Source organism: Prevotella sp. kh1p2 (assembly GCF_900111525.1).
Classification (GTDB): Bacteria; Bacteroidota; Bacteroidia; order Bacteroidales; family Bacteroidaceae; genus Prevotella.
This window is the reverse complement of sequence record NZ_FOHY01000021.1, coordinates 1-56,369: the sequence shown is the minus strand read 5'-3', so window position 1 is coordinate 56,369 and position 56,369 is coordinate 1. Positions and strand designations below refer to the sequence as shown.

Genomic DNA, 56,369 nt, shown 5'->3' with positions numbered 1-56,369 from the left:
GAGAAGCATGGAAAATTACAAGCCTATAACCAAGAACAACAGAAGTGTGTATCGAACTTTACGCAACTGGCTCAACAGGGACAACAAGAAGAAGGGGGGTGCCAAATGAACGGATTACCATTATCTGATGAATTATGCGAGAAAGTCGTAATAGGCACATTGCTCAACTACCCAGCAGAATGGGCAGAGAATACCGACCTGCTTTGCCCAGAACTATTCACTGACTATAAATGCAAAACTATCTACACCGTATCTAAGGGGGTGGTAGATAGAGGCGAGAAAGCGGACATCATCAGCGTAACCGCAGAACTCGCCAAGACCAAGGCACAGGGTGTCTCCACAGTGGACATCCTCGACATCAGCAACCATGTAGCTCTATCATCGATGAGGCAGCAGGTATCAAGACTTGCAGAACTCCAAAGGCGCAGGGAGATATGGCGTATTGGCCAGCAGATGATACAGGCAGGGACGGACGAGGGAGAACCGATAGAAACTATCCAATCCCAAGCATTGGACCAGTTGTCCAACCTCTTCGCCTCAGCCTCCACAGAGATACAGAGCATTGCGCAGGTAGCCACCAACTACACACAGAACATCATCAACGCCAATAGGGAGGGTAGACGCTTACAGGGTGCGCCTACAGGTTTTGGTATGATAGACCAGCGGGGCGGATTGCAGCCGTCCGATTTGTTTGTGATTGCTGCTGACAGTTCGCAGGGCAAATCATCCCTCGCACTGAATATGGTTGTTAGTGCTGCTAAGACAGGCTATCCGTGTGCTTACTACTCCATGGAGATGACAGCCGACCAGCTGTTTGCCCGCATACTGGCCACAGAGACGGGATTACCGTCAAATGTGCTGAATACTCGCCCCCTCACAGATGAACAACTGTCACGGTACCAGTTGGCAAGTGCAAGCGTATCACAGTTGCCCCTTTACTTCGACGAACGCTCTACAAGTTCGCTTGACGGCATTCTCTCCAGTATTCGCACAATGGTTTTTCGCAACCATATCAAGGTCGCTGTAGTTGACTACTTACAAATCCTCAATGTGAATATGAAGAACGTCAACAAGGAGCAGGCTATGGCAGACGCAGCACGCCGGTGCAAAAATCTTGCCAAGGAGTTAAATATCTGTATTGTCTTACTCTCACAGCTCAACAGAGACAGGGACAACCTACAGCCGAGTATGGCACGATTGAGAGATAGCGGGCAAATTGCTGAGGCCGCAGATGTGGTTTTGCTTATCTATCGCCCAGAGGTTTATGGAAGCCGATACAAGTATCCAGATGAACTCTCTAAGGTCTGCACGCAGGGCACTGCAATGCTCCACGTATGCAAGGGACGCAATATCGGTACATTCCGCTTCGTCGTTGGCTTCAATGCCTCTCTAACCAAGTTCTTTGAACTTGATACTATACCAGAGGCAGAACCAAACACGGATATAGACGATAATAGACCATTTTAGTATAATTTTTTTAATTTAAATCATTATGTCAAAATTTAAGAAAATCAAAGTAACTAAGGTAATTACAGTTGAAACCTCAATGGATGAGCATCTTACCATCCAAGCTACGAGGTGCCGTTTGACCGATTACACCGGCACGCATGAGATTGCCTCTGAAATCATGCTTGGTATCACAGATGTAGATGAGGAGCAGGATATGTATGTCTCCCTCACCACCAGCCAGGCACGCAAGTTTATTGAGCAGTTACAGGGCTTAATCGCAGAAACAGAAGTTTATAACCTCAAATTCAGGCACAAATGAACACAGACAAAAGAATCTACAAAGCAGAAGACGCTCTAATAGAGAGCCTCGCTGCCCTGGCCCACGCCGTAGCGGAGATGCTCCAGCAAATGGAGAACATCGCCAAAGCGTCAACAGACAAGTACACCCGTTTGCAGTTACGTACTATGCGGGCCGCCAAAAGAAAAATAGATGAATTAATTTGGGACTTAGAAAATTAAGGAGAACAACCAAATGATAGACATAGGTAAGATGTGGTTTGAGATGGGCGTCAGGGACAGAGTTTCCGAGCAAATCAAGCAAGCCCAAAAAGAAGCTGAAGAACTCGGCAAGAAACTCGACGAGATAACCGGCAAGAAATATCACATACGGGTAGATGTTGACGGAGACGCCATCGATAAACTGCATGCGCAGCTTAGCAGTTTGGACGGCTTAATAGGGCTCAATAAGGCCCAACAGCAGATCAATGAAGCTGCGCAGAATATACTAAAGACAGCACAGGCCCTCGTAGAAGCCCAGAAACAGGTCTCTAACGCGTTCTCGCATAAAAAATAGTAAAATAATATCAAGAAGAAAAAGAGAGCGTCAGAACGCAAATTTCGGGCTATTCGGAGTTAGTGTCATCCATAGATGCTGTCATGGGTACCCGTGAGCAGAATATCCGACAGATGATACAGGAGCAGAATGCAATCCGCCTCATCAATGAGGAGTTGAAGCTCATCAACCGCTCTCGCGCCCATCATGGCACTCTAACGGAGGGGGAACGGAAACGGAAACGGCTTAATCAGCTCACTGCCTCACTTATGACACACAAGGCCGCTTTGGCCGAAATACGGCGGCAAGTCAACAATAATACGAAGCTGGGTATTGCGGCAGAAACGAGCATGAACGCCCTGGCGCAGTCGCTGGCAAGAATGCGGATGGCATACCGTTCTTTGTCGGAAGAGGAGCGTAACAGCAAGTTTGGCCAAAATTTATTGGCGGAAATAAAAAAAGCAGATGCCGAAATAAAAACCCTTGAGGCCTCTATATGCAACCATCAGCGCAACGTAGGCAACTATGCGTCCGGCTTTAATGGCCTATCTATGAGCATACAGCAGGTAATACGTGAGTTGCCATCCGCAGCAGTAGGCCTCAACACATTCTTCTTGGCCATATCGAATAACATTCTAATCCTCATTGATGAGATTAAGCGAATGAGGGCTGTTAATGAGGGATTAATCAAATCCGGCCAGATGGCCGTTCCGGTATGGAAGCAGGTTATACACTCTATATTCAGCTGGCAGTCTGCTATGGTCGTTGCTATTACTGTTTTTTCTATGTACGGCAAGGACATTGCCAACTATGTTAAGGGATTATTCACTGTTCAGGATGCCCAGGAAGAAGCAAGAAAAGAGGCCGAGGCATTCGCCAATGCTATAAAGAAATCGCATGAGGAATGGCGTAACAGCGTGGCACAGACGGCAGCACAGCAGATTGCATCATATCGTAAGATGCAGCGAGAGTGGAACGCCTTAGGCACCAATCTAAGCGAAAAAAAGAAATACATTGAAACCAACAAAACAGCCTTCAATAACCTGGGATTTGCTGTAAATGGTGTATCTGACGCAGAGCGTATTATGACCGGTAACACGAATGCCGTTGTACAGTCTATCATGGCCAGAGCCAAGGCAGCCGCCTATTATGCCCAGATACAGGAGGCAACGGAAAGATATATCAAACAGACAGAATATAACAGAGGTACGGTTAAGGGTGGCGGATATTTTCAGAAATTCCACCCAAAGAATAACCAGACAACGGAGGTGTCAGAGCTCAAAGGACTGAAAGAGGGCAAGGATTTTACCCGTCAAATGGCAGGAATGGGAGCCAACGTACAGCTTATCTACACTCTCACAGACAGCGGTATAGCCAAGGTGAATGCACGCCGGGAACGGGAGGCGGCAAGGACACTCGCTGAAAACCAGAAACAAGCTAAAGACCAATTGGATAAGCAACTTGCTTCATTGCAAGGCGGGCTGGATGCCGCAGAAAAGGAAAACAAAGCTCTTCTGGACACCATAGGTGTTAAAGGCTATGTCAACGACAAGGAGAGCAAAGCAGGTAAGACCACAGGAAAATCCAAGGCTGAACTACAGGCCGAATACAAAGAACTACTCGACAAGCAGGCGCAGGAGCGGAAGAAAAAGCAACAGGAGGCTGAATTTGAAGTACGCCAGAATGAAATAGACATGTTGCAGGAGAGCTCAGAAAAGACCCTTAAACAGCTGGAACTGAATAAGGATAAAGAACTGGCCGCAGTAACTCAATATGAGGATGATCTTAAACGGGCTAAGATACAGGCAGCCAAGGAGAGGTTCAAGAAAGACACCAACAGAAATAAAGGCTCTGTATTTGATATGGCAAGTGTTGACGTGTCTATGACATCACAGGAGCAGCGGGTAGCTTCTTCGAGAATAAATAAAGCTCTCTCGGACTATGCCAAAGGGTTGGCACAACTGGCTGAAAAAGAGAAATCCTCAATGAATGAGTATCTCAAGCAGTACGGCACCATGCAGCAGCAACGCGCGGCTATCGCAGCCGAATATGACCAGAGAATAGCAAGGGAGAACAATAAATGGGTAAAGAGCACCTTGGAAGAGCAGAAGAAGCAGGCATTATCCGCGTTTGACTTCCGGCAATTTCAAGATAGTATTAATTGGAATGCCGTATTCGGAGACCTCGATAAATACACCAAGAAAGCGTTGAGGCTCACATTACAGCGCATAAAGCAATGGCGCAAATCGAAGCAGTTCCAAGACTTTTCCGTAACGGACAAAAAGGCCTATGTAGAGGCTCAGGGCAGGCTCGAAAAAGCCACGGGCGGAAATGTATTCAGTGACTTTTCCAAGGCTATGGAGGCACTCCAAAAAGCCCAGAAAGAGTTTCAGAATGCAAAGCTCATCCAAAGCATTGTCAGCAAGCCTAACAGCATCTTACAGACACTGCAAGGAAGCAGGCGGATGAACGTGTTATATTAGCCCAGAACGAACTGAACGACGCACAGGATAATGCGTGGCAAAGCGCCAAGAGACTGGAGAGCGCATTGTTATCGGCAAGTTCCGCAATGGCACAACTTGGCAAATCTTCCCATCAGTCACTCGCAGAAGTTGGAGGCACCGTTGTAGGGCTTTTAACTGACCTTGGAGTGATAGGTAAGAAAGCAGGAGGTATTGTCAGTGCCATAATAGAGCTACTCGATGTTATACAGAAGCAAGGCTTTGCAAAGTTCGTCGGCAATGTACTCGGCAATGTTGCCGGTGCAGTCGGCAGTGTCTTCCACGATATAGGCTCTGTCTTTGGCCTCGACTTATTCGGTATGGGCAGCGAAAGAAGACGCCAGCAGAATTACCAGAATACCGTAAACAAATATGAGGAACTGAAAGATATATGGCAGGAACTTATAGACAAGAAAAAAGAATATCTCAACATGTCATGGGGTAAGGAAGCAGCCGGCACGCAGGTGGAGATAGACAGGCTATATCAGTCTCTCATCAAGGGAACGAGAGCCGAAGCCGATGCCCTCCTGAACACCAAAGTAAAGCATCATGCCGCCTCTCATGGTTTGGGTACATGGGAGAACACATTCTGGAGTAATGGCGGCAACTACAAGAAGCACGCCCCAAGCAATCCGGCCTTCTGGCAGAGCCTAACCAATGAGTTAAGAGGCCAGGGATATATGACGGACTATAACGGCAACCAGCTCAACATAATAGCCGTTGAGGACTTCTTCAACCTTACCAAAGAAGAACTTGAGTATATCAAGATTCACTATGCGGAGCTGTGGGCAACGCAAAACAGCAACGTGAAAAAGTATCTCGAGGCCTACATAGATAATCTCTCGGCAGCAGAAAACGCTACACAAGACAGGATAGATGCCATTGTGGGATCTATATCTGACCTCACCGACACCCTCGGCAACCTTGCTAAGAAATCTCAATCATCACTTCTTGATGTGAAAAACTCTTTTGCAGACACGTTCAACGCCCAGATATGGAAATCCCTAACGGAAAAAGGTTCTGACTTCTACGAGCAGATGGAACGATACCAGAAAGGGTGGCAGCAGGCTATATCGGACGATACGGTAACGGATGACGAAAAGAAATCTTTATATAATGCCTATCTTTCTGCTTACCAAGGTGTAAAAGGCAAGTATGATGCGTTGGCAATGCCAGTAAATGACGCCAGCTCGCTAACCAATATGACTACCGGAATAACGGAAGATACGGCCAACTTGATAGCCAGCTATGTAAACGCCATACGTGCCGACGAAAGCGTAAGCCTGAAATATCTCCGCCAGTATGTGGAGGAGCTCTATCCTATGGGCAACAACCTACTGGCGCAGCAAGTGGCCTTACAGAAGAGCATTGAGGCTAACACGCGAAGAAATGCAGACGCAGCCCAGAATATAGAGAATATCTTGGATGCAGCAACTAAGGGAACTAAGAAAATAAGTATCAAATGATACGAGTTTAATAACAAAAAAATAAGTAATTATGAAACAAGAAATCGAAGACCGTAAACGCGCGCAATTAGAGCGCATGAAAAGTTCGGAGTATCAACAGAAATTGCGGGACCAGGCAAATGCTTACTGGAAAAGAAAGGCACGCCGTGAGGGATGGGAATGTAGTATTAACACCACTAAAACAGGAGAAGATGAAACAGACTAGCAAAAATGCTCTTGGCGAGAACTATCTCGACCGGAAGAAGAAAGAACAGTTCCTTGATGAGGCTCTCAATGATGAGACCACCATCAACCAGAATGTAGAGTTATTGGCAAAGGATGAAATCATCATCCAGGATGCGGAAACGCTCAAAAAGGTTTCCCCAGCATGGCTACGCAAGTTCGTGGATGACAGCAAGGTCACATTCTACGGCAGCACAAAAGGCTATACCCCTATCAGCATCAGGCAGAAGTTTGAGGCTGACTTTGAGGCCGTGTACAGCAGGAATCCCCATACGTAACGCTATGAGAAACCGCAACGTGAAGATAAAAAAGGACTCCGAAGGGTATTTCCGCTTCGATAAGGACGGACTGGAAAAGGAGGCTATCAAGTTCGCTACGCGCACTTTGATGCCGACACGCAGGAGTATTACTCCCTTCTGTCCGAACTCGTCGAACATATCAATGAGGTTGCCGCATGGGAGAAAAGCCACTATCTTCATAGTTTTACCACAAAGGGATATTTCGTACAGGGTTTCAATGGCGCCATGTCTTTCACGCAGTCTATGCAGGAGATATTATCTGTAAAGGACAAGGATAATAAGCCTACGGGGCTTCTTAGGATTGACAGGGAGGCATTTGTTAATCTTATTACAAGAGGAGTAATCGGGCCCAATCCGCAGATATAAACCTAAAATGTGTTGTCGGCATTGTTACTGACTTACAGGAAATAATGCCGGCAGCACTTTATATTATTCAAAGACAAAGTTATGAGCAGATTTTTTGAAGGCGTTTTAGAGCAGATGGAGAAAAACAAGCCATTATACAAAATATGCACGGATGAAGAATTTACATACCGTGAGGTTATTATTAACGATGAGGCTTTAATGTACCGGCAAAAGACATTGAGGCCTGACGGCCGGCGCATGTACCTGATGAACGATGTAACCGCAAGGACATTGGGATATGGGAATATATCAGACTTCATAAGCATGTTTCCCGACATGCAATACTGGCGCAGGTTCCTTACACCGCAAACAATTCGGAAGGGTATGTTGTCCGAGCGTTAAAAGGCTGATAGAACCACGCTATTCGACAGGCAGAAATAACAACTCTTTTATAAGAATAGAGGGCTGTTTTTAAATTTGTTTGAATTTTGTGTGGGGAAAACATGTCGTTTTAACAAATAAACAGGTGAGATGCGGCGACAGCAGGAAAAGACAAAAAATATTTTTGGCAGGGAGAGAATTTTTAACATTTCATTTTTGCATATCCCTGAAATAATTACTACCTTTGCCATCGCTTAACATTCTTATTTCAGTAGGTGGACGATACCACCCTTCAAAGGTGGTTTTATTGTTTCCACAGATTGGAACTGCAGCCAGATATTGGCGGTGTGTACCCCCGTGTAACGTCTGTAATGGACTTACAGCCTACTGAATGGGTGTTAAGCAGCGGGACAGGCGCACCGTTTTTTTTGTGCCTATAAAAAATTATAGAATATGGAAACAGAAAGTATTAAAACTCTAAAGAACCAGCTAAAGCGTATGATACAGAAGTTCGAAGTTGAAAAGTATTGCAAAAACGAGGCTTACTATTTCATCCTGTCACATGGGCTATTAGACCAATTTTCAGAATTTTCCATTAATTACAATGTCGATGATCCACATAGGGACTGTGTTGAATATCTGTTAAGTAAAGTATTGGAACAAGAAGTATGCAAAGAATTTGAACGCGAAGTTAATTGAAAACAGTATTTTAGGTAATAGGCGTTTTAAGAAAGTATTTACCAGATGTTAGGTGCTTCCTTTTTACCCTGCTTGATATCGGCTATAAACTTAAAACCGTATCGATTTCGTTCCAAATCCGTTCCAAAAAGTAACATATAAGAAATAGAAAGTCCTTATAAGTCTCTGACCTATAAGGACTTGTCTTTTTGGGTGGAGGGTGGGACTCGAACCCACGACATTCAGAACCACAATCTGACGCTCTAACCAACTGAACTACATCCACCGTGTTGGTTCGCTTAAGCTGTTTAAGCGGGTGCAAAGTTACGGGATTTATTTGTATTGCGCAAATAAATCCCGAGTTTTTTTATCATTTAGTTTATTTTGCCGGGCTGGTAGGAGCCTTCGGTGCCGTAGGAGTTGCATTCTGCGAGCCAGCAGCAGGTGTTTGGCCTGCGCCCTGCTGTGTTGCAGGAGCCTGGCTTGCGCCGAAACCTTGCGTATTTACAGGGTTAGTGGTCTGGTTCTGGGTTGCACTCTGCTCGAGAACGCTCTGATCCGTAACGGCCGTAGGGGCTACGTAAGCGCAGATAACGCTGATTACAACCATGGCGCCGGCCAATGCCCAGGTTGCTTTCTCAACGAAGTTGGTGGTCTTGCGGACGCCCATGATGGCGTTGGAAGAAGAGAAGTTGGAAGCGAGGCCGCCGCCTTTAGACTCCTGGATGAGCACGATGAAAATCATCAGGATTGACACCAGGACAATCAATACAACGAATAATGTGTAAATCATTTTGTCTTTTTATTTGTTTTATTATTTAATATCAATTTCTCCAAGAAACGAATTTGGTCTGCAAAGTAAGCATTTTTTTTTGGATAATTCAAATTTAAACGCCTAATTATTTCCAGAGCTTTCTCGTATCTGCCCTGCTTGATGTAGATTTTAGCCAGCGTTTCGGTAAAGTAACCCTCATTGTCCTCATGCTGTTCGGCATCCTGTTCTTCCTCGATTTGCGGCAAGAATTCGGGTTCCTCCTTAAGTTGAATCTTGCCGTTCCCGTTGTTGATGAAGTCGTCTATCAAGTTCTGGCCCTTCATCTGCGGCGTTGCCAGCTCCTCGCTTTCATGCTCTCCGATGCTTTCTGTTTCGAGGAGATACGACACATAGTCAACAGCAGCGTCGGCGGGGGTGGGCTTGCGCTTCTTTTTTCCGTCCGTATCGTCCTCGTCGGGGATGGATTCCAAGAAGCTGTCTATGAGTGCCACCGTGCGGCTTGGCGACGGTTTGGCTTCCGGCTGCTTGGCTTTGGCCTTGGTGCGCAGTTGATAATGGGCGGCTTCTACGAGGTTGAAGAGCACGCGGCGGTCGGTGATGTAGATGGCGGCCCTGCGGAGTTCCTCGTCGAAAGTGGCGTCGTGGAGCAGATAGAGGTTACGGAGCATCAGCAGGCGAGCCGTCTGGTAGTACGGATGGAGCGCCAAGAGGCTGCGGAGGTCGTAAAGAGTCTCCTTGTCCATCTGCTCGGGATGCTTGATGAGATACGTTAGATCCATTTTCTGCTCTTGCTGTTACAGGTTACCAATTGGCCACGGTGGCGTTGAAAATCTGGTCTACCAGGTCGTCAACCATCTGCGATACGAGCTCTTCCTGAACCGAGGTAAGGCTCCGGGTGGTCTCGTACGACTGCGTGGCAGTGAACTGCCGCTCAAAGTCCTCGTTGTGGTTGGCGTTGTTGGTAAAGCGCACGTTGACCGTCATTGAGAGCTCCGTCTGGGCCGAATGGCCCTCGCTCGTCACCGACTTGTTGCGTTGAGAGTACTGGGTTATCTCGCCTTCAATCTTCATGTCGCCGTTGCGGCGCACCTGAATGAGGCGGGTATGGTTGGCAAACTCATCCTTCAGGGCGTTGTTGAACATGGGAGCCATGGGCCCCCACACGTAACTGCTGCGGATGGGGAAGTCTGTTATCTGTATGGTCTTGGTCTTGCTGTAGTCTATACTGGCGCCATTGAACTTATAGCTGACCTGGCACGACACCACGAGGAGCGTGAGCAGGCACGTGAGTATGAACCCTGCACGGCGGAAACCGCTGCAGGCAGCCCTGCCTGATATGTGGTTTATGATGTTCTGTTTCATTCTTCAGTCAACTGTCAGTCAATTTTTTTGCCTTCACCTTAATATATATGGCGGCTTTGGAACCTCCTTGATGCGGCTATGCCTTGTCCAGTCCGTATTGTTTGATGCGGCGGTACAGGGTGCGGTCCGATATGCCCAGTTCCTGTGCGGCCTTCTTTCTGTTGCCGCCGTTGCGCTCCAGCGCCTTCTCCACCATCTGCCTGCCCAGGTCGTTCAGGTTCAGGGTTTCGGGCTCTCTTATTTCTTCCGCTTCGGCTTCCTCGGCCTGCAGCGGCGCCTGCTGTGCGTACACCGGCGTTGCGGCGCTGCGGTTGCTGCGCTCCGGCAGGGTTGATGCAGCCGGTGCGTCGATGAGACTGCGGAACCCGCCGGCCCCGTTCAGCTGCCTTGCCTCGTCCAGTTGCTTGCGCAGCGAGTTCATGTCGCGGCGCAGGTCGCTCACGTTGCCGCGCAGTTCGTACAGTATCTTGTACAGTATCTCGCGCTCGCTCTCGTACGAATGGGAGCCCGACGGGCTGATGGGTGCCAGCTGCGTGCTCTCCGGATCCTGCGGGATGAAGCGGCGCAGCGTGTCGGCATCAATCTCGCGGCCCTCGTTCAGCACCGACATCTGCTCCGTTATGTTCTTGAGCTGGCGCACGTTGCCGGGCCACTTGTACTTCAGCATGATGGCCTTGGCATCCTCCGTGAGCGTAATCTTGGGCAACCGGTACTTCTCGGCTATCTGCATGGCGAACAGGCGGAACAGCAGAACGATGTCGTTACCGCGGTCGCGCAGGGCCGGCATCTGTATGGGAATGGTGTTGAGGCGGTAGTACAGGTCCTCGCGGAAGCGCCCCTCGCTGATTGCCTTGCGCATGTTAACGTTCGTGGCGGCCACAATCCTGACGTCGGTCTTCATGATTTTCTGTCCGCCTACGCGTATGTATTCGCCCGTTTCGAGCACTCGCAGCAGCCTGGCCTGCGTGGCAAGGGGCAGTTCGCCCACCTCGTCCAGGAAGATAGTTCCCTTGTTGGCCACGCCGAAGTAGCCTTCGCTCTCGCCGATGGCGCCCGTGAAGGAGCCTTTCTCGTGCCCGAAGAGCTCGCTGTCTATCGTTCCTTCGGGTATGGAGCCACAGTTGATGGCGAAATATTTCTCCCGTCGGCGGGGCGAATTGTCGTGGATAACGCGCGGAATGATTTCTTTTCCCACGCCGCTCTCGCCCACAATGAGCACGGATAAGTCGGTGGGCGCAACCTGCAGGGCCACGTCCAGCGCACGGTTCAGCCCATCGCAGTTGCCTACGATATTGTACCGTTGCTTAATCTTTTGCAGTTCAGAGGTGTTCATTGGGTGACAAAATTACTCATTTTATTCCAAATGGCTGCAATTTTGGCAGAGTTTTTACAGTTGCAAGGTACGAAGAAGAGGTTTTTTAAGAACTCTTTGCAGAATGAATATCGGCTGCGGGTGCCTTGTCCGGAGCCTGGCGTTGTTTCTGCTCCGTACCTCCTTACATGCAAAGATGAATGGTCGCGGCACTTGCCGATGATAAAGAACGGCACTCCCGCCGTCGGTTTCTTTCTCCCTCATAACGATTTTCCGCCGTCCGCCGTATCGTCTTGGAAGTGCCATTGGCGTTGGCGCCGCAAGCCCTTTTCTGGAGTGCGAAAACAGAAGCTATCGTTCAAAGCCCTTGAAGGATAGCTCCAAGGCCCTTGAAAGATACGTTCAGGCCTCTTGACCGATAGCTCCGGCAGAATGCCCTGTACATGGGCGTTCCGCGATAGCTTGCAAACGGGCGTGCGGAAGCGGCAAAGCGAGGCGGTTTCAGTCACTCCGTGGCATCGGTTTTTCTTCCTCTTTCTGTCGCTTGTCGAGCTTGATGAGCAGCAGGCCGATGCCCGTCCACACCAGCTCTCGTATCCTGACGATAAGTGCAACGAAGATACCGGCGCTGGCGGTGATGCCCAGTCCGGTGGTTGACATGAGGAAGCCGCCCTCCCGTCCGCCCAGCTGCAGCGGCATGAAGAACAGCAGGTTGGCAAACAGAGTGGTGAAGGCGATGATGAGCACGCACTGAACGTAGTTTACGCTCGGCATGAGTACCAGCAGGATAAACAGCACTTCGAGCGCCGAAGCAAACCTGCAGCCTATCTCCAGCAGCACGGCGGCACAGAAGGTCTTGGGGTTCTGCCTGTGCAGGGCTGCTATCTGAGCGTCGATGGTGTCCAGTTGAGTCTTGTGTTTTTCTACGAACGGCTGCGCCCAACGCTTCACAACGGGCAGGTGGCGCAGCAGGTTGAGGATGCGGTTGGCCAGCCCCTTGCGGTAGCCGGCTATGAAGAACCACAGCCCCAGCGTGCAGAAGGCGCCCGCGGCCAGCAGGAGCATGGCCATGAAGAAGTTCACCGGCTGCGTGAAAATGTACAGGAAAATGCAGATGAACCAGAACGAGAAGTGGCTGAAAATGTGCGTCATGACGTACAGAATGACCGATGACGAGGCCCGCTCGGTGCCTATCTTGGGTGCCAGTTCCATGATGCGGTAAGGCTCGCCGCCCATGAGGCCGCCCGGGGTGGCATAGTTCAGGGCGAAGCCTGATATGGTTACCTTGTACAGCCACCAGAACCCAACGTGGCGACGGGGGTCCTGGCGGTCGGCCGGAGTATCGGCCGAGTGGATGATGAGGTACCAGGCGGCCGTGTTGAATAGGTACAGGAAGACCCACAGTGCGACTACTGCAAAGAACCAATAGCCGGCATGTTTCAGCCCCTGCCATACCTCACGAAAGTCCAGTTGGGTCATCATGACGGCCAATACGGCCAGACCGAAGACGAAAAAGCCGTTCTGATACTTCTTGTTCACGCGCTTTTACTGTTGCTTTTCCTTGTTGGTGTTCTCGTGTTTCTTGGGGATGGCGAACCTCACCTTGTCGCTCTCGTCGCGCTTCTCGTGGTAGAGCTTCTTCAAGGGGTTGCCCAGCGGCTCGTCGTAAGAGGCGCGGTTGCGGCAGATGTCGATAGCATCGTAGATGGCGGTGCGGAACGAACTCTCGTCTGCTACGCCCTTTCCGGCTATGCCGAAGCCCGTTCCGAGCGCCGGGGCGGTGCGTACAAGGGGCAGGCCGGTGGTGAGTTCCACGCCATCGGTAACCGACAGCGTCATAAAAGGCGTGATGCCCTGGTCGTGGTACATGGCCAGCACGCCGTCGAACGACCTGTAGAGGCCCTTGCCGAAGAAGCTGTCGGCCGGATAGGGGCCAAAGGCGTTGATGCCCTCTTCGGTCAGCTGGCCGATGGCGGGGGCTATGATGTCCTTCTCCTCCTGCCCCGGCTCGTTGCCGGGATTGAGCGACAGCACGGCTATACGCGGGTTGGAGATGCGGAAGTCGCGCTTCAGGCTGCCCGCGAAGAGCCTTACCTTGGTTTGTATCTTTTCCGTTGTGATGGCCTGGATAACGTCCTTAAAGGGGCGGTTGTCAGTGAGAAGCCCTATGCGCAGCCTCTCGTTGAGCAGGATGGTGAGGGCTTCGGCACCGTCGCCGATGCACTTCTGGATGTACTCCGTTTGTCCCTTGAAGTCGAACCCGTCGGCTTCAACGTTGGCCTTGTCAACGGGCGCCGTTACCAACACGTCGTAGAGGCCCGACCGGAAGTCGGTCATGGCCCGGTCGAGTGCCATCAGCGCGGCCTCTCCCGACTCCCTCGAGGGCTGTCCGAGCTCAATCTTCACCTCCTCGTCGAAGGTGGTGAGCAGGTTCAGGCGGTCGTCCTTGGCCTCCTCGGCACTGCTGATGATGCTGAAGTTGGTCTCCAGGTTCAGCGCTTTACGATGGTAGGCAGCCGCCTTGGGCGACCCGTAAACGATGGGGGTGCACAGCTCCAGCATCTCCGGAGCTTCAAAGGTTTTAAGTATCAGTTCATATCCGATACCGTTGGTATCGCCGTGGGTGATGGCCACACGAATTCTTTTATTTTCCATAATGGTTGGGTTTAAATGTATATAGCGAGGCTTCCAACTGCCTCATGATGTTTCTTTTCTTGCTTGCGGGTGCGTAGACAAAGACTTCTACGATAAGAAAACCGCCCTTGGTGCGCACGGCACGGCTTGCGAAGGGGCCTCCCATGGCGTCGCCCTGCATCTCCCAGAGGCCGCGGGTCAGTAGTCCGCTGTCGTTCTCCATGACGTAGAAGGTGGGCGAGTAGGGCACCGTGCGCATGTACATGTCGTCGGTTTCGCCCTTGATGTTGGCCTTCATCACGCTGTCGCGGTACTCCATGCCCGCACTGAGACTGCTTCGGCTAACCTTGTACACGCAGAGATTGCGCATGGCAGCAGTGCCGTTGTCCGACAGCCAGATAAAGTCTTTGCCGCGTTTGCTAGCTTTCAGCTCGGCCGGAACCTGCAACCGGGCGCCGAACATGCGGCTGATGGTTTGCTCGGCCTGCAGGTTCCGCCGCCTTTGCAGGTAGGAGAGGGCCCGCTGCCGCTCCGCTTTATCGAAGACGGAAAAGATGTTTTGCCCCACTTTCTCGCTCTTCAGCGCCCTTGCCGAGGGCATGCCGGCGTGCAGGATGTACTGCGGCACGGCGTACCGGTCGCGCTCCAGGCGCAGGCTGGGTCGCGGATGGCGGGCGGAGTCTATGTCAACAACAACGATGTTGCGGGCGTATCGGTACAGCCCCTTGTAGTCCTTGCGGGCCAGCTGCTTTACGTCGAACTCCGGTTCCGCCTGCGGCAGCCCCTCCGCATCGGTGCTCAGCAATCGCCATACGGTGCTGTCAGCATCGCCCACAACCACTACTTCGTAGGGACGGCCGCCACTCTTGGGCCTCGTGGCACTGCCTGTGCAGCCTGCCAGCAGCACGGCAGCGAGGGCGATGGTGAGCCTACAGGCCTTCATCGGCTGTCTTCTTGGCCGTGCTCAGCAGTCCGCAGGCGGCGTAAATGTCCTCTCCGCGGCTGGCACGTATGGTGGTAAAGATGCCGTGAGCGGTCAGGTAGTCTCTCAGAGCCTCCATCTTGCGGTCGTCGGCACCGTGAAGCGGCACGCCGGGTATCTGGTGGAAGCGGATAAGGTTGATGCGGCAATCGAGTCCGTGCAGCAGTTTTACAATCTCGCGGGCATGCTCCGGCGAGTCGTTCACGCCTCCGAAGACGATGTACTCGAACGAGAGGCGCCGCTGGTGCGAGAAGTCGTACTGCTTGAGCAGCTCCACCACGTCGACAATGGCCATGCCCCGTTCGGCCGGCATGAGCTGTGCGCGCTGCTCGTGGATGGGCGAGTGGAGGCTGATGGCCACGTGGCAGTCGCTCTCTTCGATAAACCGCTTGAGCTTGTCCTTCAGCCCCACCGAGCTCACCGTGATGCGTTTGGGGCTCCAGGCCCATCCGTAGGGGGCGGTGAGCAGGGCGGTGGCGCGCAGCACATTATCCAGATTGTCCATCGGCTCGCCCTGTCCCATGAAGACGATGTTGGTCAGTTTGTCGTGCTCGGGCAGCGAGTAGACCTGATTCAGGATGTCGGCAGCCGTGAGGTTGCCGTCGAATCCCTGCTTTCCTGTCTGGCAGAAGAGGCAGTTCATCTTGCATCCCACCTGCGACGAGACGCAGAGCGTGGCCCTGTCATGTTCCTCGGGAATGTACACGGTCTCAACAAAGCGGCCGCTCCGGGTGGGGAACAGATACTTGACTGTGCCGTCCTTGGAGTGCTGGGCGTCGATGGGAGCAGCGCAGCCCACGGTGTACGCCGCGCTCAGCCGGGCGCGGTTGTCTCTCGATACGTCGGTCATCTCGTCAATGCTCCGCACGTGCCGGCCGTAAATCCACTTGGCTATCTGCCCTCCGGTGAATGCAGGCATGCCCACACTCTTGGCCAGCGCCTTGAGTTCTTCTAAGGTCATGCCCAGCAGCGGCATCTTGTCAGCATCCATAATCTTTAGCTTCATCTTTAATTATGCAAAGTTAATGAATTTTTGAAGAAAAGGACTCTTTTTCACGCAATTTGTGTTATATTTGCAGCTAAATAGCCTGATTGCGGTCTGCTGGCAGGCAGCAGCACCTCTGCCGGGCTGTTGCGCCACGCCGGGCAGGCCGGAGCAGGCAGCTGTCGGGAAACTGGCAGGAGGCTTTCTGCAGACCACCGTGCAAGTGACTGTAAATGAGCAGCTTAGCCGGAGGTGCCGTTCAAGGCGCTTGAAGGATGTGTTCAAGACGCTTGAAGGTATCGTTCAGGCCCCTTGAAGCATAGCTCCGGGAAAACGCGCCGGCACGAGGGCGGTTGCCGGAGGGCGGAAACAGGCTCCAGGAAGGCCTAAATCGGCCGGCTTGCAGAGCCGCCCGCAAATACCAACATGAACGTATCAAAAACCAAATACGATGAATACTGACACGAAGAAAAACTCAATCCTTACGGCCGGAGACCTCCCGGCCGCCGCATCCTTACCAGCTACGGCCCTGTACGAGCATGAACCCACGGTAACGGTGGGCATCGTGAGCGGGGAGCAAATCAGCTTCGTGCTGAACCAGCCTTACCGGGTGGGGGAGCAAGAGGCTGCGGGGCAGCACACCGTGCAACTCTCTGCAGGCAGCATACTGTGGCAGGGCAGGCGCTACGATGAGCTCGTCTTCCGGCCGAAAGCGGCCGGAGCATCGTTCTCGCTCCAGGATGTCACGATAGGCGTAAACTTCCACTGGGAGCGCCGCGAGACGCAGACGTTTCTCGGAACGCTGCATCTCATCGTGCTGCAGGGCCGCATCTGCGCCGTAAACGAGCTGCCCGTGGAGAGTTACCTGGCAAGTGTAATCTCCAGCGAGATGAGTGCAACCTCGTCGGTGGAGCTGCTCAAGGCGCATGCCGTTATCTCGCGCAGCTGGCTGCTGGCGCAGATGAAGAGGCGGCACGACCCCGCAGGGGCGCCGGCAGTGGCCTCCGCCATGACCGAAAACGAGGAGCAGCGCATCCGCTGGTACGACCGCGAGGACCATACGGCCTTCGACGTGTGTGCTGACGACCACTGCCAGCGCTATCAGGGCATTACGAAAGAAACCAGCCGGCACGTTTCCGAGGCCGTGGAAGCTACGCGCGGACAAATCCTGATGGCCTGCGGCGACATCTGCGATGCCCGCTTCAGCAAGTGCTGTGGCGGCGTTTCGGAAGAGTTCCAGTACTGTTGGGAGGACGAACCCAAGAGCTATCTGCAGGCCGTGCGCGATGATGCAACGCCCGGAATGCCCGACCTCACCGTCGAAGAAAACGCCGACCGGTGGATCAGGAGCAATGCTCCCGCCTTCTGCAACACCACCGACAGGCACGTGCTGGAGCAGGTGCTGAACGACTACGACCAAGAAACGGCCGACTTCTACCGCTGGCGCGTAAGCTACACCCAGCAGCAGCTGGCCGGCCTCATCAGGCGTAAACTGGGGCTGGACTTCGGCAGCATCGTCGACCTTGTGCCCCTGGAGCGCGGCAGGAGCGGCCGCCTCTCGAAGCTCAAGATTGTGGGCACGGAGCGCTCTCTGGTCATCGGAAAGGAGCTGGAGATACGTCGGGCCCTGAGCGAGAGCCACCTTTACAGCAGTGCTTTCGTGGTTGATACGGCCGACTTCATACGTGGCATTCCGCAGAAGTTCGACATCATCGGTGCCGGATGGGGTCACGGAGTGGGTCTCTGCCAGATAGGAGCGGCCGTGATGGGCGCGAAAGGCTACCGCTACGACGAGATACTGCTGCATTACTACAAAGGTGCCGGAATCCGGAAGATATACGGATAGGCTGTAACCGTTATTCTCTGAAAGGTGAATAAGATGAACAACAGAATGCCGAAAACTCCCTGGGCGTGGGTGCCCTCTCTCTATTTTGCCGAAGGCTTGCCGTATGTGGCGGTGATGACGATAACCATCATCCTGTACAAACAGCTGGGCCTGAGCAACGGAGAGATAACTTTTTATACCTCGTGGCTGTACTTGCCGTGGGTTATCAAGCCGCTGTGGAGCCCTTTCATCGGGCTTTTCAGGACCCGGCGGTGGTGGATAGCGGCCATGGAGCTGCTCATCGGGGCCGCTTTCGGCGGCGTGGCGTTCACCATTCCCACTGCTTTCTGGCTGCAGGGTTCGCTGTTCTTCTTCTGGGTTATGGCCTTCTCGTGCGCTACACACGATGTTGCGGCCGACCAGTTCTACCTCCTCGAGTCGAACCAACACCACACCCGGCTCTTCGGCATACGCACGGCATTCTACCGGCTGGCCACCATCTTCGGGCAGGGATTGCTGGTGATGATAGCCGGAAACCTGCAGGTTATCTACCGTAACAGCATCAGTTTCTCGTGGAGTCTGCTCTTTTACGGCGTTACGGGGCTGTTTATTGTCCTGTGGCTGTGGCACAGCTACGTGCTTCCCCGGCCCGAGCAAGACGTGCCGCGCACCGGAGTGGGCGTGCGGACGCTGTGGGGTGAACTCACGGAAAACATCACCTCCTTCTTCCGCCAGCCGCAGGCAGCATCGGGACTCATGTTCATGCTGCTCTTCTGTGTGCCCTTGGCGCTGCTCTCAAAGGTAGCTCCGCTCTTCCTGATAGATGCCGCCCATGCCGGTGGTCTCGGCCTTTCGCCGCAGGAATTCGGCCTGGTGCAGGGCACGGTGGGCGTAGTCGGACTGTCAGTAGGCAGCATTGTAGGCAGCGTGAGCGTTGGGCGCGACGGGCTGAAACGGTGGCTCTGGCCTATGGTTGGCGCCGTCTGCCTGTCTGCTTTGGTGTACGTGGCGCTTAGCTATGCACTGCCGGGCAGCTTTCTGCTTATCAACCTGTGCGTTTTCTGCGAGCAGTTCGGCTGCGGGTTCGGGCTTACGGCCTATATGCTCTACCTTATTTATTACAGCAGGGGCAACTTCCGGCAGGGCCATTACGGGCTCTGCACGGCCTTCATGTCGCTCTCCATGATGCTTCCCGGCCTGATGGCAGGCTGGCTGCAGGAAGCTGTGGGCTACCGGATGTTCTTCATCATCGCGGCTGTTTGCTGCATCTTCACTTTCGGCGTGGCTGCTCTGGTGCGCGTGGATGCCGACTTCGGCGTGAAAACTGATGACGAGGAAACGGAGGAGGAAGGCCTATGAAGATGTATGCTATCTGCGATTGCGACAACTGCTATTGCAGTTGCGAGCGCGTGTTCCGCCCCGACTTGGCCGGTAAACCTGTCGTTGTGCTGAGCAATAACGATGGTTGCGTGATTGCGAGGTCGCGTGAGGCCAAGGCTGCCGGCATCCCCATGGGGCTTCCCTACTATCAGTTGGCAGAGCGGTTCCCAAGCCTCGACGTGGCTGTATTTTCCAGTAATTACGAGCTCTACGGTGATATAACGCGGCGGGTGATGAGCATCATCCGCAGCGAGTGTACCGAATTTTACCGTTACTCCATTGATGAGGCTTTCTGCGTGTTGGAGGATATGGACGGCGAAGCCCTGAAGGCATGGGGCGAAAGACTGTCGAGAAAGATACTGAAGTGGGTGGGCATGCCCGTCAGTATCGGCATCGCAAGTACCAAGACGCTTGCTAAATGCGCCGATTACTTTGCCAAATACTATCCCGGATACAATCACTGCTGCGTCATTGACACCGAAGCAAAGCGCGAAAAGGCCCTGAAGATGTTCCCTGTCAAGGAGGTGTGGGGCATTGGCCGCAGGATGCGGAGGCAGCTGGAGGATATGAATATCAGCACGGCATGGGACCTCCTGCAGAAGCCGCAGTTTGTAGTAAGAAGGCAATTCCACCTTCCCGGCGAGCGTACTTGGCTGGAGTTGAAAGGCGTTGACTGCGTTCCGCTGGACGAGATGCACGGAAAGAAGAGCATCTGTACCAGCAGGAGCTTTCCCGGAACGGTCAAGGACTTCGATACACTCAAAACTCACGTGGCCAACGATGCCGCCAAATGCTCCGAGAAGCTGCGGAAGCAAGGCAGCGTGTGCAACAATGTAATGGTGTTCATTGATACCAACCGCTTCAGAGACGACCTGCCCCAATATGCCAACAGCACCGACCTGACGCTGCTGACACCCGTCAACAGCACGCAGGAAGTGGTGGGGGCAGCGGTGCAATGTCTGCGCAGCATCTACCGCGAAGGCTACCAGTACAAGCGTGCCGGCGTGATAGTAACGGGCATACAGGATGCCTCCGCCATCCAGACCGACTTCATGGACTTCGACGCCCTGCGGCATGAGAAGATGCAGCAGATAACCACCGCGACCGACGGCATCAACCTTTCCAACGGCAGCGAGACCGTTTTCCTGGGCTGCCAGCAATACAGGCAGCGCGATGAGCGCGGCAAGAGCATCGGCTTCCGCGATGCCATCAAGCACCAGTTCCGCAGCAAGAGCTACTCGTTACGCCGCAAGGAGTTCCTTGAGGTGCGTTGAGCGGGGCGCCGAGGGCAGGCCGTCAGTCGTTGAAACGGTTCAGGATATCGCCGTACTTGTCTATCCTCCGGTCTCTGAGGAACGGCCACCAGCGGCGCACCTGCTCGCTGTGGTCGAGGTCGATGTTCACAATGGTGCTTTCTTCTTCATTGTCCGAAGCCCGGTAAAAGAGTTCTCCCTGCGGCCCGGCCACGAAACTGGAGCCCCAGAAATTGATGCCTTGGGTCTGTCCGGAGGGGTCGGTCTCAAGGCCAACCCTGTTTACTGTCACCACCGGCAGTCCGTTGGCAACGGCATGCCCACGCTGTACGGTGGTCCAGGCCTCACGTTGCCGCTGCTGTTCCTCGGGCGTATCAGAGCTCTCGTAGCCAATGGCAGTGGGGTAGATGAGCAGCTCGGCGCCCTGCAGGGCCATGAGTCGGGCGGCTTCGGGATACCACTGGTCCCAGCAAACGAGCACCCCCAGCCGGCCCACCGAGGTGTCGATGGGATGGAAACCCAGGTCGCCGGGCGTGAAGTAGAACTTCTCGTAGTAGGCCGGGTCATCGGGAATGTGCATCTTGCGGTACTTTCCGGCAATGCTGCCGTCGCGCTCCAGCACCACTGCCGTGTTGTGGTAAAGGCCCGGAGCGCGCTTCTCGAAGAGCGAGGTCACGATGACTACGCCCAGACTCTTGGCCAGCTGGCCGAAGAAACCTGTCGAGGGGCCGGGTATGGGCTCTGCAAGGTCGAAGTTGCCGACATCCTCCACCTGGCAGAAATACAGCGAGTTGTGCAGCTCCTGCAGCACGATGAGCTCGGCGCCGCGGCGCGCCAGGTCGGTGATACCTTCGGCCAGACGGCGCAAATTGTCTTCTGTTGATGCAACATTGTGCTGTTGCAGCATTCCTATCTTCAGTTCTTTCATCTTCTTGTCGTTGTCTTTATCTGATTACACCCTGCGGGTATTGCATCGTGATGCAGTGGATGGAGCCGTGCTGACGGATGATGGTGCGGGCATCTACGCCGTAGATTTCGTATCCGTCGAAGGCCTGCGCCACGCGCGAGAGCGCCAGCTCGTCGGTCTGCGGCTGGCCGTAGGTGGGCACGATGACGGCCCCGTTGATGACCAAAAAGTTGGCATAAGTGGCCGGCAGACGGTCTTCGCCGTTGTAGATAGGTGCCGGCATGGGCAGTTCCAGCAGCCTGTAGGGGCGCCCCTCCATTGTTCGCAGCCGCTGCACCTGCTCTTTCAGCAGCCCGAAGTCCTCATACTGCTCGTCGGCCGGGTCGTTGCAGGCCATATATAATAAGGTGTCGGCCGGCGCGGGGCGCACGATGGTGTCTATGTGGCCGTCGGTATCGTCGCCTGCAAGGTTGCCGTGGTCGAGCCACACCACGCGTTCGGCGCCCAGTTCGCTCTTGAGCCGCCGTTCAATCTCGTCCTTGCAGAGCGGCTGGTTGCGGTGGGGAGCCAGCAAGCACTGCGAGGTCGTGAAGATTGTTCCCTTGCCGTCGCTCTCGATGGAGCCGCCTTCGAGCACAAAGTCGCCCGCATCCTTCAGCCTTGCATCAAACACTCCCTGCCCGTAGAGGCAGGCAGTGATGGCGTTGTCGAGCCTGGAAGGGAACTTCTCTCCCCATCCGTTGAAGCGGAAGTCGAGCAGAACAGGCCCGTCGCCGCCCACGAGCGTGATGGCTGCATGGTCGCGCGCCCACGTGTCGTTGCTCCTGCATTGGCAAATGACGATGCGCTCCATTTGTGCCGCGTCGAGCCTTTCGCGCAGCAGGTTGTCCACAGCCTGCGGTTCGGGTGTGGCGATGAGCACCTTCTCATGGCGCGAGATGATGCCGGCCAGTTCAACATACGTGCGGGTGATGGCGTCCAGGCAGGGCGCCCAGTCGGTCTGTCGGTGGGGCCAGGTTAGCTGAACGCCGCTCTGCGGATACCACTCCGCCGGCATCATGGGCCTGTTGTTAGCTGAATGAGGGGTCATAGAAACGTTGTCAGACTGCAAAGATAGCGAATGTTTTTCATGCCGGCAAATGTTGGAAACACAAAAAACGACTGGTCCCGTGCAGCCCTGCGAGGCTGTGCCGCCCAAGGTGCCGGCCGGCGAAATGCACCACCCGCTGACTTTGGCGGAGGCAGGCGCGTAACTTGCTGTGTATCAGTGCGCTTGCTGAAGCTATCCTTCAAGCGCCTTGAAGGATAGCTTCAACGGCCTTGGATGTGTGCTTCAAGGGGCTTGAAGGATAGCTTCGGCAACGTGCTTTTGTAAAAGTGGCAAGTGCAGAGGTGGTTTGCGGCCGGAACCGGGCAGGCTGTTAGCCGCCGTACAGCTTACCCGCCACGGCGCCGGACGGGCGTTTAGCGCCGCGGGAAGGCAGCTCCGGGCGGGCAGGAGTTTAGTTGCCGGTCTTGGAGTAGTTCCAGCGCAGCTTCCCGTTCTTTACGTTCAGTATAAGTTTGGAGTCCGAACAGCCTACATAGGCGAATGACAATACATCGTCGCCCGCCACGAGGTGCAGGTTGTGATTGGTCGTTGAGAGCACGTCGCCGGCCGGGTAAGTGGCCGAAGGCAGCAGGTTGTACTTGCCCGTAGCTTCGTTGTAGGAACCCATGCGGTAGCCCTTGAAGGTGTTGTCGGTGCCGAATTGCAGTGCGAAAACGGCCTTGGCGTCAAGCTCCCTGGCATCCCTGATGTCCACTTTCTGCCCGTTCGGGTCGGTTCCCGTTATGCTGTCCAGCTGCCAGGTGCCTGCCAGGCCTTCGATGTCTTTCACTTCTTTGCACCTTACGAGCTGCCATGTAAGGGTTGTTCCGTTGTCTGTATGCGTACAGAGCATTGTTTCACGGCTTATGCTCTTGATGTGCAAGGGCAGCGTAAGCCCGTTGCCGATGACTTGCAGGCTGCTGTCGGCCAGGACGAAGTTCCCTTTTTTCAGCTTGTCTGCTCTCTGCAGCTGCGTTGCTTCCATCCGATAGCCTTTGAAAGTCATGTCGCCTTTGAACGTAAAGATGTGGGCATCCATGTCTTCAAAGTCTGTTATCGTAAACTGACTGTGGTTTTGGTCGTAGCCGATTTTGTTGGTCAGAAGCCATGTTCCTGCGAGGTTCTGCACGTTAACGGCCTGTCTGTCGCCGTCATTGTCCTCGTTTTCGCTGCTGCATGAGCCGAAGACGCAGGCCGAAAGCAATGCAGCGAGTAGGCATAAATACTTTTTCATTCCTTTTGTATGATTAGCGTTCAATTCTTGCTTTTAGGTTCCGGCCCCCCACTAAGAGGTGAGAGACCGCTTGCTTTGATGTGGGAAACTGCGGTACCGGCAGCATCTGTCGGCAAAGATATGGCTTATTCAGACATAAAGATAAGCCTTCTTCTTTTTTTATTGTTTGTTAACAAGCCCTGTGTAGCCGACCTTTTGGATGAGCGGAGGTATGGCCGGCAATTCCCGGACAGCAACGTTTATGTCACGTTTTCTTCCTTTTCTATGTAGTGGTCAGTAAGAAATGTCGCGTAAGCAGCTGCTTATTTTCCTGCTGTTTATCATCCCCTCCTCCGCCTCCCCTTTCCAAGGGGAGGATACCAGTTACCCTTTCCACTATTATTATTTATACAGTGAGCTGGCAACAAAGTGTAGGCGCCAGCGTATCCTCCCCTTAGAAAGGGGAGGTTAGGAGGGGATGATGAGTCCTGCTTCTTTGCTCATAGCTGCCAACAGGTCATCTTCTCCTCCGCCTCCCCTTAAAAAGAAGATGGTACCGGATGGTCTTGTAATTTGCTGCTTGCTGCGAACCGCCGCCATGAGCCATTGAAGGCAGGCGACAGCTTGTGCCTTATCACGGTCAATAAACCTTATATTTGAGCAGAAACTCCATTATTCTTTCTTTTTATTTTGTATTCCGCACAAGTTCCATTATCTTTGCTGAAAAGAATGACTTATGCTTGAATTGAAGGATGTTTGCCTCAATCTCGGAGGGCGGAAGCTCGCAGACAAACTCTCGACAGGTGTGAACGCCGGCGAAACTCTTGGCATTATAGGCCCTGCGGGCAGCGGCAAGACGGCCCTGCTGCGTGCCATCATGGGGCTGCAACCCGTGGAGAGCGGCTATATATCGGTTGATGGAGAGCTCGTTACGGCAGGCTCTGCGGGCTACTTCAGGCAGATGATGGCCTACGTTCCGCAAAATCTGGTGCTGCCATACGACAAGGTGGCAGAGATGGTGAACGACCTGATAGGCCTGAAAACCAACCGTACATCGGGCTACACGCAGGCCCTGCTGCTCCGTGAGTGGGAGCACCTGGGCATAGACAAGGCCGTGCTGGAGGACTCCTTTACCGAGGTGGGCGAGGCGCAGCTGCGACTCATCCTGCTCACCGTGCTGCAGCTGCTGGGCAAGCAGATATTCCTCGTAGACACGCCCGCGGCCGGCTACGACCTGGAAATAACCCTCGACTACCTGCGCGGGATAGCCCGCAGGGGCTGCGCCGTGGTCATCATGGCCCGCTACGACCGCTACGCAGAGTTCTTTGACAATCGTATAAACTTATCAACTGAAGAATAATGGAAATCTCGATAGTAGGTATCGTGCTGGGATTGCTGCTGCTGGTGGTGCCCGTTTACCTGGTTTACAAGTTCCGCCTCGGCCTTTTGGACCAGACGCTGGTAGCCGTTGTCAAGCAGATAGCGTTTCTCAGCGTGCTTGGTGTGTGCCTTTATTATGTTTACAAGTTTGACAGCGTGCTGCTCAACATCGCCTTCGTAATCCTGATGGCAGTGGGCAGCGGCGTGCTCACGGCCCGCAGAGGGCGCATCAGGCAGGCCCGCTTCGTGGTTCCCGTAGTGGTGGGAGTGCTGCTCTCGGCACTGGTGGTGGGGCTGTACTTCCTGTTCTTCGTCATGGGAGCAAAGAATCCGTTCAGCGCGAGGTTTCTTATCCCGGTGCTGGGACTGCTCATGGGCTGCATGATAGAGGTGAACGCAAAGGCGCTGAGCACGTACTACATGGGCCTGGCCTACCACCACCAGCTCTACGATTACCTCACCGGCAACGGTGCGAGCCATGAAGAAGCGGTGCGGTACTTTGTCCGCAAGGCGCTCGGCAGGTCGTTTACGCCGTCGCTCTCACGTATGGCATACGTCCTGGTAGGCACCACCCCCGTTATGCTTTGGGCCCTGCTGCTGGCCGGAGTGGGCGTGGTGACGGCCGTGGAGCTGCAGATAATGGTCACGATAGCCTGCTTCAGTGCCAGCGTGTTGTCGCTGGCGGTGACGCTGCTCGTAGCCCGTCGCTATTCGTTCGATGAGTACAGCCGGCTGACAAGCCCCAAGCCGATAGGTTGATATAAGTCAACCCCGTTGACGTAGGTCAAAAAATGCGCCGTTTTGAGCATTTTTTAGCCTCTCGATGCCCGCCTTTTGACCGGCGGGCATTAATTTTGCAGTGTCTTCAATAAAATCGCTTCAAATCGAAACACAGGTAAAAAGATTGCAAGGAAGGGTGTGAAGAGGCACCCCGCTAAGTGTAAACACCAAACAAAAAGGAAAGGAAAAAAGATGTTACGGACTATGGTAAGAAAGATTGTGGATAACAAGAAGATACGACACTATCTGATTGACGCTATGCAAATGTACAACTTCGGGCGGGTTTCACTGCCCATGTAAAGTAGGTAAATATAAGGAAGCCGGACTAAATTCATCATGAATTTGGCCCGGCTTTTTCGTGTTCACGCTTTTTTGTGTATCTTTGCGGGCGTATAGCCGAACTCAAGCGGCACGGCCAGACAACAAAGCGTAAAACTTAAACAGCAGTATATGAAGAAATTATTTTTAGGCGTCTGCGCAGCCGTATGGATGCTCACGGCCTGCAGCGGCAGCACGCTGAAGGGCAACAATGCCGACAGCACGATTGTGGCATCGGGCCTGATGGCCACCGAACCGGCCCTGCCCGCCGGCCATACCAGCAGCCAGAGCGTTGCGGAGTATGAGATTCCGGCCCGGCTCAAGGACCGCCCCGAGCAGATACTCAGGCGCAGGGGCTACACCGTATCGTACAACAAAGATACCCGGACACCCAACTGGGTGGCCTGGCACCTTACCAAAAGCCACACCTACGGCAACCATCAGCGCAACCGCGACATGTTTAACGAAGACGAGACCGTAGCCCGGCCGCGCGCAACTGACGACGATTACTACAACTCACGCTACGACCGGGGCCACATGTGCCCAGCAGGAGACAACAAATGGGACGCCCAGGCCATGCGCGAAACGTTTCTGCTGACCAACATCTGCCCGCAAAACCACAACCTGAACAAGTACGAGTGGAACGACATTGAGATACTCTGCCGGTCGTGGGCACGGCAGTACGGAGCGGTCGACGTGGTTTGCGGCCCCGTGTACTACCGCGGCGAGGCCCCGCGTACCATAGGCCGTAACAAGGTGCGCGTGCCCGATGCCTTCTTCAAGGTGGTGCTCTGCCGCAACAGCGGCGCCAAGGCCATGGGCTTCGTGTACAAGAACACGGGCAAGAAACAGAACGTGTACGACTGTGTGCGCAGCGTAGACGAGATAGAAAAGCTAACGGGCATAGACTTCTTCCCGGTGCTGCAGGACGACGTGGAGGCAGAGGTGGAGGGCCAGTCGGAGCTCAAGGAGTGGAACCCCTCATATCCCACGCGGTACAAATAACGGCCCTCGGGCTGGCGGTGGCGATGCTCCCCGAGTGCCGCCATCGTCACCCGGAGCGCCGCCTGCATACCCCTCTGGGAACCGCCTCTTAGAGGGGCCCGGCCCGGAGCTGTCCTTCAAGGCGCCTGAAGGTATCGTTCAAGCCCCTTGAAGGTGCCCTTCAGGCGCCTTGAAGCATAGCTTCAGCTAACCCGCTGCTGCCGAGGGGCTTGGCTGCAGCCGTCAGGCGTTGCCGCAGAGGCACCCCGAAGGCTGTGCCGGCAGCAGCGCCTCCGTGCGTTCCGGAACCCGGACCGACATAGCGGAGGCCATCGGCCGGCCGGTTGCCGATTTGATTTCCCCGCGCCGGAGAATTGCTAAAATTAGTAAAAACAATAGGGGAGAGTGAACATATATCCCGTATATTTACTATCTTTGCATCCTAAACGTAATTTTGAGCGTGAAAATAAAGGATGTAGTCAGTGCCCTTGAACGATTCGCGCCTCTGCCTTTGCAGGAAGACTATGACAACGCCGGCCTGCAAATAGGATTGACAGAAGCGGAAATTTCAGGGGCTTTATTGTGTCTTGACGTAACCGAGCAGATAGTTGACGAGGCCCTGAGCCGAGGGTGCAACCTGATAGTTTCGCACCATCCGCTCATCTTCCGCAAGCTCAGTCGCGTAACGGGCGAGGACTACGTGCAGCGAACCGTAATGAAGGCCATCAGGAGCAACGTGGCCATCGTATCCATGCACACCAACATGGACAGTGCGCGAGGCGGCGTGAACTACAAGATAGCCGAGAAAATGGGGCTCTCCGGCCTGCGCTTCTTTGGCGAGACGCAGCTCGTGAACAACGGAGAGACCGACGCCGAGGGCAACCCTGTTGGTGTAGAAGGCGGCCAGGGCGTAACGGGAGAGCTGCAACAAGCCATGGCGGCCGACGACTTTGTGCGCATGCTCAAGCACACCTTCGGCCTTGAGTGCGTGATGTGCAACCAGCTGCTGCGCCGCCCCATCAGGCGCGTGGCCGTTTGCGGCGGTGCCGGGGCGTTCCTGCTGGGCGATGCCATCAGCGCCGGAGCCGACGCCTTCGTTACGGGCGAGATGCACTACCACGACTACTTCGGCCACGAACAGCAGATTCAGATTGCCGTTATCGGGCATTACGAGAGCGAACAATTTACGAACGAAATATTTAAATCAATCATCGAGGAACGGTGTCCCGGCGTGGCGTGTCATCTCGCCCAGACCAACACCAATCCCATCATTTACTTATAGATTATGGCAAAGAAAGACCCAACAGATTTGTCGGTAGAAGAGAAGCTGAAAACTCTTTATCAGCTACAGACTACCTTGTCGGCTATTGACGAGAAGCGTGCCCTGCGCGGCGAGCTTCCGCTTGAGGTTCAGGACCTGGAAGACGAAATTCAGGGACTCACGACGCGTGCGGAGAAGATAGCAAGCGAGATTAAGGAGTTCCAGAGTGCGATAGACCAGAAGAAGGGCGAAATAACCACCGCAGAGGCCAGTGTGGCCAAGTACAAGTCGCAGTTGGACGATGTGAAGAACAACCGCGAGTACGACACGCTGAGCAAAGAGATAGAGTTCCAGACGCTGGAGATAGAACTCTGCAACAAGAAAATAAAGGAGGCAACCGTCCAAGTGGCCGAGAAACAGCAGGAACTGGACGAAACGCAGGCGCAAATTGAGGACCGCCGGAGCGACCTGGAGCAGAAACGCAGCGAGCTGGATGCCATCATGCAGGAGACGCGTGAGGAGGAGGACAAGCTGAAAGAGAAGGCTAAAGACCTGGAAACGAAGATAGAACCCCGGCTCCTGGGCAGCTTCAAACGCATACGCAAGAGCGCCCGCAACGGACTGGGCATAGTGACCGTGCAGCGTGACGCCTGCGGCGGCTGCTTCAACAAGATACCGCCGCAGCGCCAGCTCGACATAAAGATGCACAAGAAGATTGTGGTTTGCGAGTATTGCGGGCGCATCATGATAGACCCGGAACTGGCCGGCATCAAGACCGAGACGGCTGCCGAAGAGAAGCCGAAACGCAAGCGCGCCATCCGTAAGACGGCAAAGAAAGCTGAGGAAGAATAACCTCACCTTTATATATACTGTAAGAGGGCAGGCCCAAGTCGCGTTACTTGGGCCTGCCCTCTTTGGTTTCAGGCGGCGGGGTTACAGTCCCCGGGCCTTGTAGATGCGCTCTTTGGCATCGTTGATTTCCTGGAATTTCTTCTCTGCTGCCTTTTTTACGTCGTCGCCGAGCGTGGCTACGCGGTCGGGATGGTGCTTGAGCGCCATCCTGCGGTAGGCCGTCTTGACCTCGTCGTTGGTGGCATCGGGCGAGATGCCCAGCACCTTGTAGGCCGAGTCCAGATCGTTCTCCTTGAGGTGGAGCATGGAGTCGAGCTCGCCGGCCGAAAGTCCCAGGTAGGCACAAACCTCGCGCAGGGCGCTGATTTCGGCTTGAGCTACGCTGCCGTCGGCCTGCGCAATCATGACAAGAAAGTTGAGCAGCTGCAGCCGCTGGTAGTAGTCCATGTGCTGCGCTATCTGCTCGCAGGCGCTGCGGATAACGCTCTGGTACTGCCGGGCGCCTATCTTCTTCTGCTGTTCGAAGAGCTTCAGCATGATTTCCTCGCCCTGTCGGACGGCTATCTCGCCGAAGTTCTGGCGCAGAAAACGCCTCACCGTCTCCATCTCGGAGTGCATGACGCGGCCGTCGGCCTTGATGATGTAAGTGGCCAGAACGAGCAGCGAGAAGCGGAAGGAGTTGCGCTGGCCTTCGTATTCGCGCTGCCGGTTGTACTGGTATTGCCGTTGACTGTGCTGAAACTGCTGCTGTTGGGAGCTGCCTGGGCCGAAGGCGTCTTCACGATTGAATGTTCCGCTGTTGTCGGGGGTGTTGACGGCGTCGAGTCCGGAGTCGAAGAGAGAGCCGAGAGCGAAGCCTGCCAGGGCGCCGAGGATGCTCCCGGTGCCGATGAAACCGAGAAATCCGCCTATCCATTTGCCTATTGCCATGTGTCTGTTTTGTTGTTAAGTTGTCTTGATGTGGCCTGCCGGCAGCTGTGCTCCGTCGTTTTGCGGCGGCTGCGGGCCGTGGGCAGGTTGGTTGTTGACTTGCAATTACCGTGCCAGAAAGCTGCCAGGTTACCGCTCGTCGCCGCTTCCGTGAATGCGTCCGCGCTCCTTACGGGAGGCTATCTTGTCCAGATTCAGGCGCGCAATGTCGTCAAGCGCGAAGCCCAAGTCGCCCGCGATGGCCGCGAGGTACCACAACACGTCGCCTAATTCCTTGGCTATCGCTTCCTTGCTTTCGGGCGTAAAGACGCCGTGATGGTCGCGTAGCACTTTCTTTATTTTCTCTGCAACCTCGCCGGTCTCGCCGGCCAGTCCGATAAGCGGATAAACCGTCTTCATGTTTTCGGGGTAAACGGCAGTTTTGGCGGCCGCTGCCTGGTATTCGTTCAGTGTCATAACGGAGGGTTTTTCGTCAAATATTGTTGTAATCGGGAATATCTTCAAGGAATAAATATTTTTGGTTCTCATAGTCCATCTTGCAGCAGTAGTGTTCAAGCCCGTTGCTGATGACGAGGTAATCTACATGCAGCAACAGGTTGTAGACGGTAATCTGGTCGAATACTTTCTGTGTGATGGGAATGTGGGGAGCCTTGTATTCAACTATCATCCGGGGCTTCAGCTGGCTGCTGTACAGCACGCTGTCGGCCCGTAAATCCTTGTCACCCACCTTGAGTTTCACCTCGTTGGCCAGCAGTGATGCGGGATAGCCCTTGTGCTCGACCAGAAAATGGACGAAATGCTGGCGCACCCATTCCTCTGGTGTTAGCGCAACGTACTTGCGGCGCAAGATATCAAAAATGGTGGGGCGCTCCTTCGTGCCCGACAATTTTATCTGGTAACTTGGTAGGTTTAATCGAATCATTTTGCTAACTTTGCATTCAACCGCAAAGATAATAAAAAAATGGCAGACAAGAAAGCAGGTCCGACCTTTGAAAGTATCATGCGCGACCTGAAGGCACGCAACTTTTCACCTATTTATATATTAATGGGCGAGGAGTCGTATTATATCGACAAGATTTCAGACTATATCCAGGAACATGTCCTGGAGCCCGAAGAGCGCGATTTCAATCAGTCGGTTGTCTTTGGTGCTGACGTGAGTTCGGCGCAGATAACCGACATGGCAAAGGGCTATCCCATGATGGCAGACCATCGGGTGGTGATTGTCAAGGAGGCGCAGGCATTGAGGAACCTCGATGCTTTGGAGCAATATGCAGAGAAACCGCTCACGTCCACCATTCTTGTAATTTGTCATAAGAACGGTTCCATTGACCGAAGAAAGAAGCTGGTAGCCAAGGCCGCCGCTACGGGAGTGGTGTTTGAAAGCAAGAAAAAGCGCGATTATGAGCTGCCGGCGTTCATCGAAAGCTATCTAAAAGCTAAAAACGCAACGATAGAAAACAAGGCTGCACAGATGATAGCCGACCATATCGGGGCGGATTTGAACCGCTTGACATCGGAACTCGACAAAGTTCTCATCTCGTTGCCCGAAACGGATAGGAGAGTGACTCCTGAAATTGTAGAGGTTCAGATTGGTGTAAGTAAGGACTTCAATGCCTTTGAATTGAGAAGCGCCATTATCCATCGGGAAGTTTACAAGGCCAATCAGATTATCAAATACTTTGACAGTAACCCGAAGGCAGGTTCCATCTACGGCTTCCTTCCAATGCTCTTTAATTACTTCCAGAACCTAATGGTTTCTTATTATGCACCCAACAGGAATAACGAAAACGCCCTCGCGCAATATCTGGAACTGAAGTCAGGCTGGGCGGCACGTGATTACGTGACGGGAATGAGAAACTACACCGGCGTGAAAACTATGCAGATAATTTCTAAAATCAGAGAAATAGATGCCAAAAGTAAAGGGTTAGACAACCCAAATACACCTCCCGGCGACCTCATGAAAGAGCTTCTGTTCTTCATTTTGCACTAAAAAAGCCCTCTTTTTGGCTCGTTTTTGACTTAGATTGCAAGTCAAGACGAGCCTAAATTTTAACCTTAATTGGCTGAAAGTAGGAGAGTTAACCTCCTTTTTACCCCCTCTATTTTCGCGTATTTTCAACCAGCTAAAGCCCTGCTCCTGTAAACGCGCTGTTTTTGAAATCACATCCAGTTTTGCTGTTCATAATTTATCTTTCACTTTTATTATGATTTCAAACTCTTAATTTTTAATATTCAAATATTTAAATCGCTAAATACAAGGCGCTTTGTTTTATGTTTGAATATTAAAACTTGTAGCAATTCATAATGTTGTGTGAATGGGTTTTCAAATTAAAATATCCGTTTTAAAGTTCTATATTCAATATTTATACACCGCTGTAAAGTTCATTTAAGGAGCTTGTTATCAGCTGTTTAATTCATATTATGCCATTTATACGATAGTATAAGACGGTTTTATGCCCTGCTGGATATGTATATTCAGGCGTTTAGAGTATCAAACCATGTAATTAACCTGATAGAAGCCAAATTATTATCTCAAAGGCCTTTATTATTTGATAATGGCCTTTTGACGGCTTGGAATTTAAGTTTGCGTTTCTGAACCGCATTATGCAGCCGGTTGTCTTTAATGTTTTAGAATTCAACTTTGATAATTCAATACTTTAAAGGGATATATTTCTCTTTGAAAAGTTGCGCCAATCATTTTTTTGCTTTATCTTTGTAAATTGATTGAAAAATGGAATTTTCACCCCATTTTGTAACGAATGACAGAAATGAAGGACAGAATTAAGATGATAATGGACAGCCAGCACATGACCCAAAAAGTGTTTGCACAGTTCACGGGAATATCAGAAGGAACGCTGAGTGGAATTTTCAACGGCCGCACTCAACCAACTCTGAAAGTGATAGATTCCATCAAATCCAAAATTCCGAGCGTCTCTACCGACTGGCTCCTTTTTGGTTTGGGAAGCATGTACACCGACAACAAGGAAACCGATACAGTCACCGACCCCAATCAAGTGGCTCCAGGAGAAGAAGGATTCCTTGATTTCGGCGATGACACTGCTACCCCATCCCAGGGCTCTACAGGACAAGGAGGGTATGCGGGAGTGTCTGCCAAGGTTGCTAAATCTGTTATCAAATATGTTGACAAACCCCAACGGAGGATTGAACACATAACAGTATATTACGACGACAAGACCTGGGAGACCTTCGTTCCGCAGAAGTAAGGTCTCCCTTGGATTGTTTCCTGTTAGCCGGCAATCTTTCTCACCGCCGAAAGACGTAAGAACGGCAATTTCTTGAGGTGGCAAGCACGAAATCAGGAAAATTTTGTGTAAGTTTGCATTATCAATCATGTAACAGCCAAAATGAATAAGTCGTGTTTAGACCTGACGGTAAGTTCGGCCGAGCGCATCCATGAGCGGTATGTCCTTTTGCGGCTCACAGACGACCGACCGTTACCCGAGATGCTCCCCGGACAATTCGCTGAAGTGCGCATTGACGATTCGCCAACCACTTTCCTGCGCCGTCCTATTTCCATTAACTTTGTAGACCGGGCAGCCAACGAGCTGTGGTTGCTCGTGGCAACCGTGGGCGACGGCACCCGCCGTTTGGCCCGCCTGCGCCCCGGCGGCAAGCTGAACTGCCTGCTGCCGCTGGGCAACAGCTTCACCATGCCAGCCAGCCCGGCCGACAAACTGCTGCTTGTGGGCGGCGGCGTTGGCGTGGCCCCGCTCCTTTTTTTCGGTCAGAAAATCAGCGAAATGGGTGCCGAGCCCACCTTCCTGTTAGGTGCACGCTCCGCGAAAGACCTGCTCCAGCTCGATGAATTCAGCCGTTACGGCCGCGTGCTCGTTACTACCGAAGACGGCTCCAAGGGCCAGAAAGGGTTCGTGACCAATCACTCCGTGCTCGGCACAGAGCACTTCAGCCGCATTTCCATGTGCGGACCAAAGCCCATGATGATGGCCGTAGCGCGTTACGCCAAGCGTGCAGGCATAGACTGCGAGGCCTCGTTGGAGAACATGATGGCCTGCGGACTGGGTGCCTGCCTGTGCTGTGTAGAGAAGACCACCGCAGGCAACATCTGCGTTTGTAAGGAAGGACCGGTGTTAAATATTAATCAACTCACATGGCAACTTTAAATGTAAAGATAAATAATCTGCAGCTCCAGAACCCCGTGATGACGGCTTCGGGCACGTTCGGTTACGGTTTGGAGTTTGCCGATTTGGTGCCACTCGACAGGCTGGGTGCCATCATCGTGAAAGGTACAACGCTCGAACCGCGCGAGGGCAACGACTATCCGCGGATGGCCGAGACGGCCTCGGGCATGCTCAACTGCGTGGGACTGCAGAACAAGGGAGTAGATTACTTCTGCCGGAACATCTATCCCCAGCTGCGCGACATAGGCACCCACATGATAGTAAACGTAAGTGGATCGTCGCCGGAGACTTATGCCGAGTGCGCCGCCCGCATTGATGAGCTGGACCGCATACCGGCCATTGAGCTCAACATCTCGTGCCCCAACGTCAGGCAGGGTGGCATGGCGTTCGGCGTAACCTGCGAGGGAGCCGCCAGCGTGGTGCGTGCCGTGCGCGCCCGCTACCACAAGACGCTTATCGTGAAACTGTCGCCAAACGTGACCAACGTGGCCGACATTGCCCGCGCCTGCGAGGCCGAAGGAGCCGACAGCGTGTCGCTGATAAACACGCTCATGGGCATGGCCATCGACATTGAGCACCGCCGGCCCAAGCTGAGCATTGGAACGGGCGGACTGAGCGGCCCTGCCGTCAAGCCCGTAGCCCTGCGCATGGTGTGGCAGGTGGCCCGGGCAGTCAAGATACCCGTGGTGGGCCTGGGCGGCATCATGACGGCCCAGGACGCCGTGGAGTTCCTGATGGCCGGCGCAACGGCTATAGAAATAGGTACGGCCAACTTCATTGACCCCACCGTTACGATAAAAGTAATCGACGGACTCAACGCATGGCTCGACGCTCATGGTTGCCGGTCGGTGAGCGAAATCATCGGAGCACTGGAAGATTAGGCGTGCAGCACCACCTTGCCGGGTCGTTCCGCGCACCGGTACCGTCCGTCTTCCGGCGGCCAAAAGATGAGAGCGGGCACTGTTTCCTCAACGCACGAATGCGCCGGAAGCAGTGCCCGCTCCTTTTTGTTTGTCAAGAAAACATGCCGGAAAACAGTGCAGCGATTTCATGCGAAACAGCGAGTGGGGAGGCTGAAAACATGCTTTCCGGCGCTCGTAAACATGCACCGGCAGCGCCGGAGCTTTGCCTTTAAATTCTTGAAGGATAGCTTCAGCAGGCTTGAAGGATAGCTTCAGCAGGCTTGAAGGGCAGCTTCAGCAGGCTTGAAGGATAGCTTCAGCAGGCTTGAAGGATAGCTTCGTCAGGCTTGAAGGATAGCTTCGGCAGGCTCGAAGGATAGCTTCGTCAGGCTCGAAAGATAGTTTCGTCAGGCTTGAAGGATGGCTTCGTCAGGCTTGAAGGATAGCTTCGTCAGGCTTGAAGGATAGCTTCAGCAGGCTTGAAGGGCAGCTTCAGCAGGCTTGAAGGATAGCTTCAGCAGGCTTGAAGGATAGCTTCGTCAGGCTTGATGGATAGCTTCGTCAGGCTCGAAGGATAGCTTCTGCAGGCTTGATAGATAGCTTCGTCAGACTTGAAGGATAGCTTCGGCCATCTTGAACGATAGCTCCGAGCCTGCAGAAGCATGCCTCCGCAGGTTCCAAAAGCATGCTTTTTGGCCCTTGCAGGCATCTTTCAAGAAGCTTGTTTTTGTCCATGAAAACATAAAATGTTGATTATCAGCGGTTTAATAAACAGCCCTGGTTTTGCGTATTTGCGGCCGAGAACAAGGTTGGTTGCAAATAGCGCAAGCACGCGAGGGTATTTGTCGGGATATTTCAGCTTACTGGCAGGGTGCCTGGCCGGGAGTGTCAGGGGATGAGACTGGTGCGCAGAAACTCGTTGAACACGTCCTGGTAGCCGTTAAATACGTTGATGTCCACCTCTCCGTGTATGCCCCGCACGCGGCCGTCGGGGCTCAACTGCCAGTAGCTCAGCTTGATGTCGGGTTTGTACTCGCCGTAACGCGCAATCCATACGTGGTAGTTCTGCTTGATGTCGGGTGCCAGGGGCAGGTATTTGTTGACAAAAATCTGGCTGATGTAGAGTATCGGACGTACGCCTGTACGCCGCTCCACGATGTTCAGCCAGGTGCGTACGCGCGTCCACATGGCCTCCGGTCCGCCCATCTTGGCTATCTGGCTGGGGTATGGTTCCAGGTCGAGCACGGGCGGAAGGTCGCCCTTCGAGAAGAGCGAATGCTTGATGAAGTGGGCTGCCTGCACGTTGGCCGGCGTGGTGGTGGAGAAGAAGTGGTAGGTGCCCACGTGCAACCCGTACTTGCGGGCGGCGCGGTAATCGGCCTGGTAGTATTTGTTCAGCACCGTTGTGCCTTCGGTCGACTTGATGTAAAGGAAGCTCACGGGGTAGTCAACCCGGCCGCTGATGGTCTTCTTGCTCAGTGTTCCGAGGTGCGTGATGCGCAGGTTGGCCCAGTCGATGGCGTATTTCTTCTTGCCGATTTCGTGCTGGTACTTCGATATGTCGATGCCGTAGATGCGCTCGGAGGTGTAGACGAGGCGCTCTCCGCGGTAGATGTCGTTGCGCCATTCGCCCGCTTGCAGGTACTTGTGGGGGGCGAGGGCGAAGCCGAATCCCGTGCGCCGGTCGTTCAGCCACTTGCCTTCGTAGAATTGGCCGGCCGCTGTCAGCTGCGTGCCGTGGCCTTGGGCAACGCCGTGCCGGTCCATGTGGCCGTTGTAAATGCCGCTTGTATCGCGGCGGATGCCGGTGTATAGCGTGTCGGCAGCCCATCGGCCGTCAATGGTTCGCCCCTGGTTGTCGATGGTTTGGCCACTTCCTTTGCGCTTGCCTGCCTCCCACTGGCCTGCGTACAGCAGCCGGCCGCCCTCCGAGAGCACGCCGTAGCCCTGCCGCAGGCCGTTTTTCAGCCCGCCGGCGTAGCGTTTCTGTCCGTCGGTCTGTACGCCCATGCCCAGCTTCTCCTTGGCTTCGGCGGGTGTGCTTACGCCGAAGCTCGCAGCTATCTGCGGGTTGCGGATGGCCTGGCGGCCTATGTTGCCGTAGGCGGTGGTGAAGATGTAATCGGGAATGTGCGTCACCCAGGGCAGCAGACTCACGGGGATGACGCCCAGCGGGGTGTGCCTTGAGCGCAGTTGCAGGAGCTTGTAGCCGTTGGGCTGGGTTCTGTAGAGGTTGCAGTCGGCGGTTTTCTGTTTGCCGTGCAGGCCACGGTAGATGGCGCGGTAGCTGTTGGTGCGGGTAATGGTTACGGCAGCGGGAGAGGCGCTGCGCAGCGTTTTCAGCGTCCGGCTGAGCGAGTCGGCTTCGCGGCGGATGTGCTGCGCGTAGCGTGCCAGCATGTCGTAGCCCTCATCTTTCACGTTGTGGCGCCGCAGATAGTAGGTAAGTTCGGCCTTCTGGGCATTGAGTCCGCGCAGGATGGAGTCGTCTTTCGCAATCTCGGTCTTGAGCATGTGGGCTGCTTTGGCTCCCGTTATGCGGGCTTCGGTGCCGTCGGCGTGGGTGGCCAACCTGCCGTGGCACGAGGGCAGCAGCCACCACTTGTTGATAAAACAGGCTGCGGTATAGGTGCTGTCCTGCCTGAGCGTGAGCAGCGTATGGCCGTTTGACTGCAGCTGCCAGCAGCTTCTGGTCTCCACTACGGCGGCACTCTGCATGAGCCGGAACCTGCCCGGAGGCCAGCAACGCCATGCCATCAGGGCCAAGGCGAGGGTTGCCAGTGCTATTGCGATGTAGCAGTTACGTTTGTTTCTCATTGTTTCCGTTTCTCCGCTTGTCGTTAAGTGAACCGTTGTTCAAAAAGAAGAGGGCGAACACTCGTTCGCCCCCAACCAACACAAAAACTAAACTAGACTTAACTAAAACATAATGAAGGATTTTCGCAAACACTCCATTAGTTGTTTGCAAATATACGACTTTATTTTTATATGCAGTGTATATTTTCCTTAAAAATATTAGTTAATCCTCAAAATTTATATTTTCGTAACCTTATTTAGAAGGTAGTTGTCGAGTATTACGAGGGCTGCCATGGCTTCAACGATGGGTACCGCGCGGGGCAGAACGCACGGGTCGTGGCGTCCGCGGGCCGTTAGCGTGGTGGCGTTGCCCGCTGTGTCGACCGTTTGTTGGGGCCTTAGCAAGGTTGCCACGGGCTTAAAGGCAACGCGGAAGCAGATGTCCTGCCCGTTACTGATGCCCCCTTGTATGCCTCCGCTGTGGTTAGTAGCGGTGGTGACGGCGCCGTCGCGGCTCACGAAACCATCGTTCTGCTGGCTTCCGCGCTGGCTTGCGCCGCCGAAGCCCTCGCCGTATTCAAAGCCTTTTACGGCGTTTATGCTTAGCATGGCGGCACCTAACTGGGCGTGGAGTTTGCCGAATTCGGGCTCTCCCAGCCCCACGGGGCAGCCTTGTATCACGCCCGTTATCACGCCGCCTATGGTGTCGCCGTCGGCTTTTACCTGCCTGATGAGGGCTTCCATCTCTGCAGCCTTGGCCTCGTCGGGGCAGCGCACGGCGTTAGACTCAATCTTCCTGAAGTCGTAACTGCAGTAATCGCGCTCTAGGCGGATGTCGCCCACCTGCGATGTGTAGGCCGTAATGCTCACGCCAATCTGTCTCAGGGCGAGCTTGGCGAATGCTCCCGCCACGCAGCGCGACAGCGTGATGCGGGCCGAGGAGCGGCCTCCGCCCCGGTAATCGCGCACCCCGTACTTATTATAATAGGTGAAGTCGGCATGCGAAGGCCTGAAGATTGCGCGCATGTTCTCGTAGTCCTGCGAGTGCTGATTGGTGTTTCGGACCAAGAAACCGATGGGGGCACCGGTCGTTCTGCCCTCGAACACGCCGCTCAGTATCTCCACCCGGTCGGCTTCCTTGCGGCTGGTGGTGATGGCGCTCTGGCCCGGGCGCCGCCTGTCGAGCTCGTGTTGGATGAACTCCATGTCAACCTCAACGCCGGCCGGGAACCCGTCTATCACGCCGCCTATGGCCTCTCCGTGACTTTCGCCGAAAGTGGAGAGGGTGAGAATGTTGCCGAAAATGTTGTGCATTCAGATGATATTGTGCCGTGCGTAGGGCGCCGGCAGGTTATTCCTTGTCGTGATGGTGGCAGCAGTGGCCCTCTTCGTGATGGCCGCAGTGGCCGCCGTCGTGGTTGTGGCAGTGGCCTTCGCCGTGGTTGCCGCAGCACTCTCCGTCGTCTCCGCAGTTGCCGCAGCCGCCTTTGCACGGGTGTTCGCCGCCCAGCATGTTGGCAAACTGCTCCAGCTCCTCGTTGGTTGCATCGCGGCTCTCGATAATGTGGCCCTTGAAGTTCAGCGTCTTTCCGGCCAGCGGATGGTTGAGGTCCATCCTCACCTTGTCGTCTCCGATGGCGAGCACGTGGCCCATGAAGCGGTTGCCGTCTTCGTTCTGCAGCGGCACGATGGCGTCAACGTAGATGTTGGCCTCGTCGAACTTGCCGTCTACCACGAACATCTCCTTGTCCAGATCGAGCACACGCTCGGCCTCGTAGTCGCCGTAAGCCTGCCCCGGAGTAAGCGTGAAGTCGAACTCCTCGCCCTGTGCCAGGCCGGCGACGGCGCTCTCGAAGTCCTCCAGCGTGATGCCGAAACCGCTCAGGAAGGCAAAAGGCTTGTCCTCGGATGTTTGTTCTATCAGTGTAGGTTCGCCGTCGGTAACGTCGTAGAGCTGATAAGCTACGTTGATGTACTTGTTGGGTTGCTTGTCCATGTCTGTCTGTTAAAAATGATTATTCTATGCAAAGGTAATCATTTTAATTCACATTACCCGCATTGGGGCATGTTTTTGCGTAAAGATTTTAAGGCCGGCAGGGCAGGGCGGGGGCGCCGGCAGACGAGCCGGAACACCCATCACCTACCACCCAACACCCCACATAACGAAAGAAAAATAGGCTTAAATTTGGTGAATTGTTACCGACCGCACGATATTTTCACTATATTTGTAGCCACAATGCCGAAAGGAAAGAGTTCCTCGGTGTTATTACAATAAGTTTTATTAAAAGTTAGACAGAATTGGAGCCATGAGGAGATGCGAAATCCCCTCATGGCTTTTGTTTGCTCCGCAGCCCCGGGCAAGGGTGCCGGAAGATGCTTTCGGGAACTTTCGACAGGTGTGGAACGATTGTGTGACAAGTGTCGAATTCATGTGCGACAAGTGTCGAAAGTTCCTGATGCAGTCCTTCAGGCAGATTATACATGAGCGGCAGCACGGCGGAAAGGCGGCTTTTCGGGCCATTCCGCAGGTGTTCTGTCCGGACGGTCAATCGTTTTGTCGTTTTTGCAGAAATGTTTCCGGAGGCTTGGGCGTGTGGATTTTTTTCGTTTACTTTGCACTCATGAAGCAGTTCTTACTCACTTTGCTCTGCTTGATGGCACTGGGCGCCTACGGCCAGAAGGGCGATTACACCAAGATGTCGCACCTGGTGCGCCGGCTGGCGGTGCAGAACAGCAGTCCCACCCGCAGCCTGCCGTCGCTGCAGGGCAGGCGTCCGCGGCAGGTGTGTGCCTTCGTCAAGATAAATGCCGACGGCGACGGCGTGCTCAGCAGCTACGGATGCAGCAAGCTGGCGCGCGTGGGCAACATCTACATAGCCGCCGTTCCGGTGCATCGTATTGCTCCGCTGAGCCTCGACAGGCGCGTAGTACGCATCGAAGCAGAGCAGGGCAAGCGCCTTGCCATGGACTCCACGGCTCTGCACCTCAATGCCCGGCAGGCCTACCGGGGGCAGAATCTGCCGCGTGCCTATACCGGCAAGGGCGTGGTAGTGGGCGTGCAGGACATCGGCTTCGACCTCACGCACCCCAATTTCTACGACTCCACGGCCACCGACTACCGCATCCGGCGGTTCTGGGATCAGCTTTCGACCGACACGGCAGGCAGTTCGCTGTACGTGGGAGCCGAATACGTGGGCCGCGAAGCACTGCTGGCCTACGCCCATTCGCGCGACGGACTGGACCAGACCCACGGCACCCACACCCTGGGTATTGCTGCCGGCAGCGGCTACAACTCGCCCTATAGGGGCATGGCGTGGGAGAGCGACATCTGCATTGTGAGCAATGCGTCGGGCGAAGACGCACCTTATATAAATAAGGAGGACATCGGCAAGTACACCTATGCTACCGATGCGCTCGGCTTCAAGTACATTTTCGACTATGCGCAGCAGGCAGGCAAGCCCTGCGTAGTGTCCTTCAGCGAGGGCTCGGACCAAGACTTTCGCGGCGACGACGTGCTTTACTACGAGCTGATTGACCAGCTCGTGGGCCCCGGCCGCATACTGGTAGTGTCGGCAGGCAACGACGGCATGCGCCGCAACTACTTCCGCAAGCCGGCCGGACAGGCATCGGCAGGCTCGTTTGTTACCGCCGACGGCAACTCTGTTCACTTCCTGGTCAAGGCCCGCCGGCCTGTAACCGTAAGCCTGAAGGTGTACGGCGCCCAGCCTGAAACCATCCCGCTCGCCTCCGCCACCATAACGGCAGCGCCCGATTCGGTGTACGTCGACACCCTTGCCATCGGCAGCGGGCAGTACGTGGTTGATGCTTCGGCCTACCCGTCGTGCTACGACGCCGGCGAGACTGTGTACGAGGTGTACTTGCAGGGGCCGCAGGGCATGGGCAAGGAGGTGCCGCTGTCGGTTGAGATAACGGGCAGCGAAGCCGATGCCGAGCTGTATAGCCTGACGGGAAACCTGGTTACCAACGCCCTCGACAGCCGCCTCTGCGCGGGCGAGAGCTATGCCGGCATCCTCTCGCCGGCCAGTGCGCCGCAGGTAATCTGCGTGGGGGCGTCGTCGTATCGCACGCAGTTTACCAACTACAAGGGCGACGTGCAGGTTTACAATCAGGGCACCAACGGCGCGCGGGCACCCTATTCGTCGGTGGGGCCCACCTTCGACGGGCGCGTGAAACCCGACGTGCTGGCTCCCGGCACCAATGTTGTTTCAAGTTATTCGAGCTACTATCTGGAGCATCATCCCGATGCACGCGACATCAATTCGGACGTTGCACACTTCTGTTTCAACGGCCGCACCTACGCCTGGAACAGCAATTCGGGAACCTCCATGGCTGCTCCCGTGGCGGCGGGAGCCATCGCGCTGTGGCTGGAAGCTAACCCCCGGCTGTCTCCGGACGATATCCGAGGCATCCTGAGCCGTACCTGCACGCGGGCCGACAGCGCCTCAATCTATCCCAATAACCTTGAAGGCTACGGCCAGATTGACGTCTATCGCGGGCTGCTCGACATTCTCCGGCTCGACGGCATCAACGGTCTTTCCACCGTGCAGCCGGTCTCGGTGCAGGTTGTTCCGCAGGTGGGCGGCCGCGTTTCCATCCGTTTCGATGCACGGCAGGAGCGCAGCTTCGGCGTAAGAGTTTACGCTGCGTCGGGCGCCTTGATGCTTAGCAAGTCGTTCCCGGCCGGTTCCGAGCGTTACGAACTCGACCTCTCGGCCCTCGGTCACGGCGTTTTTGCAGTGCAGGTAAACGGCGGCACCAAGTCCACCACGGGCTCCACGCTCGTAAGGATGTAGGTCCCAGGGCAGGCTGCAGCCGCGTTTTCCCCATTTATAGGTATTCTGTCAAAATCACTATTTATTGGTATTGCGGCCTTGTCTTTTTGTCTTTATCTTTGCAATCGTAATCAGAATAAAAACAAAAAAGCATAACAAGCAAAATGAAAAAGACGATTGTAGTTTACGGTTCATCAACGGGAACGTGCGAAACGCTGGCCCAGACCATCGGCGAAAAGCTGGGTGCAGAAGTTGTAAACGTAGCAGAACTCACCGAAGAGCAGGTTACCGGGGCCGGGAATCTGATACTCGGAACCTCTACCTGGGGAGCAGGCGACATGCAGGACGACTGGTACGACGGTGTAAAAAAGCTCAAGAACGCCGGCCTGAGCGGCAAGACAGTGGCCCTCTTCGGCTGTGGAGACAGCGAATCTTACGCCGATACGTTCTGCGGAGGCATGCGTGAACTGCGCGATGCGGCCCAAGAGGCCGGGGCAAACGTGCTCGACGGCGTTGCTGCCGATGGCTACACATTCGACGACAGCGCTGCTGTGGAAGACGGAAAGTTCGTAGGACTGGCGCTCGACGACCTCAACGAGAGTGACAAGACCGAGGAGCGAATCGACGCCTGGATAGCACAGATAAGCCCGAACCTATGATGACGCCCGCCGACCTCAAGGTTCTGATGAACCATATCTACGAATACCGCAAGGGTGTTAGGCAGCTGGTGCTCTATACCTGCAATGCCAGATATGAGGAATTTGCCGTCGACAGGCTCACGCGTCAGGGCATCGGCTACGTCATCCAGCCAGTGGGAAACAGCCGGGTGAACCTGTTCTTCGGCCGCAAGGAGTGTCTCGACGCCATCCGGCTCATGGTAACAAAGCCGCTCAACCGGCTCACGCCCGAAGAAGATTTCATCCTCGGAGCCCTGCTGGGCTATGATATCCGCGTGCAGTGCGAGCGCTATTGCCAGCGTAAATGCCACACCTGCCACCGTGCCATATAGCCTTCCGGCCTTTCAATCATCATAAACAATAGGATAGATTCTTTAATCTTGTTCGCTAAGTAAAATTCATAATGTTTTTGTATAATATGTAATAGCCTCGCTGCGAAGCGGGGCTTTTACGTTTGCCACTAATGTCTTGTTTTTTATTTTGGAACATTCGAAGAACCGAGAGGAAACCGACGGGCGAGAGAGTTGCTTCTAATGGTGTTGTGCGGTAGGCTGGCTGGGTGTTTTGTTTTGTCAAGAAATGATGCCTGAAAACGGTGCAACGGGAATGCGCGAAATAGGAAATGGGAGGGTGGTTGCAGCCTTCGGAATACGTGGAAACGATGGGTTGATGTCCGGAGGATGTGCTTCGGGCGTCTTGAAGGATAGCTCCAACAAGGCAAAAGGATAGCTCCAACACGCCGAAAGGATAGCTTCGGGCGGCTTGAAAATATACTTCGACGGGGCAAAAAACGATGTGGAAGGCTCTTGTTTCAACCCGTTTTGCCCCTGATTTTTATCGTTGGAAATACAAGTTTCTGATAATCAGCAAATTAAACAACGGCCCCAGATTTGCGTATTTGCGGTCATCCGGCAGGCTGGTGGCAAATATCGCAAGCACGCGAAGGCTTTTGTTAAATAAAATGTCGGGCGTTTCTTGCCGCATTCTGCCTGTCGGTCGGGTGGCGGATGATGGGTGGCGAGTGGTGGAAGTAGGGCGATGAAGTGAAAAATGTACGTTAAAAAATGCGCTTCTATCAAAATCTTTATTATCTTTGCAGGGTGTATGCAGGCACTGTCTGCCGCCCATCGTCCGCGTGGTTGCATCTCCGCATGGCTTGAATGCAAGACAGAGCGGGGCCGAAAGGCCGGCTGCTGCACGGAAACTGAAAAGAAACAAAAAACATAACACAAATGAGTACAGGTTTAATCGGGCTAATCGCCCTGTTCGTTATCGCCCTTGTAGGCTGGGCCGTTTGCGAATTCAAGGCCGGCAACGTGGTCTACAAACGTAACGAGGAGGAAGAGAAAGAACTCCGGGAGTTTGAGAAAGTAGGTGAAGAAGGCTACAAGGAAATGAACCTCCGCGAGCTTATCAAGCATAATTCAACCAAAGGCTACAAGGCCATTTAAACAATTAGAGAGATGATAAAGCAAGCAAGAATCTTATTGCTCGTGATGGCAACTGCCCTGCTGGCAGCCTGCGGAACCACGAGAACAGTGCCCATTACCGGCCGCAAGCAAAGTTTGCTGGTGAGCGATGAGCAGATTTTGAGCCTGAGTAATCAGGAGTACACCAAATACATGGCAAGTGCCAAGAAGTCTACCAGCTCTACCAACACGGCCATGGTTAGGCGCGTGGGCCAGCGGCTGGCCAATGCCGTGGAAACGTATCTGCGCAACAACGGCCTGGCAAACGAGGTGAAGCAGTACAGCTGGGAGTTCAACCTCGTGCAGGACAAGGCCGCCAACGCTTTCTGTATGCCCGGTGGCAAGATTGTGGTGTATGAAGGGCTGCTGCCATATACGCAGAGCGAGGCCGGACTGGCCATCGTACTGGGCCACGAGATAGCCCATGCAGTGGCCAAGCACAGTGCCGAGCAGATGAGCAAACAGATACGCCAGCAGTACGGTACGCAGATTGTAGGCACCATTCTCAACTCTGCCGTAGGCTCCGGCGTTGGCGACATAGCCGCCGTGGTGGCCCAGCAGGGCTTTCAGTTCCGCAACCTGAAGTACAGCCGCGACAACGAGAGCGAGGCCGACCACATGGGACTCATCTTTGCTGCCATGGCAGGTTACGACCCGCAGGTGGCCATTCCGTTCTGGACGCGCATGTCAGGCGGCAAGGGAAACAGTAGCGACGTGTTCTCCGACCACCCGTCGGATGCCAAGCGCATTGCCGCTCTGGAGCGCGAAATGCCCGAGGCATTGGAGTATTACAAGGCCGCCGGCGGCAAGGTAACAACGCCTACGACGACCAAGAAGTCAGCCTCTAAAACGGCGAAGAAGACCACCACGAAGAAAAACGTGGGCACAATATCGGCTTCCAGCCTGTATAAATAAACATGCAGGCAGGCCGTGCAGGTTCTTCAAGTGCCTGTTCAGCCAAACCGAAACCCATCAACAAACTGACCCCGAAAGGCGTCTGCCCGCGCCAGGTTCGTATAACGGACTTGGCGGCGAGGTGGCCTTTCGGGGTCGGTTGCGTGTAAAGGGTTCGTAAAACGGGGCGTCGGCTCACGTCATACGTTGCCGAGGTAAATGTGGCTGATGCCCTCGCGTGCGGCGATGTCTCTGGCCTGGCGGAGCGTATCGAGCGGAGTGGGGCGGAGATGTTGCAGCTTGTGGTGCGGAAAAAACCGACTTATGTGCAGCGGGTTGGCACCAAAGCCGTTGGCAACGAGCCATTGGCACATGCGCCCAAACAGCTCCATGTCGTCGTTCACGGTGGGTATCATGAGGTTGGTTATCTCTACCCACACGCCGGCTGCCTGCAGTTGCAGCAGCGTGTTGAGCACGGGCTGCAGGCTGCCTCCGCACACCCGGCGGTAGATATCATCGGAGAAAGCCTTGAGGTCTATGTTGGCGGCATCGAGCCAGGGCGCGAGATCGGCCAGCGGGCGGGGCTCCACGTAGCCTGCAGAAACCAGTACGTTGAGCATGCCCTGCCGGTGAGCCAGGCTTGCCGTATCGCGTACATATTCTATATAGGTAAGAGGTTCGGTGTAGGTGTAGGCTATGATGGGTGCCGGCTGGTACCGGTCGGCGGGCAGTTCGCGGCGGGCCATGGCCACGATGTCGGCCGGCGCGTACTCTGCAGTGTACACCTCGCCCGGCCGTGCCTGCGAGATGTCATGGTTCTGGCAGTTCAGGCAGCGGAAGTTACAGCCCGTGCAGGCCAGCGAGAGGCAGCGGGAACCGGGATGAAATGCACGGAGCGGCTTCTTTTCTATCGGGTCTATGGCCAGTGCGCAGGGGCGTCCGTAGACTTCGGAGTACAGCTTTCCGTCCCGGCAGAGGCGACTTCGGCAGATGCCCCGCTGGCCCTCGCGAATGTGGCAGCGGTGCGGACAGAGGTCGCAAACTACGCCATCGGCCGTTGGGTGATAGTATTCAGCTTCTTTCATCACTTCATTCTTAGTGCCCGCTTGCCCACGGCAGGCTATTCGTAGACCTTGGCTTCGCGCTCGCCTTGCAGCACGGCAAGGGCATTCTCGGCCAGAGCCAGCATCTCGTTCTCACCCGGGTACACGTAGGTTGGCGCCAGCCACTCTATGCGCTTGCGCAGGTTTTCCACCACGTAGGCCGAGCGGGCCATGCCGCCAGTTAGCAGTATGGCGTCCGGGCGGCCCTCAATCACGGCCCCCTCCGCTACAATGGCCTTGGCCGTGTGCCAAATCATGGCGTCTACGATGAGCTTGGCATGCTCGTCGCCGTCGGCTATCCGTCGGCCAATCTCCTTCATGTTGTTGGTTCCCAGATGGGCTGTAAGCCCCGCGCCGCCGGCCACCCGCCTGAGCAACTCATCCTGTGAGAACCGTCCGCTGAAGCAGAGGCGGATGAGGTCGGCCGCCGGCAGCGAGCCTGCCCGTTCGGGCGAGAAGGGTCCCTCGCCGTCGAGCGCGTTGTTGGCGTCTATGGCCCGCCCCCTGACATGTGCCGCAATGGAGATTCCCCCGCCCAAGTGGCAGATGATGAGGCGCAGCGCTTCGTACGTTGTTCCGTGCTCGCGGGCAAAGCGGCGGGCAATGGCCTTCTGGTTCAGTGCGTGCCAGATGCAGATGCGGGGCAGCATGGGCGAGCCGCTGATGCGTGCCAGCGGCGAGAGTTCGTCGACCGTTCCGGGGTCTGCCATGAAGCTCTGGCATCCCGATATGGCCGCAGCCATGTCGTAGGCGATGAGGCAACCGAGGTCGCAGGCATGCTGGTGGAGGGCGTTGCGGCTGTCGTCCATCATCTTGTCGTTGATGCGGTACACGCCGCTCTCAACCGGTTTGGCCAGTCCGCCGCGGCCTATCACGGCGTCGAAGTCCATTGGTATGCCTCTGTTTGCCAGTTCCTGGGCCACGAGTCGTTCGCGGAAAGGCAGCTGGTCGGCTACTCGCTCAAAGTGGCTGAGCTCTTCGAGCGAGTGTGCAATGTCCGTTACGAACACCTGCTGTTCGTCTTCGTAAACGGCAATCTTGGTAGATGTAGAACCTGGATTAATGACTAAAATGTGTTTCATAGTGTATGATTTAACGGCAACCGATGGCTGCCAGTGCAAGACTGTTGTATTTCGACTGCCAGGAGTCGCCCCTCGAGGGCAGCACTACGGGGGCAATCGTGCCCTGGAGAATGCCTGCCGTGGATGCTCCGCAGAAGAGCGTGATGGTTTTGTAGAACAGGTTGGCAGCCTCGATGTCGGGGAATATCAGTGCGTCGGCATCGCCTTCTATGGGCGAACTGATGCCTTTTACGAACATACTCTCGCGGTTGCACGATGTCTTCAGGTCGAGTGGGCCGTCTACAATGCAGTCGCCCATCTCGCCGCCGGCCGCTTTCGCCTTAATTTCCTGATAGCCCACGGTGAAGGGAAAGTACTTGGCATCCACCTTCTCCGAGCAGTGTATGAGCGAGATGCGTGGCCTGCTGATGCCGCAAAGGCGGCAGAAAACGGCCATGTACTGCACCTGCTGCACGCGTTGTTCGTGTGTAGGGTAAGGTATTACGGCAGCATCGGTGAAGAAGATGAGCTTCCTGTAGCCTGCCATCTCGGTCACGGCGATGTGTGTGAGCACGTGGTCAGGCAGCAGTAACCCGTTCTGCTTGTTGAGTATTGCATGCAGCAGAACGTCTGTGTTGATAAATCCCTTCATCAGCAAGTCGGCCTCTCCGGCCCTGACAAGAGCCACCGCTTGGCGTGCAGCGGCATCGGCATCGCCGGCATCCATGAACGTACACTGGGCGGCTATTTGCCGGTAGCGTTCCTGCTGTTCCACTTCTTTTTTGCAGCCAATGAGTACCGGGGCTATGAACCCGTTGCGGGTGGCTTCATATACCGCCCTTTGCGTTGCCTTGTCCTGTGGCCAAACGATGGCTGCACGGTGTCGTTTGCCTTTTTCCCGGAGTAGTGTAGATAGGTCGTTGAATTCCTTGACTTGAGTCATACTATTATTTCTGTTTTTTATATGAGCCTCTGTCACCATGACGGATGGCTGAGTTGTTACTTGAAAATGATTGCTTCGTAGGTGTATAGTTCGGCATCTCGCCAGCCGTTCCAGCCTATGCCGGCCTTGTCCTGGGCGCAGTGACCGAGGAATTCTTCCTTAGTCCAGCTCACCTCGTCGGCCACTTGGGGCAGGAAAGTGCCCGAACGCCATCCCTTGCGCATGTAGATGCCTTGCTTGTGGAGGGTGAACTCGTCGATGGAATGGATGCGGCGGAGTGGGGTGAGCACGCTGATTTCAATCTCGATGTCGCTGTATTCATGCGCTTCAACGGGCGTGAAGCGCGGGTCCTCGTAGGCAGCGGCATGCGCCATCTGCGTTACCACCTCGCAGAGCGGCATGTCGGAACCGAAATGGCCGATGCAGCCGCGGAGACGGCCGCCTTTGGTCAGCGTGACGAATGCCCCCGTGCGGAAGTGTAGCGTGCGGTTGCCGGCAAGCTGCGATTGCAGTTCCGCCAACCTTGTTGTATCTTTCTGTATGCTGCAACGGGCCAACTCGAGCAGCGTCTGTTTGTCTTTTTCGGTGAGTGAGAAGGCACTTTGTGCCGCCTCGTGGTGCGATGCTGCCGACACAACGAAGGCGTGGTAGCCTACCACCTCACGCTTGCCGCCATACGGAGAGTCGCCGCTGTTGTGGTACATGACGTGATGGAAACGCAGCGCCGGGTTGCTTTCGCAGAGCATGAGCAGCACGGCAATGGCGCTCTCTCCGCAGGCGCAGGTGGCCAGTCGGGGCACCTGCAGGGCCTCATTCTCGTCAATAGCCTTCAGAAAATCGGCTAACCGGCCCGTCATGATGGCCTCGCCCGTCCGGCGGTCAACGGCATTAGCGTCGTCGTAAGACGGGTAATGGGAGAAGTCTGAACTGATTACGAAGAGATTCCGGCTGTTGAAATAAGGCTTCAGTGCCGCTGCTATCTGCTGCAGAACGGCCTGACGCTGCGTTCCGATGATGATGGGAACGATGGGAGGCATGGCCTCTCCGTCTGCTTTTCCGCCGCCGAAGCGATATTGCAGCAGTGGCAGTTGCACTTCGAGGCAGTGCTCCCGCGTGTGTGCCGAGTCTAAGCAGGTGAAGCAGCCGTTGCGGTCTACGAGTCTGCCGCACAGCTCGCGGTCTACCCGCACATGGCCCAGCGGCGTCTGGTAACAGTCGAAGGCGGTGTTAACCGATGCCCCGTCGAAGCCCACATGATGGCTTGGGCCGAGCAGGAAGATGTGTTCATACTTAGCGCCGCGGGGTATCTGCGCCACGGCAGCATAGGCCACCCGGCCGGAGAACACCCATCCGGCATGGGGTACGATGAGGGCTTGCAGTGCCGGAGCATTGCCATCAGCCTGCTCATTCCCGGAACCGGCGGCGTGCTCGAAGTCACGCAGCTCGCGCAGTGCCTCCTCCGCGGTGGCGGGGTAGAACTGTCCGGCCACGGCCATCGGTCTGATGCGTGGTATCGACTTACTGTTGGTATTGCAGCTTGACATAGTTATAGCACTTAAGATTATAACGACAATGAGTTTGCCCATGACTTTGCGGTAAGCATGTTGGCGTGCAGCGGCAGGCAGACAGGTGCACGCGGAGCGCTGCACAACATATATGCTGCAAATATAGGCCTTTCATTTGAAATTTGCAAATAATTCTTTGGCGATAAGAGAATTATAGCTATCTTTACATCCGAAAATGCAAAAAACATCTTTCCATGATTGAATACCTGACGGAAAACCTGTGGCTCCTGTGGACGATTATTGCCATGGTGTGCCTCATTATCGAACTTGGCTCCGGCGATTTCTTTGTTACCTGCTTTGCCATCGGAGCCTTGTGCAGTATCATCCCTTCACTTGCGGCGGCGCCGTTCTGGCTCCAGGTACTGGTGTTTGCAGTGTGTTCGGTGCTTAGCATCCTTTTTATCCGCCCCTCGTTGCTGCGCCATTTGCACGGCAAAGAGCGTGAACGCGCCAGCAATGCCGAAGCACTGATAGGCCGCGAGGGCGTGGTTATAGAGGCTGTAGAACCCGAGGGCAGCGGCTATGTGAGGATAGACGGCGACGAATGGAAGGCCGTTACCACCGAGGCCGACACCCTGCAAAAGGGCGAACGGGTACGGGTAGTTGCGATGGAAAGCATCGTACTGACCGTAGAAAGAGTATAAACACTTAATAAAAACAGCAATATGGACATCGGATTCTATGCACTCATCATCATCGTCGTCTTGGCTTTAATCTTCGTCAAGATGGCTGTCGTCATCATCCCCCAGTCAGAAACCAAAATCATTGAGCGTCTGGGCAAGTATTATGCCACCCTGAAGCCGGGCATCAACATCATCATCCCCTTCATCGACCGCGCCAAGACCATCGTCACACTCACCCGTGGGCGCTACGTGTACAGCAACACCATCGACCTGCGCGAACAGGTGTACGACTTCGACAAGCAGAATGTAATTACCAAGGATAACATCCAGATGCAGATTAACGCCCTGCTGTACTTCCAGATAGTTGACCCTTTCAAGGCCGTGTACGAGATTAATAACCTGCCCAATGCCATCGAGAAGCTCACCCAGACCACTCTCCGTAACATCATAGGCGAAATGGAACTGGACCAGACGCTGACCAGTCGCGACACCATTAACACCAAGCTGCGCGGCGTACTCGATGATGCCACCAACAAATGGGGCATCAAGGTGAACCGCGTAGAGCTGCAGGACATCACGCCACCCTCAAGTGTATTGCAGGCGATGGAGAAACAGATGCAGGCCGAGCGCGACAAGCGCGCCACCATCCTCACGTCGGAGGGTAACAAGCAGGCCCAGATTTTGCAGTCCGAAGGCGAGAAGGCAGCCACCATCAACCGTGCCGAAGCCGACAAGCAGCAGGCCATTCTACGGGCCGAAGGTGAGGCCACAGCCCGCATCCGCAAGGCCGAAGCCGAGGCCGTTGCCATTCAGAAGATAACCGAAGCCGTGGGGCAGAGCACCAATCCGGCCAACTATCTGCTGGCGCAGAAGTACATCCAGATGCTGAACCAGGTGGCCAGCGGCGACAAAACCAAAACGGTATTCCTGCCCTACGAGTCGAGCAACCTCATGGGGTCTATCGGCGGCATCAAGGAACTCTTCAAAGGAGAGTAGCGCAAAGGCTCCCTTGGGCACGTCTTATTTTCGGAGCAGGCCAATTGGTCTGCTCCGTTTTTTTGTTTCCTTACCGTCTTCCGGACGCTGTTCAGTACGTTAATTTCCAGCCGTTGTCGTTGTGGTAAATCATCAGTCGGGTCATGCCGCCGTCAATGCAGATGTTTTCGCCGGTAATGAATCCGGCCTTGTCGGAGCAGAGATACAGCACCATGTTGGCTATGTCCAGCGGATTGCCCACGCGGCCGGCCGGTTGCTGCAGGGCGTCGGCGCCCTTATAGACCGTATAATCGTTGTCTATCCAGCCCGGGGAAATTGAGTTTACGCGCGCCTTTCCCGCAAGGCTCACCGCCAGCGCATGGGTGAGCGCCGCTATGCCGCCCTTGGCAGCGGTGTAACTCTCGGTTTGCGGCTGGCTCATCCGGTCGCGCGACGACGATATGTTCACGATGCTTGCCCCCTTGGAGAGGTGCTCCTTCAGCAGTTTAACGAGGTAGAACGGGGCTGTAACGCCCACAGTCATGGCGTATTGGAATTCCTCGAACGTGCACTCATCAATGCCCCGCATCAGCGGCAGCGCATTGTTGACAATGCAGTCTACCCGTCCGTACTTCCCTGTAACTTCGCGGGCGAACGCTTCCATCACCTCTTTGCTGGCGATGTCTCCCACGTAATGGTTGCCCGGTTGCCTGTCTATGACGCACACCTGTGCGCCGGCATTTCTGAATTCATCGGCAATACACTTCCCGATGCCCTGCGCGCCACCCGTAACAATGGCTACTTTGTCTTTAAATTCCATCTCTTCTTGTTTGGTTTGTGTTATCAGCGTGGGTGAAACCGAGTTCTTCCGTGAGTCTCGGATCTGTCTTTCGTGAACTTTCGACACTTGTCGCATAATCGTGCGACAAGTGTCAAATTCATGTGCGACAAGTGTCGAAAGTTCACGAAGACATCAAACAGCCCCTCGAAATCATATCCTCACCCCGTCTTCCACTATCCGCCAATACCCTCGTTGCCGGCCGCTGCTCAGTACAGTAAACATATTCCATAAAAACGCCAGCGGCTTTTCACGTTTCTTGGTAATCGTTTGTAATAGTTAATTATTTACCGATGCAGGAAATCGAAAACTTTGATTATCAGATATTTAGCCCTTAAACGGTAGAAAAGAGCTAAAACTGCTCAAAATAATTTTCAAAAACCTCATTTTTAACGTATTTAACATTTATTAAGGGCAATATGTTTCAAGAAGGCTAAAATCAGGTGAAACTATAGTATTTAAGCCAGTTTAAAAGAAATATATAACCTCTATTAATCTTTTTAATATGCTCTTTCATTCTTTCATTTGGATGGTTGTTTCGTTAAATATTGAGATCATATGCTCAATATATTATGGCGAAAAAAGTAAGCGTTTTACACCATTGGCCTTGTCTGCATTGATTAAACGAGAAGATATTTCTAAGAATTGAGAGAACATACTGCATTTGATTTCGTAGGAGGTGAACATCTATAGTTGCAAGTAACCTTATAAGAAAGGTGTCATGTAAACTGGAAGCAGAAGAGTATCTTCATCCTTATTCAAATCCTTTGTGTAAATCAGATACCGTCGTTCGACTATGTGTGAAAACTTCTTGCAGAATACATCGAGAGATTTGTGAGACCTGTAACCAGAAGATTTGACCTCAATCGGATGAAGCTTTGCGCCTCGTGAGAGGAGGAAATCAATCTCATAATTGTGATTCTCGTCTTTGGGCCATGTGTAGTAGAACAGCTTGTTTCCTGAAGTAGCCAGCATTTGTGCAATGATATTCTCATAGACATAGCCCAGATTGGTACTCAGTTTATCATTCAGCAGTTTCTGGTAGATGACGTTCTCTGTATGGTCTTTGTCCCAAAATGCAAGTGTTACGAACAGTCCGGTGTCTGCACAGAATATCTTAAACTTAGAACTGTCTTTGGTCAGCGACATGCCTACGTTAGGGTCATTGGAATGATAGGAGAAGAGTGTCGTCTTGCTGTCTTCAAGGTCTTTCAGCAATTCCAGCAGTTTATCGTCATCAACATCACCTAGCACGGAGTATGGTTTATAGCGGTTGTTTGTTTGGCTGAGTTGAGACGGGATTTCCATAAAGAGCGTTTCCAGACGACCTGTCTCGTCAAGTTTCTGAAAATCGTCTTGATAAACTTTAATGATGCCGCGCTTTGCATGATCCACCATACTGAAATTGTTGGTTTCAATATATGCATTCACGGCTTGAGGCATACCTCCAACCAGCATGTATAATCTGAAATCACGTATCTTGTCGCGATGAGCTCTGTCAAGCGGGAGTCGCTTTTCATAGAAAGTTCGAAGCAAAGGTACTGTTGCCTCGTCTCCCAAAGCCCATCTGAATTCCTCATAATCCATCGGGTAAAGAGTGACACGCTCCTCCTCACTTGGAATCGTGATGTTCTTCGTGTTCTTTTTTATGCTGATGAGAGAACCTGTTTCAATGTAATCGTAACGACCGTCCTTAACAAGGTATTTTATTGCTTGTCTGGCAAGGGGGCATTTCTGCACCTCATCGAAAATAATGACAGACTTTCGCTCTTTCAATACTACGTTATACAGTGCTTGCAGCTGAAGAAAGATATAATCCTTGTTCATTAGGTCATTGAACAAGGATTTAACCTCGTCAGATGCCTCGTTGAAGTCAATGAGTATGTAGGATTCATATTCATTCTTGGCGAACTGTTCGACAAGTGTTGATTTACCGACACGTCGTGCTCCTTCAATCAAGATGGCTGACTTGCCGTTTTGAACTCGTTTCCATTCGAGAAGACGGTCATAAAGCTTTCTTTTGAATATTCGCTCCATATTTATTAAGTATTGCCTTATTTTGGGTGCAAATATAGTCTTTTAATTTGGGTTACGCAAATGTTTTTGCCAAAAACCTCCGAAAACACCAAAATGTTTTTGCCAAAAACCTTCGAAAACACCAAAATGTTTCAATTCTATAGAGATTGTTCAATTAAGTGTGCAAGCTCACCTTATATTCATTCTGACCTAATATGGCAATATCTTTCGTTTTAACCAATCTGCGTCATTTTAATGCACCATTAAAACGATGCAAAAGTATGATAAAACCAAAGACCTCCTCTTTCATCTTTTATGTAGAAGTGTGTAAATCAATTATATGGAATCGTTATGTTTAGTTATAATCAGAACTAATTATATGCTGTTATGGCTTAAATCAGGTGCTGAATTGTTAAAAATGGCTTATAAAAATCATTAATATTACGATAATATAACATAAAATAGAGAAAAACCCCTAATTTTGTACTCGTAATATAAAGTTATATTCCGATATGAGCAAAACAACGATGGGTAATAAACTGCCCCGAAAACTGGAACAGAAGATGCAGACAGTTGGCGAACAAATAAGGTTAGCAAGATTGCGTCGTGACCTTAGTGTAGCGCAGGTGGCTGAACGCGCAACCTGTTCACCCATAACTATAGCTAGAATTGAGAAAGGTACTCCTACTGTTGCCATCGGTATCTATTTGCGTGTACTCTATGCTTTGCAGCTTGATGATGACATCCTGCTATTGGCACAGAAGGACGAGATGGGGAGGGCCATGCAGGATCTTGCCCTCAAACACCGTGAACGGGCGTCTGGAAAAGCCGAGCGCGTTTGACCCCCGAGGGCAAGCGACGTTGACCCTTACGGGCAAAATAAGAATGACCCTCTGCGGCAAAATAAAATTGACCCCTGAATGCGATTGCCATTCAGGGGCTTTTTTGTAGTTTTGTGTTGCCGTCCTGACTGGCGGATAAACGTTAAACTACAGAATTCAATGACAAAGTTAAGAAATTTATTGCGATGTTACGCCATTGGAATGAGTATAAAAAGCATCTCTAGTGCTTTTCATCTCTCGCGTAACACTGTGCGCAAGTATGTGCGCAGGTATCAGGAGAGCGGTCTGACGCTTGACCTGCTGATGACCATGTCTG

At 53.8% G+C, this 56,369-nt stretch carries 55 protein-coding genes and 1 tRNA gene (1 of these 56 running past the window's edge); 32 read left to right on the top strand and 24 right to left on the bottom strand.

From position 1 onward, the window contains the following. From BMW31_RS11655 to BMW31_RS11610, 11 genes are all read left to right on the top strand, one after another. Positions 1-109 carry the end of a hypothetical protein gene (locus tag BMW31_RS11655; RefSeq protein WP_091826087.1) on the top strand. It extends 347 nt beyond the left edge of the window, so 109 of the gene's 456 nt are visible here — the last part of the coding sequence; the start codon falls outside the window, past its left edge; it ends in the stop codon at positions 107-109. Continuing rightward, the gene (locus BMW31_RS11650; RefSeq protein WP_091826082.1) at positions 106-1,467 is read left to right on the top strand and encodes a replicative DNA helicase; all 1,362 of its coding nucleotides are present in this window, start codon (positions 106-108) and stop codon (positions 1,465-1,467) included. Before BMW31_RS11655 ends, BMW31_RS11650 begins: the two co-directional genes overlap by 4 nt. 25 nt (positions 1,468-1,492) lie before the next feature. Next, a complete protein-coding gene (locus tag BMW31_RS11645) occupies positions 1,493-1,768 on the top strand; it encodes a hypothetical protein (RefSeq protein WP_091826080.1) in 276 nt (91 codons plus the stop codon). Further along, entirely contained in the window at positions 1,765-1,968 is a 204-nt protein-coding gene (locus tag BMW31_RS11640; protein ID WP_091826076.1) for a hypothetical protein, read from the top strand. The genes BMW31_RS11645 and BMW31_RS11640 overlap by 4 nt, the downstream gene beginning before the upstream one ends. Positions 1,969-1,981: 13 nt before the next feature. Continuing rightward, positions 1,982-2,302 (top strand): hypothetical protein, encoded by a 321-nt coding sequence (locus BMW31_RS11635; RefSeq protein ID WP_091826073.1) that lies wholly within the window; start codon positions 1,982-1,984, stop codon positions 2,300-2,302. Between the two features lie 83 nt (positions 2,303-2,385). Further along, entirely contained in the window at positions 2,386-4,764 is a 2,379-nt protein-coding gene (locus tag BMW31_RS11630) for a coiled-coil domain-containing protein (RefSeq protein WP_091826069.1), read from the top strand. Positions 4,765-4,931: 167 nt separating this feature from the next. Next, on the top strand, positions 4,932-6,248 hold the full coding sequence (locus tag BMW31_RS11625; RefSeq protein ID WP_091826066.1) for a hypothetical protein: 1,317 nt from the start codon (positions 4,932-4,934) through the stop codon (positions 6,246-6,248). A 31-nt stretch (positions 6,249-6,279) separates the two neighbouring features. Further along, on the top strand, positions 6,280-6,453 hold the full coding sequence (locus BMW31_RS13515; protein ID WP_177166321.1) for a hypothetical protein: 174 nt from the start codon (positions 6,280-6,282) through the stop codon (positions 6,451-6,453). Further along, on the top strand, positions 6,440-6,748 hold the full coding sequence (locus BMW31_RS11620) for a hypothetical protein (protein WP_143049199.1): 309 nt from the start codon (positions 6,440-6,442) through the stop codon (positions 6,746-6,748). The genes BMW31_RS13515 and BMW31_RS11620 overlap by 14 nt, the downstream gene beginning before the upstream one ends. 468 nt (positions 6,749-7,216) lie before the next feature. Then, positions 7,217-7,516 (top strand): hypothetical protein, encoded by a 300-nt coding sequence (locus BMW31_RS11615; RefSeq protein WP_091826059.1) that lies wholly within the window; start codon positions 7,217-7,219, stop codon positions 7,514-7,516. 432 nt (positions 7,517-7,948) lie between these two features. Then, positions 7,949-8,194 carry a hypothetical protein gene (locus tag BMW31_RS11610; RefSeq protein ID WP_091826055.1) on the top strand — a complete coding sequence of 82 codons (246 nt, stop codon included), beginning with the start codon at positions 7,949-7,951 and terminating at the stop codon, positions 8,192-8,194. Positions 8,195-8,384: 190 nt separating this feature from the next. Here the strand turns inward: BMW31_RS11610 and BMW31_RS11605 are convergent. The 9 genes from BMW31_RS11605 to rlmN form a co-directional block, all read right to left on the bottom strand. Further along, a tRNA-His gene (locus BMW31_RS11605) sits at positions 8,385-8,460 on the bottom strand. A gap of 92 nt (positions 8,461-8,552) precedes the next feature. Beyond that, on the bottom strand, positions 8,553-8,966 hold the full coding sequence (secG, locus tag BMW31_RS11600) for a preprotein translocase subunit SecG (RefSeq protein ID WP_091826052.1): 414 nt from the start codon (positions 8,964-8,966) through the stop codon (positions 8,553-8,555). Continuing rightward, entirely contained in the window at positions 8,963-9,727 is a 765-nt protein-coding gene (locus tag BMW31_RS11595; protein ID WP_091826049.1) for a hypothetical protein, read from the bottom strand. Before BMW31_RS11595 ends, secG begins: the two co-directional genes overlap by 4 nt. A 22-nt stretch (positions 9,728-9,749) precedes the next feature. Further along, positions 9,750-10,310: an LptE family protein gene (locus BMW31_RS11590; RefSeq protein WP_091826046.1), complete on the bottom strand. Its 561-nt coding sequence runs from the start codon at positions 10,308-10,310 to the stop codon at positions 9,750-9,752. Positions 10,311-10,386: 76 nt separating this feature from the next. Continuing rightward, on the bottom strand, positions 10,387-11,643 hold the full coding sequence (locus tag BMW31_RS11585; protein ID WP_091826041.1) for a sigma-54 interaction domain-containing protein: 1,257 nt from the start codon (positions 11,641-11,643) through the stop codon (positions 10,387-10,389). Positions 11,644-12,123: 480 nt separating this feature from the next. Then, on the bottom strand, positions 12,124-13,161 hold the full coding sequence (locus BMW31_RS11575; RefSeq protein ID WP_091826032.1) for a lysylphosphatidylglycerol synthase transmembrane domain-containing protein: 1,038 nt from the start codon (positions 13,159-13,161) through the stop codon (positions 12,124-12,126). Between the two features lie 6 nt (positions 13,162-13,167). Continuing rightward, positions 13,168-14,277, bottom strand: coding sequence for a PdxA family dehydrogenase (locus BMW31_RS11570; RefSeq protein WP_091826029.1), 1,110 nt, complete (start codon positions 14,275-14,277; stop codon positions 13,168-13,170). Further along, entirely contained in the window at positions 14,267-15,199 is a 933-nt protein-coding gene (locus BMW31_RS11565) for a DUF4837 family protein (protein WP_091826026.1), read from the bottom strand. Before BMW31_RS11565 ends, BMW31_RS11570 begins: the two co-directional genes overlap by 11 nt. Continuing rightward, positions 15,186-16,229 carry a dual-specificity RNA methyltransferase RlmN gene (gene rlmN / locus BMW31_RS11560; protein ID WP_091826023.1) on the bottom strand — a complete coding sequence of 348 codons (1,044 nt, stop codon included), beginning with the start codon at positions 16,227-16,229 and terminating at the stop codon, positions 15,186-15,188. Before rlmN ends, BMW31_RS11565 begins: the two co-directional genes overlap by 14 nt. Positions 16,230-16,674: 445 nt before the next feature. Here rlmN and BMW31_RS11550 point away from each other — a divergent pair, with 445 nt between their 5' ends. From BMW31_RS11550 to BMW31_RS11540, 3 genes are read left to right on the top strand one after another with little or no spacing between them, the layout of a single operon-like run. Continuing rightward, positions 16,675-18,069, top strand: a complete 1,395-nt coding sequence (locus BMW31_RS11550; protein ID WP_091826017.1) for a SpoIID/LytB domain-containing protein — start codon at positions 16,675-16,677, stop codon at positions 18,067-18,069. Positions 18,070-18,114: 45 nt separating this feature from the next. Beyond that, a complete protein-coding gene (locus BMW31_RS11545; protein WP_091826132.1) occupies positions 18,115-19,407 on the top strand; it encodes an MFS transporter in 1,293 nt (430 codons plus the stop codon). Beyond that, entirely contained in the window at positions 19,404-20,702 is a 1,299-nt protein-coding gene (locus BMW31_RS11540; protein WP_317039785.1) for a Y-family DNA polymerase, read from the top strand. Before BMW31_RS11545 ends, BMW31_RS11540 begins: the two co-directional genes overlap by 4 nt. A gap of 22 nt (positions 20,703-20,724) precedes the next feature. Here BMW31_RS11540 and BMW31_RS11535 read toward each other — a convergent pair whose 3' ends face one another. From BMW31_RS11535 to BMW31_RS11525, 3 genes are all read right to left on the bottom strand, one after another. Continuing rightward, complete coding sequence (locus BMW31_RS11535; protein WP_091826014.1) at positions 20,725-21,609, bottom strand: carbon-nitrogen hydrolase; 885 nt, start codon at positions 21,607-21,609, stop codon at positions 20,725-20,727. A gap of 16 nt (positions 21,610-21,625) precedes the next feature. Then, the gene (locus BMW31_RS11530; RefSeq protein WP_091826011.1) at positions 21,626-22,678 is read right to left on the bottom strand and encodes an agmatine deiminase family protein; all 1,053 of its coding nucleotides are present in this window, start codon (positions 22,676-22,678) and stop codon (positions 21,626-21,628) included. 412 nt (positions 22,679-23,090) lie between these two features. Continuing rightward, positions 23,091-23,912, bottom strand: a complete 822-nt coding sequence (locus BMW31_RS11525) for a hypothetical protein (protein WP_143049198.1) — start codon at positions 23,910-23,912, stop codon at positions 23,091-23,093. 715 nt (positions 23,913-24,627) lie between these two features. On the opposite strand from BMW31_RS11525, the gene BMW31_RS11515 reads away from it, so the two are divergent. From BMW31_RS11515 to BMW31_RS11495, 5 genes are all read left to right on the top strand, one after another. Further along, positions 24,628-25,251 (top strand): ATP-binding cassette domain-containing protein, encoded by a 624-nt coding sequence (locus BMW31_RS11515; RefSeq protein WP_091825999.1) that lies wholly within the window; start codon positions 24,628-24,630, stop codon positions 25,249-25,251. After that, positions 25,251-26,030, top strand: coding sequence for an ABC transporter permease (locus BMW31_RS11510; RefSeq protein ID WP_091825996.1), 780 nt, complete (start codon positions 25,251-25,253; stop codon positions 26,028-26,030). Before BMW31_RS11515 ends, BMW31_RS11510 begins: the two co-directional genes overlap by 1 nt. Before the next feature lie 471 nt (positions 26,031-26,501). After that, complete coding sequence (locus BMW31_RS11505; protein ID WP_091825993.1) at positions 26,502-27,374, top strand: DNA/RNA non-specific endonuclease; 873 nt, start codon at positions 26,502-26,504, stop codon at positions 27,372-27,374. A gap of 439 nt (positions 27,375-27,813) precedes the next feature. Further along, on the top strand, positions 27,814-28,635 hold the full coding sequence (locus BMW31_RS11500) for a Nif3-like dinuclear metal center hexameric protein (RefSeq protein ID WP_091826124.1): 822 nt from the start codon (positions 27,814-27,816) through the stop codon (positions 28,633-28,635). A 3-nt stretch (positions 28,636-28,638) separates the two neighbouring features. Continuing rightward, on the top strand, positions 28,639-29,466 hold the full coding sequence (locus BMW31_RS11495; RefSeq protein WP_091825990.1) for a zinc ribbon domain-containing protein: 828 nt from the start codon (positions 28,639-28,641) through the stop codon (positions 29,464-29,466). 81 nt (positions 29,467-29,547) lie between these two features. Here the strand turns inward: BMW31_RS11495 and BMW31_RS11490 are convergent, their stop codons facing one another. From BMW31_RS11490 to BMW31_RS11480, 3 genes are all read right to left on the bottom strand, one after another. Then, entirely contained in the window at positions 29,548-30,396 is an 849-nt protein-coding gene (locus BMW31_RS11490; protein WP_091825986.1) for a TerB family tellurite resistance protein, read from the bottom strand. A 129-nt stretch (positions 30,397-30,525) separates the two neighbouring features. After that, complete coding sequence (locus tag BMW31_RS11485) at positions 30,526-30,852, bottom strand: nucleoside triphosphate pyrophosphohydrolase family protein (protein WP_091825983.1); 327 nt, start codon at positions 30,850-30,852, stop codon at positions 30,526-30,528. A gap of 16 nt (positions 30,853-30,868) precedes the next feature. Continuing rightward, on the bottom strand, positions 30,869-31,318 hold the full coding sequence (locus tag BMW31_RS11480) for a type I restriction enzyme HsdR N-terminal domain-containing protein (RefSeq protein WP_091825978.1): 450 nt from the start codon (positions 31,316-31,318) through the stop codon (positions 30,869-30,871). A 39-nt stretch (positions 31,319-31,357) separates the two neighbouring features. Here BMW31_RS11480 and holA point away from each other — a divergent pair, with 39 nt between their 5' ends. From holA to BMW31_RS11460, 4 genes are all read left to right on the top strand, one after another. Then, the gene (gene holA, locus BMW31_RS11475; protein WP_091825974.1) at positions 31,358-32,386 is read left to right on the top strand and encodes a DNA polymerase III subunit delta; all 1,029 of its coding nucleotides are present in this window, start codon (positions 31,358-31,360) and stop codon (positions 32,384-32,386) included. 778 nt (positions 32,387-33,164) lie between these two features. After that, positions 33,165-33,620, top strand: coding sequence for a helix-turn-helix domain-containing protein (locus BMW31_RS11470; RefSeq protein WP_091826121.1), 456 nt, complete (start codon positions 33,165-33,167; stop codon positions 33,618-33,620). 141 nt (positions 33,621-33,761) lie between these two features. Next, positions 33,762-34,538 (top strand): dihydroorotate dehydrogenase electron transfer subunit, encoded by a 777-nt coding sequence (locus tag BMW31_RS11465; protein ID WP_091825969.1) that lies wholly within the window; start codon positions 33,762-33,764, stop codon positions 34,536-34,538. Continuing rightward, on the top strand, positions 34,526-35,437 hold the full coding sequence (locus BMW31_RS11460) for a dihydroorotate dehydrogenase (protein ID WP_091825965.1): 912 nt from the start codon (positions 34,526-34,528) through the stop codon (positions 35,435-35,437). The genes BMW31_RS11465 and BMW31_RS11460 overlap by 13 nt, the downstream gene beginning before the upstream one ends. A gap of 909 nt (positions 35,438-36,346) precedes the next feature. On the opposite strand, the gene BMW31_RS13615 is transcribed toward BMW31_RS11460, so the two are convergent. The 3 genes from BMW31_RS13615 to BMW31_RS11440 form a co-directional block, all read right to left on the bottom strand. Next, positions 36,347-38,275, bottom strand: a complete 1,929-nt coding sequence (locus BMW31_RS13615; RefSeq protein WP_255404953.1) for a GH25 family lysozyme — start codon at positions 38,273-38,275, stop codon at positions 36,347-36,349. A 216-nt stretch (positions 38,276-38,491) separates the two neighbouring features. After that, complete coding sequence (aroC, locus tag BMW31_RS11445; protein WP_091825959.1) at positions 38,492-39,568, bottom strand: chorismate synthase; 1,077 nt, start codon at positions 39,566-39,568, stop codon at positions 38,492-38,494. Positions 39,569-39,605: 37 nt separating this feature from the next. Then, on the bottom strand, positions 39,606-40,250 hold the full coding sequence (locus tag BMW31_RS11440; protein WP_091825956.1) for an FKBP-type peptidyl-prolyl cis-trans isomerase: 645 nt from the start codon (positions 40,248-40,250) through the stop codon (positions 39,606-39,608). Between the two features lie 625 nt (positions 40,251-40,875). Between BMW31_RS11440 and BMW31_RS11435 the strand changes: the two genes are divergently transcribed. From BMW31_RS11435 to BMW31_RS11415, 5 genes are all read left to right on the top strand, one after another. Then, positions 40,876-43,068 carry a S8 family serine peptidase gene (locus BMW31_RS11435; protein WP_091826116.1) on the top strand — a complete coding sequence of 731 codons (2,193 nt, stop codon included), beginning with the start codon at positions 40,876-40,878 and terminating at the stop codon, positions 43,066-43,068. A gap of 143 nt (positions 43,069-43,211) precedes the next feature. Next, positions 43,212-43,706: a flavodoxin FldA gene (gene fldA / locus BMW31_RS11430; protein WP_091825953.1), complete on the top strand. Its 495-nt coding sequence runs from the start codon at positions 43,212-43,214 to the stop codon at positions 43,704-43,706. Continuing rightward, positions 43,703-44,056: a DUF2023 family protein gene (locus BMW31_RS11425; RefSeq protein ID WP_091825950.1), complete on the top strand. Its 354-nt coding sequence runs from the start codon at positions 43,703-43,705 to the stop codon at positions 44,054-44,056. Before fldA ends, BMW31_RS11425 begins: the two co-directional genes overlap by 4 nt. Before the next feature lie 900 nt (positions 44,057-44,956). Further along, the gene (locus BMW31_RS11420) at positions 44,957-45,175 is read left to right on the top strand and encodes a hypothetical protein (RefSeq protein ID WP_091825947.1); all 219 of its coding nucleotides are present in this window, start codon (positions 44,957-44,959) and stop codon (positions 45,173-45,175) included. Positions 45,176-45,190: 15 nt separating this feature from the next. Further along, positions 45,191-46,108: a M48 family metallopeptidase gene (locus tag BMW31_RS11415; protein ID WP_091826112.1), complete on the top strand. Its 918-nt coding sequence runs from the start codon at positions 45,191-45,193 to the stop codon at positions 46,106-46,108. Between the two features lie 179 nt (positions 46,109-46,287). Here the strand turns inward: BMW31_RS11415 and amrS are convergent, their stop codons facing one another. From amrS to amrB, 4 genes are read right to left on the bottom strand one after another with little or no spacing between them, the layout of a single operon-like run. Continuing rightward, complete coding sequence (gene amrS / locus BMW31_RS11410) at positions 46,288-47,172, bottom strand: AmmeMemoRadiSam system radical SAM enzyme (RefSeq protein ID WP_091825943.1); 885 nt, start codon at positions 47,170-47,172, stop codon at positions 46,288-46,290. A gap of 35 nt (positions 47,173-47,207) precedes the next feature. Beyond that, positions 47,208-48,272 (bottom strand): butyrate kinase, encoded by a 1,065-nt coding sequence (gene buk, locus BMW31_RS11405; RefSeq protein WP_091825940.1) that lies wholly within the window; start codon positions 48,270-48,272, stop codon positions 47,208-47,210. Between the two features lie 10 nt (positions 48,273-48,282). Continuing rightward, positions 48,283-49,194 carry a phosphate acyltransferase gene (locus tag BMW31_RS11400; RefSeq protein WP_177166320.1) on the bottom strand — a complete coding sequence of 304 codons (912 nt, stop codon included), beginning with the start codon at positions 49,192-49,194 and terminating at the stop codon, positions 48,283-48,285. Between the two features lie 56 nt (positions 49,195-49,250). Further along, complete coding sequence (amrB, locus tag BMW31_RS11395) at positions 49,251-50,738, bottom strand: AmmeMemoRadiSam system protein B (RefSeq protein WP_255404952.1); 1,488 nt, start codon at positions 50,736-50,738, stop codon at positions 49,251-49,253. Positions 50,739-50,953: 215 nt separating this feature from the next. On the opposite strand from amrB, the gene BMW31_RS11390 reads away from it, so the two are divergent. Beyond that, positions 50,954-51,403, top strand: coding sequence for an NfeD family protein (locus BMW31_RS11390; protein ID WP_091825934.1), 450 nt, complete (start codon positions 50,954-50,956; stop codon positions 51,401-51,403). Positions 51,404-51,424: 21 nt separating this feature from the next. Then, on the top strand, positions 51,425-52,378 hold the full coding sequence (locus BMW31_RS11385; protein ID WP_091825931.1) for an SPFH domain-containing protein: 954 nt from the start codon (positions 51,425-51,427) through the stop codon (positions 52,376-52,378). 91 nt (positions 52,379-52,469) lie between these two features. Here the strand turns inward: BMW31_RS11385 and BMW31_RS11380 are convergent, their stop codons facing one another. After that, the gene (locus tag BMW31_RS11380; RefSeq protein WP_091825929.1) at positions 52,470-53,177 is read right to left on the bottom strand and encodes an SDR family oxidoreductase; all 708 of its coding nucleotides are present in this window, start codon (positions 53,175-53,177) and stop codon (positions 52,470-52,472) included. A 723-nt stretch (positions 53,178-53,900) separates the two neighbouring features. Next, complete coding sequence (locus BMW31_RS11375) at positions 53,901-55,232, bottom strand: ATP-binding protein (protein ID WP_091825926.1); 1,332 nt, start codon at positions 55,230-55,232, stop codon at positions 53,901-53,903. A 491-nt stretch (positions 55,233-55,723) separates the two neighbouring features. Here BMW31_RS11375 and BMW31_RS11370 point away from each other — a divergent pair, with 491 nt between their 5' ends. Both BMW31_RS11370 and BMW31_RS11365 read left to right on the top strand, forming a co-directional pair. Beyond that, a complete protein-coding gene (locus BMW31_RS11370; protein ID WP_091825923.1) occupies positions 55,724-56,053 on the top strand; it encodes a helix-turn-helix domain-containing protein in 330 nt (109 codons plus the stop codon). A gap of 78 nt (positions 56,054-56,131) precedes the next feature. Further along, positions 56,132-56,369: helix-turn-helix domain-containing protein (locus BMW31_RS11365; RefSeq protein ID WP_317039784.1), on the top strand; the 238-nt coding region annotated here is incomplete at its 3' end.

What these genes read in the sequence shown, in the direction of transcription:
- BMW31_RS11650 (WP_091826082.1), top strand. Translation starts at nt 106, where the DNA reads ATGAACGGATTACCATTATCTGATGAATTATGCGAGAAAGTCGTAATA.
- BMW31_RS11645 (WP_091826080.1), top strand. Translation starts at nt 1,493, where the DNA reads ATGTCAAAATTTAAGAAAATCAAAGTAACTAAGGTAATTACAGTTGAA.
- BMW31_RS11640 (WP_091826076.1), top strand. Translation starts at nt 1,765, where the DNA reads ATGAACACAGACAAAAGAATCTACAAAGCAGAAGACGCTCTAATAGAG.
- BMW31_RS11635 (WP_091826073.1), top strand. Translation starts at nt 1,982, where the DNA reads ATGATAGACATAGGTAAGATGTGGTTTGAGATGGGCGTCAGGGACAGA.
- BMW31_RS11630 (WP_091826069.1), top strand. Translation starts at nt 2,386, where the DNA reads ATGGGTACCCGTGAGCAGAATATCCGACAGATGATACAGGAGCAGAAT.
- BMW31_RS13515 (WP_177166321.1), top strand. Translation starts at nt 6,280, where the DNA reads ATGAAACAAGAAATCGAAGACCGTAAACGCGCGCAATTAGAGCGCATG.
- BMW31_RS11620 (WP_143049199.1), top strand. Translation starts at nt 6,440, where the DNA reads ATGAAACAGACTAGCAAAAATGCTCTTGGCGAGAACTATCTCGACCGG.
- BMW31_RS11615 (WP_091826059.1), top strand. Translation starts at nt 7,217, where the DNA reads ATGAGCAGATTTTTTGAAGGCGTTTTAGAGCAGATGGAGAAAAACAAG.
- BMW31_RS11610 (WP_091826055.1), top strand. Translation starts at nt 7,949, where the DNA reads ATGGAAACAGAAAGTATTAAAACTCTAAAGAACCAGCTAAAGCGTATG.
- secG (WP_091826052.1), bottom strand. Translation starts at nt 8,966, where the DNA reads ATGATTTACACATTATTCGTTGTATTGATTGTCCTGGTGTCAATCCTG.
- BMW31_RS11595 (WP_091826049.1), bottom strand. Translation starts at nt 9,727, where the DNA reads ATGGATCTAACGTATCTCATCAAGCATCCCGAGCAGATGGACAAGGAG.
- BMW31_RS11590 (WP_091826046.1), bottom strand. Translation starts at nt 10,310, where the DNA reads ATGAAACAGAACATCATAAACCACATATCAGGCAGGGCTGCCTGCAGC.
- BMW31_RS11585 (WP_091826041.1), bottom strand. Translation starts at nt 11,643, where the DNA reads ATGAACACCTCTGAACTGCAAAAGATTAAGCAACGGTACAATATCGTA.
- BMW31_RS11570 (WP_091826029.1), bottom strand. Translation starts at nt 14,277, where the DNA reads ATGGAAAATAAAAGAATTCGTGTGGCCATCACCCACGGCGATACCAAC.
- BMW31_RS11565 (WP_091826026.1), bottom strand. Translation starts at nt 15,199, where the DNA reads ATGAAGGCCTGTAGGCTCACCATCGCCCTCGCTGCCGTGCTGCTGGCA.
- rlmN (WP_091826023.1), bottom strand. Translation starts at nt 16,229, where the DNA reads ATGGATGCTGACAAGATGCCGCTGCTGGGCATGACCTTAGAAGAACTC.
- BMW31_RS11550 (WP_091826017.1), top strand. Translation starts at nt 16,675, where the DNA reads ATGAATACTGACACGAAGAAAAACTCAATCCTTACGGCCGGAGACCTC.
- BMW31_RS11545 (WP_091826132.1), top strand. Translation starts at nt 18,115, where the DNA reads ATGCCGAAAACTCCCTGGGCGTGGGTGCCCTCTCTCTATTTTGCCGAA.
- BMW31_RS11540 (WP_317039785.1), top strand. Translation starts at nt 19,404, where the DNA reads ATGAAGATGTATGCTATCTGCGATTGCGACAACTGCTATTGCAGTTGC.
- BMW31_RS11535 (WP_091826014.1), bottom strand. Translation starts at nt 21,609, where the DNA reads ATGAAAGAACTGAAGATAGGAATGCTGCAACAGCACAATGTTGCATCA.
- BMW31_RS11530 (WP_091826011.1), bottom strand. Translation starts at nt 22,678, where the DNA reads ATGACCCCTCATTCAGCTAACAACAGGCCCATGATGCCGGCGGAGTGG.
- BMW31_RS11525 (WP_143049198.1), bottom strand. Translation starts at nt 23,912, where the DNA reads ATGAAAAAGTATTTATGCCTACTCGCTGCATTGCTTTCGGCCTGCGTC.
- BMW31_RS11515 (WP_091825999.1), top strand. Translation starts at nt 24,628, where the DNA reads ATGCTTGAATTGAAGGATGTTTGCCTCAATCTCGGAGGGCGGAAGCTC.
- BMW31_RS11510 (WP_091825996.1), top strand. Translation starts at nt 25,251, where the DNA reads ATGGAAATCTCGATAGTAGGTATCGTGCTGGGATTGCTGCTGCTGGTG.
- BMW31_RS11505 (WP_091825993.1), top strand. Translation starts at nt 26,502, where the DNA reads ATGAAGAAATTATTTTTAGGCGTCTGCGCAGCCGTATGGATGCTCACG.
- BMW31_RS11495 (WP_091825990.1), top strand. Translation starts at nt 28,639, where the DNA reads ATGGCAAAGAAAGACCCAACAGATTTGTCGGTAGAAGAGAAGCTGAAA.
- BMW31_RS11490 (WP_091825986.1), bottom strand. Translation starts at nt 30,396, where the DNA reads ATGGCAATAGGCAAATGGATAGGCGGATTTCTCGGTTTCATCGGCACC.
- BMW31_RS11485 (WP_091825983.1), bottom strand. Translation starts at nt 30,852, where the DNA reads ATGACACTGAACGAATACCAGGCAGCGGCCGCCAAAACTGCCGTTTAC.
- BMW31_RS11480 (WP_091825978.1), bottom strand. Translation starts at nt 31,318, where the DNA reads ATGATTCGATTAAACCTACCAAGTTACCAGATAAAATTGTCGGGCACG.
- holA (WP_091825974.1), top strand. Translation starts at nt 31,358, where the DNA reads ATGGCAGACAAGAAAGCAGGTCCGACCTTTGAAAGTATCATGCGCGAC.
- BMW31_RS11470 (WP_091826121.1), top strand. Translation starts at nt 33,165, where the DNA reads ATGAAGGACAGAATTAAGATGATAATGGACAGCCAGCACATGACCCAA.
- BMW31_RS11465 (WP_091825969.1), top strand. Translation starts at nt 33,762, where the DNA reads ATGAATAAGTCGTGTTTAGACCTGACGGTAAGTTCGGCCGAGCGCATC.
- BMW31_RS11460 (WP_091825965.1), top strand. Translation starts at nt 34,526, where the DNA reads ATGGCAACTTTAAATGTAAAGATAAATAATCTGCAGCTCCAGAACCCC.
- BMW31_RS13615 (WP_255404953.1), bottom strand. Translation starts at nt 38,275, where the DNA reads ATGAGAAACAAACGTAACTGCTACATCGCAATAGCACTGGCAACCCTC.
- aroC (WP_091825959.1), bottom strand. Translation starts at nt 39,568, where the DNA reads ATGCACAACATTTTCGGCAACATTCTCACCCTCTCCACTTTCGGCGAA.
- BMW31_RS11440 (WP_091825956.1), bottom strand. Translation starts at nt 40,250, where the DNA reads ATGGACAAGCAACCCAACAAGTACATCAACGTAGCTTATCAGCTCTAC.
- BMW31_RS11435 (WP_091826116.1), top strand. Translation starts at nt 40,876, where the DNA reads ATGAAGCAGTTCTTACTCACTTTGCTCTGCTTGATGGCACTGGGCGCC.
- fldA (WP_091825953.1), top strand. Translation starts at nt 43,212, where the DNA reads ATGAAAAAGACGATTGTAGTTTACGGTTCATCAACGGGAACGTGCGAA.
- BMW31_RS11425 (WP_091825950.1), top strand. Translation starts at nt 43,703, where the DNA reads ATGATGACGCCCGCCGACCTCAAGGTTCTGATGAACCATATCTACGAA.
- BMW31_RS11420 (WP_091825947.1), top strand. Translation starts at nt 44,957, where the DNA reads ATGAGTACAGGTTTAATCGGGCTAATCGCCCTGTTCGTTATCGCCCTT.
- amrS (WP_091825943.1), bottom strand. Translation starts at nt 47,172, where the DNA reads ATGAAAGAAGCTGAATACTATCACCCAACGGCCGATGGCGTAGTTTGC.
- buk (WP_091825940.1), bottom strand. Translation starts at nt 48,272, where the DNA reads ATGAAACACATTTTAGTCATTAATCCAGGTTCTACATCTACCAAGATT.
- BMW31_RS11400 (WP_177166320.1), bottom strand. Translation starts at nt 49,194, where the DNA reads ATGACTCAAGTCAAGGAATTCAACGACCTATCTACACTACTCCGGGAA.
- amrB (WP_255404952.1), bottom strand. Translation starts at nt 50,738, where the DNA reads ATGTCAAGCTGCAATACCAACAGTAAGTCGATACCACGCATCAGACCG.
- BMW31_RS11390 (WP_091825934.1), top strand. Translation starts at nt 50,954, where the DNA reads ATGATTGAATACCTGACGGAAAACCTGTGGCTCCTGTGGACGATTATT.
- BMW31_RS11385 (WP_091825931.1), top strand. Translation starts at nt 51,425, where the DNA reads ATGGACATCGGATTCTATGCACTCATCATCATCGTCGTCTTGGCTTTA.
- BMW31_RS11380 (WP_091825929.1), bottom strand. Translation starts at nt 53,177, where the DNA reads ATGGAATTTAAAGACAAAGTAGCCATTGTTACGGGTGGCGCGCAGGGC.
- BMW31_RS11375 (WP_091825926.1), bottom strand. Translation starts at nt 55,232, where the DNA reads ATGGAGCGAATATTCAAAAGAAAGCTTTATGACCGTCTTCTCGAATGG.
- BMW31_RS11370 (WP_091825923.1), top strand. Translation starts at nt 55,724, where the DNA reads ATGAGCAAAACAACGATGGGTAATAAACTGCCCCGAAAACTGGAACAG.